The 56,760-nt window shown below is 60.4% G+C and carries 50 protein-coding genes (1 of these 50 only partly in view); 38 read left to right on the top strand and 12 right to left on the bottom strand.

All coding sequences use genetic code 11. The features are described 5' to 3' along the window. A protein-coding gene (locus tag CSE6_RS19155) for an AMP-binding protein (RefSeq protein WP_059441250.1) crosses the window boundary here: on the bottom strand, positions 1 to 1,108 show its 5' portion. Its footprint begins 602 nt before the window's first position; only the first 1,108 of its 1,710 coding nucleotides appear in the window; it begins with the start codon at positions 1,106 to 1,108; its stop codon lies off the left edge, out of view. A gap of 204 nt (positions 1,109 to 1,312) precedes the next feature. Here CSE6_RS19155 and CSE6_RS19150 point away from each other — a divergent pair, with 204 nt between their 5' ends. Then, complete coding sequence (locus tag CSE6_RS19150; protein WP_052052784.1) at positions 1,313 to 2,296, top strand: triacylglycerol lipase; 984 nt, start codon at positions 1,313 to 1,315, stop codon at positions 2,294 to 2,296. Here CSE6_RS19150 and CSE6_RS19145 read toward each other — a convergent pair. The 4 genes from CSE6_RS19145 to hppD all read right to left on the bottom strand — a co-directional run bounded on the left by CSE6_RS19145 (position 2,236) and on the right by hppD (position 8,361). Next, complete coding sequence (locus CSE6_RS19145) at positions 2,236 to 4,725, bottom strand: DUF3772 domain-containing protein (protein WP_238585744.1); 2,490 nt, start codon at positions 4,723 to 4,725, stop codon at positions 2,236 to 2,238. The genes CSE6_RS19150 and CSE6_RS19145 overlap by 61 nt on opposite strands. A 199-nt stretch (positions 4,726 to 4,924) precedes the next feature. Next, a complete protein-coding gene (gene phhA, locus CSE6_RS19140; RefSeq protein ID WP_059441249.1) occupies positions 4,925 to 5,809 on the bottom strand; it encodes a phenylalanine 4-monooxygenase in 885 nt (294 codons plus the stop codon). A gap of 94 nt (positions 5,810 to 5,903) precedes the next feature. Further along, positions 5,904 to 6,938, bottom strand: coding sequence for a tripartite tricarboxylate transporter substrate binding protein (locus tag CSE6_RS19135; RefSeq protein WP_059441280.1), 1,035 nt, complete (start codon positions 6,936 to 6,938; stop codon positions 5,904 to 5,906). 301 nt (positions 6,939 to 7,239) lie between these two features. After that, positions 7,240 to 8,361, bottom strand: coding sequence for a 4-hydroxyphenylpyruvate dioxygenase (hppD, locus tag CSE6_RS19130; RefSeq protein WP_012839929.1), 1,122 nt, complete (start codon positions 8,359 to 8,361; stop codon positions 7,240 to 7,242). Between the two features lie 219 nt (positions 8,362 to 8,580). On the opposite strand from hppD, the gene CSE6_RS19125 reads away from it, so the two are divergent. From CSE6_RS19125 to CSE6_RS19080, 10 genes are all read left to right on the top strand, one after another. Further along, positions 8,581 to 9,063: an Lrp/AsnC family transcriptional regulator gene (locus CSE6_RS19125; RefSeq protein WP_034354614.1), complete on the top strand. Its 483-nt coding sequence runs from the start codon at positions 8,581 to 8,583 to the stop codon at positions 9,061 to 9,063. 143 nt (positions 9,064 to 9,206) lie between these two features. After that, a complete protein-coding gene (locus CSE6_RS19120) occupies positions 9,207 to 9,929 on the top strand; it encodes a GNAT family N-acetyltransferase (protein WP_034354611.1) in 723 nt (240 codons plus the stop codon). Positions 9,930 to 10,117: 188 nt separating this feature from the next. Further along, the gene (locus CSE6_RS19115; RefSeq protein WP_003068015.1) at positions 10,118 to 10,999 is read left to right on the top strand and encodes an HlyC/CorC family transporter; all 882 of its coding nucleotides are present in this window, start codon (positions 10,118 to 10,120) and stop codon (positions 10,997 to 10,999) included. A 152-nt stretch (positions 11,000 to 11,151) separates the two neighbouring features. Continuing rightward, the gene (gene lnt / locus CSE6_RS19110) at positions 11,152 to 12,813 is read left to right on the top strand and encodes an apolipoprotein N-acyltransferase (protein ID WP_034377203.1); all 1,662 of its coding nucleotides are present in this window, start codon (positions 11,152 to 11,154) and stop codon (positions 12,811 to 12,813) included. Between the two features lie 202 nt (positions 12,814 to 13,015). Continuing rightward, the gene (fabA, locus tag CSE6_RS19105; protein ID WP_003068017.1) at positions 13,016 to 13,540 is read left to right on the top strand and encodes a bifunctional 3-hydroxydecanoyl-ACP dehydratase/trans-2-decenoyl-ACP isomerase; all 525 of its coding nucleotides are present in this window, start codon (positions 13,016 to 13,018) and stop codon (positions 13,538 to 13,540) included. After that, positions 13,537 to 14,760 (top strand): beta-ketoacyl-ACP synthase I, encoded by a 1,224-nt coding sequence (fabB, locus tag CSE6_RS19100; protein WP_034377201.1) that lies wholly within the window; start codon positions 13,537 to 13,539, stop codon positions 14,758 to 14,760. The genes fabA and fabB overlap by 4 nt, the downstream gene beginning before the upstream one ends. 79 nt (positions 14,761 to 14,839) lie before the next feature. Continuing rightward, positions 14,840 to 15,427 (top strand): HAD-IIIA family hydrolase, encoded by a 588-nt coding sequence (locus CSE6_RS19095; RefSeq protein ID WP_003068019.1) that lies wholly within the window; start codon positions 14,840 to 14,842, stop codon positions 15,425 to 15,427. Positions 15,428 to 15,558: 131 nt separating this feature from the next. Continuing rightward, positions 15,559 to 16,299, top strand: a complete 741-nt coding sequence (locus CSE6_RS19090) for a 1-acyl-sn-glycerol-3-phosphate acyltransferase (protein ID WP_034377199.1) — start codon at positions 15,559 to 15,561, stop codon at positions 16,297 to 16,299. A gap of 13 nt (positions 16,300 to 16,312) precedes the next feature. Continuing rightward, the gene (locus tag CSE6_RS19085; RefSeq protein WP_034377198.1) at positions 16,313 to 17,305 is read left to right on the top strand and encodes a M48 family metallopeptidase; all 993 of its coding nucleotides are present in this window, start codon (positions 16,313 to 16,315) and stop codon (positions 17,303 to 17,305) included. Positions 17,306 to 17,331: 26 nt separating this feature from the next. Then, positions 17,332 to 17,748, top strand: coding sequence for a rhodanese-like domain-containing protein (locus CSE6_RS19080; RefSeq protein WP_034377407.1), 417 nt, complete (start codon positions 17,332 to 17,334; stop codon positions 17,746 to 17,748). 24 nt (positions 17,749 to 17,772) lie between these two features. Here CSE6_RS19080 and galE read toward each other — a convergent pair whose 3' ends face one another. Beyond that, positions 17,773 to 18,795, bottom strand: a complete 1,023-nt coding sequence (galE, locus tag CSE6_RS19075; protein ID WP_034377197.1) for a UDP-glucose 4-epimerase GalE — start codon at positions 18,793 to 18,795, stop codon at positions 17,773 to 17,775. A gap of 79 nt (positions 18,796 to 18,874) precedes the next feature. Next, positions 18,875 to 19,345, bottom strand: coding sequence for a peptidoglycan-binding protein LysM (lysM, locus tag CSE6_RS19070; RefSeq protein WP_034354587.1), 471 nt, complete (start codon positions 19,343 to 19,345; stop codon positions 18,875 to 18,877). Between the two features lie 170 nt (positions 19,346 to 19,515). Between lysM and CSE6_RS19065 the strand changes: the two genes are divergently transcribed. The 5 genes from CSE6_RS19065 to rfbC all read left to right on the top strand — a co-directional run bounded on the left by CSE6_RS19065 (position 19,516) and on the right by rfbC (position 23,810). After that, positions 19,516 to 20,289 (top strand): type III pantothenate kinase, encoded by a 774-nt coding sequence (locus tag CSE6_RS19065; protein WP_034354584.1) that lies wholly within the window; start codon positions 19,516 to 19,518, stop codon positions 20,287 to 20,289. A 46-nt stretch (positions 20,290 to 20,335) separates the two neighbouring features. After that, complete coding sequence (gene rfbB / locus CSE6_RS19060) at positions 20,336 to 21,406, top strand: dTDP-glucose 4,6-dehydratase (protein WP_012838754.1); 1,071 nt, start codon at positions 20,336 to 20,338, stop codon at positions 21,404 to 21,406. Further along, positions 21,403 to 22,308 carry a dTDP-4-dehydrorhamnose reductase gene (rfbD, locus tag CSE6_RS19055; RefSeq protein ID WP_034377196.1) on the top strand — a complete coding sequence of 302 codons (906 nt, stop codon included), beginning with the start codon at positions 21,403 to 21,405 and terminating at the stop codon, positions 22,306 to 22,308. Before rfbB ends, rfbD begins: the two co-directional genes overlap by 4 nt. A gap of 63 nt (positions 22,309 to 22,371) precedes the next feature. Continuing rightward, positions 22,372 to 23,262, top strand: coding sequence for a glucose-1-phosphate thymidylyltransferase RfbA (rfbA, locus tag CSE6_RS19050; protein ID WP_059441248.1), 891 nt, complete (start codon positions 22,372 to 22,374; stop codon positions 23,260 to 23,262). Beyond that, positions 23,259 to 23,810 (top strand): dTDP-4-dehydrorhamnose 3,5-epimerase, encoded by a 552-nt coding sequence (gene rfbC / locus CSE6_RS19045; protein WP_034377193.1) that lies wholly within the window; start codon positions 23,259 to 23,261, stop codon positions 23,808 to 23,810. Before rfbA ends, rfbC begins: the two co-directional genes overlap by 4 nt. Here the strand turns inward: rfbC and CSE6_RS19040 are convergent. Continuing rightward, positions 23,807 to 24,673 carry a LysR substrate-binding domain-containing protein gene (locus CSE6_RS19040; protein ID WP_034377192.1) on the bottom strand — a complete coding sequence of 289 codons (867 nt, stop codon included), beginning with the start codon at positions 24,671 to 24,673 and terminating at the stop codon, positions 23,807 to 23,809. The genes rfbC and CSE6_RS19040 overlap by 4 nt on opposite strands. A 346-nt stretch (positions 24,674 to 25,019) precedes the next feature. Between CSE6_RS19040 and CSE6_RS19035 the strand changes: the two genes are divergently transcribed. From CSE6_RS19035 to CSE6_RS19020, 4 genes are all read left to right on the top strand, one after another. Further along, a complete protein-coding gene (locus CSE6_RS19035) occupies positions 25,020 to 26,069 on the top strand; it encodes a putative 2-aminoethylphosphonate ABC transporter substrate-binding protein (protein ID WP_034377190.1) in 1,050 nt (349 codons plus the stop codon). Between the two features lie 187 nt (positions 26,070 to 26,256). Then, on the top strand, positions 26,257 to 27,333 hold the full coding sequence (locus tag CSE6_RS19030; RefSeq protein WP_034377189.1) for an ABC transporter ATP-binding protein: 1,077 nt from the start codon (positions 26,257 to 26,259) through the stop codon (positions 27,331 to 27,333). A 23-nt stretch (positions 27,334 to 27,356) separates the two neighbouring features. Then, positions 27,357 to 29,096, top strand: a complete 1,740-nt coding sequence (locus tag CSE6_RS19025) for a putative 2-aminoethylphosphonate ABC transporter permease subunit (protein WP_052088068.1) — start codon at positions 27,357 to 27,359, stop codon at positions 29,094 to 29,096. Positions 29,097 to 29,193: 97 nt separating this feature from the next. Continuing rightward, positions 29,194 to 30,309 (top strand): TIGR03364 family FAD-dependent oxidoreductase, encoded by a 1,116-nt coding sequence (locus CSE6_RS19020; RefSeq protein ID WP_034377186.1) that lies wholly within the window; start codon positions 29,194 to 29,196, stop codon positions 30,307 to 30,309. A 106-nt stretch (positions 30,310 to 30,415) separates the two neighbouring features. On the opposite strand, the gene CSE6_RS19015 is transcribed toward CSE6_RS19020, so the two are convergent. The 3 genes from CSE6_RS19015 to CSE6_RS19005 form a co-directional block, all read right to left on the bottom strand. Further along, on the bottom strand, positions 30,416 to 31,510 hold the full coding sequence (locus tag CSE6_RS19015) for a TFIIB-type zinc ribbon-containing protein (protein ID WP_034354551.1): 1,095 nt from the start codon (positions 31,508 to 31,510) through the stop codon (positions 30,416 to 30,418). Between the two features lie 88 nt (positions 31,511 to 31,598). Then, entirely contained in the window at positions 31,599 to 31,982 is a 384-nt protein-coding gene (locus CSE6_RS19010) for a VOC family protein (RefSeq protein ID WP_034377185.1), read from the bottom strand. Positions 31,983 to 32,011: 29 nt separating this feature from the next. Next, positions 32,012 to 33,121: an SPFH and helix-turn-helix domain-containing protein gene (locus tag CSE6_RS19005; protein WP_034377184.1), complete on the bottom strand. Its 1,110-nt coding sequence runs from the start codon at positions 33,119 to 33,121 to the stop codon at positions 32,012 to 32,014. A 389-nt stretch (positions 33,122 to 33,510) separates the two neighbouring features. Between CSE6_RS19005 and glyQ the strand changes: the two genes are divergently transcribed. The 6 genes from glyQ to CSE6_RS18975 all read left to right on the top strand — a co-directional run bounded on the left by glyQ (position 33,511) and on the right by CSE6_RS18975 (position 41,224). Further along, entirely contained in the window at positions 33,511 to 34,449 is a 939-nt protein-coding gene (glyQ, locus tag CSE6_RS19000; RefSeq protein ID WP_034377406.1) for a glycine--tRNA ligase subunit alpha, read from the top strand. Positions 34,450 to 34,536: 87 nt separating this feature from the next. Beyond that, positions 34,537 to 36,645, top strand: a complete 2,109-nt coding sequence (gene glyS, locus CSE6_RS18995) for a glycine--tRNA ligase subunit beta (RefSeq protein ID WP_059441247.1) — start codon at positions 34,537 to 34,539, stop codon at positions 36,643 to 36,645. A 223-nt stretch (positions 36,646 to 36,868) separates the two neighbouring features. Next, positions 36,869 to 38,155 carry a flippase gene (locus tag CSE6_RS18990; protein WP_034377181.1) on the top strand — a complete coding sequence of 429 codons (1,287 nt, stop codon included), beginning with the start codon at positions 36,869 to 36,871 and terminating at the stop codon, positions 38,153 to 38,155. A 58-nt stretch (positions 38,156 to 38,213) separates the two neighbouring features. Then, positions 38,214 to 39,401: a hypothetical protein gene (locus CSE6_RS18985; protein ID WP_131421241.1), complete on the top strand. Its 1,188-nt coding sequence runs from the start codon at positions 38,214 to 38,216 to the stop codon at positions 39,399 to 39,401. Between the two features lie 4 nt (positions 39,402 to 39,405). Next, positions 39,406 to 40,299 carry a glycosyltransferase family 2 protein gene (locus CSE6_RS18980; RefSeq protein WP_034377178.1) on the top strand — a complete coding sequence of 298 codons (894 nt, stop codon included), beginning with the start codon at positions 39,406 to 39,408 and terminating at the stop codon, positions 40,297 to 40,299. Continuing rightward, the gene (locus tag CSE6_RS18975; RefSeq protein WP_034377176.1) at positions 40,292 to 41,224 is read left to right on the top strand and encodes a glycosyltransferase; all 933 of its coding nucleotides are present in this window, start codon (positions 40,292 to 40,294) and stop codon (positions 41,222 to 41,224) included. Before CSE6_RS18980 ends, CSE6_RS18975 begins: the two co-directional genes overlap by 8 nt. Before the next feature lie 79 nt (positions 41,225 to 41,303). Here CSE6_RS18975 and CSE6_RS18970 read toward each other — a convergent pair whose 3' ends face one another. Continuing rightward, on the bottom strand, positions 41,304 to 42,413 hold the full coding sequence (locus tag CSE6_RS18970; RefSeq protein WP_034377174.1) for a glycosyltransferase: 1,110 nt from the start codon (positions 42,411 to 42,413) through the stop codon (positions 41,304 to 41,306). A gap of 141 nt (positions 42,414 to 42,554) precedes the next feature. On the opposite strand from CSE6_RS18970, the gene argB reads away from it, so the two are divergent. The 12 genes from argB to CSE6_RS18910 all read left to right on the top strand — a co-directional run. Then, positions 42,555 to 43,454 (top strand): acetylglutamate kinase, encoded by a 900-nt coding sequence (argB, locus tag CSE6_RS18965; protein WP_003068053.1) that lies wholly within the window; start codon positions 42,555 to 42,557, stop codon positions 43,452 to 43,454. A gap of 157 nt (positions 43,455 to 43,611) precedes the next feature. After that, positions 43,612 to 44,331, top strand: a complete 720-nt coding sequence (locus tag CSE6_RS18960; protein WP_034377172.1) for a response regulator transcription factor — start codon at positions 43,612 to 43,614, stop codon at positions 44,329 to 44,331. A gap of 130 nt (positions 44,332 to 44,461) precedes the next feature. Next, complete coding sequence (locus CSE6_RS18955; RefSeq protein WP_034354523.1) at positions 44,462 to 45,961, top strand: sensor histidine kinase; 1,500 nt, start codon at positions 44,462 to 44,464, stop codon at positions 45,959 to 45,961. A 176-nt stretch (positions 45,962 to 46,137) separates the two neighbouring features. Further along, complete coding sequence (gene slmA, locus CSE6_RS18950) at positions 46,138 to 46,833, top strand: nucleoid occlusion factor SlmA (RefSeq protein ID WP_003081301.1); 696 nt, start codon at positions 46,138 to 46,140, stop codon at positions 46,831 to 46,833. A 187-nt stretch (positions 46,834 to 47,020) separates the two neighbouring features. Further along, the gene (locus tag CSE6_RS18945) at positions 47,021 to 47,815 is read left to right on the top strand and encodes a TetR/AcrR family transcriptional regulator (protein ID WP_174447024.1); all 795 of its coding nucleotides are present in this window, start codon (positions 47,021 to 47,023) and stop codon (positions 47,813 to 47,815) included. 77 nt (positions 47,816 to 47,892) lie between these two features. Then, positions 47,893 to 49,689 carry an acyl-CoA dehydrogenase C-terminal domain-containing protein gene (locus CSE6_RS18940; protein ID WP_034354516.1) on the top strand — a complete coding sequence of 599 codons (1,797 nt, stop codon included), beginning with the start codon at positions 47,893 to 47,895 and terminating at the stop codon, positions 49,687 to 49,689. An 87-nt stretch (positions 49,690 to 49,776) separates the two neighbouring features. Continuing rightward, entirely contained in the window at positions 49,777 to 50,220 is a 444-nt protein-coding gene (locus CSE6_RS18935; RefSeq protein WP_034377170.1) for a DUF2147 domain-containing protein, read from the top strand. Positions 50,221 to 50,302: 82 nt separating this feature from the next. Further along, positions 50,303 to 52,726 (top strand): 3-hydroxyacyl-CoA dehydrogenase/enoyl-CoA hydratase family protein, encoded by a 2,424-nt coding sequence (locus CSE6_RS18930; protein WP_034377169.1) that lies wholly within the window; start codon positions 50,303 to 50,305, stop codon positions 52,724 to 52,726. A gap of 180 nt (positions 52,727 to 52,906) precedes the next feature. Further along, on the top strand, positions 52,907 to 54,103 hold the full coding sequence (locus tag CSE6_RS18925; RefSeq protein ID WP_034377167.1) for an acetyl-CoA C-acyltransferase: 1,197 nt from the start codon (positions 52,907 to 52,909) through the stop codon (positions 54,101 to 54,103). A gap of 11 nt (positions 54,104 to 54,114) precedes the next feature. After that, positions 54,115 to 55,080: an alpha/beta fold hydrolase gene (locus CSE6_RS18920; RefSeq protein ID WP_034377166.1), complete on the top strand. Its 966-nt coding sequence runs from the start codon at positions 54,115 to 54,117 to the stop codon at positions 55,078 to 55,080. A gap of 37 nt (positions 55,081 to 55,117) precedes the next feature. After that, complete coding sequence (locus CSE6_RS18915) at positions 55,118 to 55,951, top strand: acyl-CoA thioesterase II (RefSeq protein WP_034377165.1); 834 nt, start codon at positions 55,118 to 55,120, stop codon at positions 55,949 to 55,951. A gap of 46 nt (positions 55,952 to 55,997) precedes the next feature. Beyond that, the coding region (locus CSE6_RS18910) for an enoyl-CoA hydratase (RefSeq protein WP_059441246.1) at positions 55,998 to 56,760 on the top strand (763 nt) is incomplete at its 3' end.

The raw sequence follows: 56,760 nt of genomic DNA, 5'->3' as shown, positions 1-56,760 counted from the left end.
TCATGGCGCAGCCCGTGGTCTGCTGCCACTGACGCGCCGTGCCTTCGGACGCCGCCATGCCGCCGGCCTGGGAGATGAACAACTGCGAGAAATCGAGCTGGCGGAACTCCGGGTTGTTGAGCAGCGCATTGAACAAGGTGTTCACGGCTGGCAGCACATGGAAGGGCCGCTTCCTGAGCACCTTCACAAATTTCGGGATATCGCGCGGGTTGGGAATCAGACTCAGGCTGCCGCCCAGTCGCATGGCGAACAGGCTCACGGTGAGCGCGAAGATGTGATAGAGCGGCAAGGCCGCCACGATATGGGTTTCATTGGCCTTGACCCTGCCTTCCAGCGCTGGGGTGAACCAGGTATGGGCCTGCAGCGTGGCGGCGACGATATTGCGATGGGTCAGTACAGCCCCCTTGGACAGGCCTGTGGTGCCGCCCGTGTATTGCAGAAAGGCAATCGAGTCCAGCGTGGCCGTGCTGGGGATGAGCTTGCGTCCTGCGCCCTCGGTCAGCGCCTTGCTGAACTGGGTGACCTGGCGCTGCTGGCTGCCGGCGCCTGAATCCGAGCCAAGGGGCAGGTCAAAGGCCGGCACCATCTTGGCCAGATGGCGCACGGCAAAGGTGATCCAGCTGCCGTACAGGCCGCCGAGCAGATCGCCCATGCTGGTCAGGCAGATATGGCGGATATGGCTGCGCTCCAGCACCTGGGCCAGGGTGTGGGCAAAGTTCTCCAGGATGATGATGGCCGTGGCGCCCGAGTCCTTGAGCTGATGCTCGAGCTCGCGCGCGGTGTAGAGCGGGTTGACGTTGACGCAGGTAAAGCCTGCTCGCAGCACGCCGGCCATGCTGACGGCGAACTGCGGCACATTGGGCAGCATGATGGCCACGCGCGCTCCTGGCTCCAGACCCAGACTCTGCAGCCAGGCCCCCATCTGTGCGGATAGCCTGTCCAGCTCGGCATAGCTCATCCAGCGGTCCATGCAGACCGAAAACGGCCGCTCTGCATGCTGGCTGAAGGCTTCTTCGAGCAGGTGCACCAGCGAGCGGTACTGTTCGGGCTGCACATCGTGCGGCACATTGGGCGGATAGTTCTTGAACCAGGGAGCGGCAGCGTCCATAGAAGAGGTACCTTGCAGAAGCCGCTCGTCGTCCAGGGAAGAGGGCGGCGGGTTGAACAAAGAAGGCCAGCGTGCAAAACCTGCGCTGCGGCTGATTCTGCGGATGCGGTCTGTCAGGGTCTACGGGGGCTTGTCCTAGGCGTGGAGCGGCATGCTTGCTACGCTGGGTCCGAGAACGCAAACACGTTCTGAGGAGGAGCAGCTTTGAATACCTGGTTCTGGCGCTGTGTGGTGATGGGAAGCTGGCTGGCGCTGTTGCTCTGGTGCAGCTATTGGTGGCCGCGCTCAGTGGCTGTGGCATTGCTGGGCGCGGGGCTGATTGCGAGCGGAGCCGGGCTGCAGCTGGGCACGCAGATGCTGATGATGCGTGCGGTGCTGCGCGGTCGTGGATTGCCGCTGCCGCCTGCCATGGTCGCGTTGCGGGCCTGGTTTGCCGAGTGGCGCTGGGCCTGGCGGCTGTTCGGCTGGCAGATTCCTTTTGGCGAGCATGCAGAGCCCGATGGAGTGCCTGTGGATCGCGAGGGCAAGCAGGTGCAAGGGCAGGTGGGCGTGCTACTGGTGCATGGCTATTTCTGCAACCGTGGCGTGTGGACCGTGTGGCTGCGCAGGCTCAAGGCACGCGGTATTCCCTGCATGGCCGTGACGCTGGAGCCGGCTCATGGCAGTCCAGTCGATGCCATGGTGGACGATCTCGACAGATGCGTGAAAGCCATGGTCCAGCAAACCGGCCGTGCCCCTCTTCTGGTTGCGCACAGCATGGGCGGTCTGGTGGTGCGGGCCTGGCTCAATCGGCTCGATGCTGATGAGCGTGCGCGCCATGCGGCCCATGTGGTCACCGTGGCCACGCCGCATGGCGGAGCCTGGCTGGCGCGGTTTGCGCAGCGCCTGCCGGCCGTGGATATGCGCGAAGGCAGCGACTGGCTGCAGCGGCTGGGGCCGCCGCCCCAGGATGTGTCATTCAGCTGCTGGTGCAGCAGCAGCGACAACATCGTCTTCCCCCCCGACCTTGCGATCTTGCCGAATGCGCAGTGTCATCAGGTCGACGATGCAGCGCATATGCAGCTGCTGTTCGATCCTCGGGTCTGGCAGCACTGCCTGCAGTTGCAGACGCAATTGCAGAGCGGGCATCAGGCAGCCGAGGTGGGCGCCTCCGCAGCCGACGCCGGGGCACGGGCCTGCGGGTCCTGAATCAGGTGGATGTCGGTGGCGGAAACCAGAGCGATCTGCTGCTCGGCGCAGCGCTGCAGCAGGCCGAACAGCAGGTCGCTGCGCGTGCTGTAGACATTGCGCGAACTGGAGACATGGCCGAAGCTGGTGATGTTGACCACGCTGCCATTGATGGAGTCCACATACATTGAAGGAGCAGGGGTGCTCAGCACGGCCTCATGCTCGGCATAAAGGCCCAGCAGCACCTCGCGCAGCTTGACGATATCGGTGTTCAGCGGCACCGAGAACGCGATCGAGATGCGGCCCAGCGCGCCATCCATGGTCAGGTTCTGCACGGACTTGGTGATGAACTCCGAGTTGGGCACGATGACGGTGGATTTGTCATCGGTCTGAATCTCGGTGGCGCGCACGCTGATGCGGCGGATGTCGCCGACCTGATCGCCGATACGCACGCGGTCGCCCAGCTTCACGGGGCGCTCGGCCAGCAGAATCAGGCCCGAGACAAAGTTCTGCGTGATGGCCTGCAGACCGAAGCCGATGCCGACGGACAAGGCGCTGGCCAGCAGCGCCACTTTTTCAAAGCCTATGCCCAGGGCCGCCAGCGTCCACAGGCCGGACAGCAAAATGCCCATATAGCGGGCCACGGTGCTGATGGAGTTGCGTGCGCCTATATCCAGCTCGGTCTTGGGCAGATAGGTTTCCACCAGCCAGTGCTGCAGGGCGCCAAACACGGTCAGGCCTGCAACCAGCACCAGCAGGCCGCGCAAGATCGTCATGGGGCGCAGGAAGGAGTCGCCCACAGGCAGACCGTTGGTCAGCGTATCGGCCAGCACGATCAGGCTGCTGGAGTTGCCAAAGGGCGCGATCAGCGCCATCAGCCCCAGCAGCAACAGACAGACACGCGTGAGAGCCGACAACAGCACGCCGACCTGCTCCAGGCGCGAGGGCTTGAGCCCCGTGCCGGCAGCGAAGCCCTGGCCGATACGGCTCTCGCTGGAGCACAGCCAGGTAAAGAGGTCGTCGGCAAACTTCATCAGCAGCGAGGTGGCCAGAACCACCACAGTGATCCAGACCATTTGCGTGGCTGCGAATACCGAGAAGTTCAGATAACCGATCAGCGCTGCGATGAGCGCGGCCAGCACCGTCAGATGCCCGCCCAGCCAGGCCAGCATCAGCCAGCGACTGGTTGCCGCAGGCCGGTAATCGTCACCATGATGAGCGGCCTTCTCGCGCTCGGCCAGTTGCTGGCGCTTGCGTTGCTTGTTGATGACCATCAGCACCGACATGATGAGCAAGGCATAGACGAGCGCAATCAGTCCGTCCAGGGCCACGCTGCTGACGGCGCTGGTGCGTGCGGCAATGTCCACCGCGTTGAGCATCATGGAGAACCAGGTCAGACCGGCGGCTCCCCAGGCAAAGCGTGTGAGCGCAGGGGCGGCGATGTCGTCGATGTTGAGCAGTCGCCAGGTCGGACGCTTGGGCACCAGCAGGCAGGCGCTGACGGAGAGGAAGAAGGCGGCGACAAATGAGGATTGAATCCAAGCATCGGCCACGGTCTGCAGGCGCGGTGCAATCGCGTCTATGGAGCGCAGGCTCTCGATGAATATCAGACTGGCCAGGCCGGGCAGGGCCGTACCCACTACCAGCATCCAGACAGCCAGACCTGTGCGGCGCAGCCGTCCGTTGGGTGCGCGTTCGGAGGCCGCAAATTTGCGGCCTGCATAGCGCAGGCCGATGCGCAGCGGAAACATCACAAACAGCGCCAGGGCAATGCCGGTCAGCGTGGCCGACCAGCCATGTTCGGCAATGGCTGCCGCAAAGCTGGCCTGGCCCTGGCGTGTCAGGGCCGCAATGCGCTGCAGGTCGGTTGGCAGATGTTCGGCAAACTGCTTCCACAGCGAGGGCGACAGCGGCGATGCCACTTTGCGGGCGATCTGTGCGTTGAACTGCTGGGTGCGGATTTTCTCGATGCTGTCCGTGGTCTGTTTGGCCTCCATGGACAACAGCTTGCCGCGCTTGAGCGCGGAGTCCAGCTCGCTGTGCTGCTGCGCCAGATCCTTGCGTTGCAGGCTCAGTTCGGGGGATTCCTCGCTGCCTTCGGCCACCGGACCCAGCTGGGCAATGCGAGCGTCGATTTGCTTGAGCAGCGGCTCCAGCGCCGTGACGGCATTGTCGGCATCGCGCTTGGACTGCAGGGCTTTTTCGGACAGTGCCTGCAGCGTTTCGGATGTGTCGGCGTCATCGAGCGACTGGCGTACCTTGTCCAGGGTGTTCGATGCTTGTTGAATCTGGGCGATGGACGTGGTCTGGATATCGCCATTGGCAGGCAGCTCGGCCGCGACGGCCAGACCTATGCAAAGTTGGAGCGCTAAAAGCCAGCGCAGCAGTTGGTTGCAGCGGTAATGCATTGTGAAGAAGTGAGTGGGCGGCAGTTTGCCTCTGGCGCTCACTATAGGTGCAATGCTGCGGTCAGGGTTTCAGGGCGCAGCCAAGTCATACAGGGCTTGCAGCCTGGATATTCGGCGTCAATTGCTATTAAAAATGGAGCTTTAGGCGCTTTTGGGGAAAGGAGTAGGGCCGAATTTTCATCTAAAAATTCGGCGCGTGACCTCGCGCTTGCCAAGGCGCGTGCCGGTATACATCCGCTGACTAAATCAGCTGCTCGCCGGGCAGCAACTCCTTGGCGCCAATGGTGGGCAACTGACGCAGCTGCTCATACAGAGGTGCAAAGTCGGTATCGGCCAGGTTCAGCAGGTGGGGCATGTCGTCAATCACGAAATAGGTCTGCTGATAGGTGTCAATCTTGTAGAGCGTGCGCATGGTGCGCTCCAGCTGCAGCGGCAAACGGTGCGGCTGCGGGCTGTTGACGCTGTACTCCAGCTCGCCCACAGAGCTGAGAATGCCTGCGCCATAGGCGCGCACGCCGCCGCTCTCACGGATCAGACCGAATTCCACCGTGTACCAGTACAGGCGCGACAGCATCTCGCAGGCGCCGAGCTCGGCGGCCTTGAGGCCGCCCTGTCCGTAGGCCTGGATGAAATCGGCCATGACGGGGTTGAACAGCAGCGGCACATGGCCAAAGAGGTCGTGAAAGACGTCGGGCTCGACGATGTATTCGAACTCCTCGGGCTTGCGTATCCAGTCCGTGACCGGGAATTTGCGCTGGGCCAGCAGCGAGAAGAACGGTACCTCGGGAATCAGACCTGGAACGCCGACGATCTCCCAGCCCGTGGCCTTGAATAGTCGCTCGTTGATTTCCTCGAAGCGCGGAATGCGCTCCTTGGCGCCCAGCGACGGCAGGGCGTCGATGAAATGCTGGCTGGCGCGGCCCGGCAGCAGCGCGGATTGGCGCTCGTAGAGGCGGTGGTAGGTGTCATGCTCGGCCTCGGTATAGGCGGCATAGTCTTGCGTGCAGGTGTAGTCCGCATGGGCACGCGTGTAGTCGCCGCGTGGAGGGCGATCGGACTGGCCATAGACGACGGGGGCCGCGCCGATGCCGCCGGTCATGGCGGTGCTGTTCTGGATGCTGTTCATAAGGTACTCCCTGAGATGAGGGGTCGCGAAGGCTGCGGCCAGAGCTCGTGGCCGGGGCGCAGCAGGGAAAAGGAGAAGCGAGCCGAAAGCTGGCTCAGTGCATCTGTATCTGGGCGCGCTTGACGAGCTGTCCGTAGCGCGCATGCTCGGCCTGCACCAGGCGGGCAAAGTCCTGCAGACGCAGGTCGTCGCGCACCACGCCCATGGCGTCGAAGTACTGCTGTATATCGGGCCTTTGCAGCGTCTGGGCAAAAGTCTCCGACCAGCGCTTGGCCTGGCTGTCCGTGATGCCGGCAGTGGCAAAGATGCCGAACCAGGTAGTCAGATTCATGCCCTTGATGCTGTCGTCCAGGCTGGGCACTTCCGGCAGAGCCGGCAGCGGCGAGCGCCAGGTCACGCCAATGGCCTTGAGCCTGCCGGCCCGCAGATGAGGCAGAGCCGAGGCAATGTTGTCGAACATCAGATCGGCCGTGCCCTCGAGCAAGGCCGACAGAGCCGGTCTGGCCCCGCCAAACGGCAGGTGCTGGAGCGGAACCTGGGTCAGCGACTGGAACCACTGGCCCGCGATATGGCCGATGCTGCCGTTGCCCGCCGAGGCATAGCGCAGGGGCTGCCGGTGCTTGGACATGAAGCGCAGCAAATCCTCGGGCGTGTAGATGCGCCACTGCATGGCCAGTTCGCTGCGCATGACCAGCACATGAGGCATGCGGGCCACGAGTGTCAGCGGCTGAAAGTCGCGCAGCGGATCGTAGGGCAACTGGGGGTTGAGCCAGGGAAGGATGGCATGTGTGGCCACGGCACCCATCAGCAGCATGGGCTCGCGCGCTCCTGCTCTGGCCACCATGGCTGCACCCGTGGCGCCACCGTCGCCTGCGACATTGAGTACATTGATATTGCCCAGGGCCGTGGTTTCCTGCGTCAGCTTGCGCGCTGCCCGATCCAGCGGCCCGCCCGCCGCATAGGGAACGACCAGCGAGAGTTCGTTGCGGCTGCGGCTGGAATTCGACGGCAGGGCGCTCGCATCCCGGGCAGCATGCGCGCTGTCCGCGATCAGGGAGGTCGCCGAAGCCACCGCCAGGCTCATGGCCTGGCGGCGGGAAAGGCGCCAGGTGTCGGCAGGCGCGTCCAGCCTCGGTGCTCTGCAGTCCTCGGGGGCTGTAGCGGGGGGCTGATGGGGGCGCGACACTGGATCCTTCCGGGCGTTGAAGCTGGCTGCGCCGACTCACGTCAGGCGTGGATGCGGCAGTGCAGCATGGCGGGAAGTATAGGGACGGAAATCGGTCGCCACATGGTCCGTTTGATGGAGTGGTAACCATTGGTATCTTTTTGATGTATTGCGTAGCGCCGGAGCCCACGCCGGCCATGCTGCAAGCGAGCAGACGAGGCGGGTGAAGGCCGAGGTGGCGCATGGCAGGCTCCGTTGATCTGGCTCAGGTCTTGAGCACGCCGCGGCGCATCTGGTCGAGTTCCATGGTCTCGAACAAGGCCTTGAAATTGCCCTCGCCAAAGCCGCTATTGCCCTTGCGCTGGATGAACTCGAAGAAGATGGGACCCAGCTGGTTTTCGCTGAAGATCTGCAGCAGCAGCTCGCCGGGCTGGCCGTCCACCAGGATGTTGCGCGCCAGCAGCTCGGGAATGGGTTCCTGCAGGTCCGGGATGCGCTTGGGCAGCAGCTCGTAATAGGTCTCGCTGGTGTTCAGCAGCTTGATGCCGTTCATCTGCAGACCGTCCACGGTGTCGTAGAGATTGGTCGAGCCCAGCGCGATGTGCTGTATGCCTTCGCCGTGGTACATGTCCAGATATTCCTGAATCTGGCCGGCCTTGTCGTTGCCTTCCTCGTTGATGGGAATGCGGATCTTGCCGCAGGGGCTGGTCATGGCCTTGCTCTTGACGCCTGTGGCCTGGCCTTCGATGTCGAAGTAGCGGATCTCGCGGAAGTTGAAGATGCGCTCGTAGAACTCGGCCAGCTCGGCCATGCGGCCGCGGTAGACGTTGTTGGTCAGGTGGTCGATATAGGTCAGGCCCAGGCCCTCGGGGTGCAGATCGGCACCGGGCAGAGGCTCGAAGTCCACGTCGAAGAAGCTGATATTGCCCAGGTCACCGTCCTTGGCACCATTCTTGCCGCGCCATTTGTCGATGAAATAGATCAGCGAGTCGCCAATGCCCTTGATGGCGGGAATGCTCAGTTCGCCGGGGGCGGCCTGCTGGGCATAGCCCCAGGCACCCAGCGAGGTGGCGCGCTCATAGGCGTACTTGGCGTCGTTGACGCGGATGGCGATGGCGCAGACGCTGGGGCCGTGCAGACGCGCGAAGCGCTGGGCAAAGCTGTCGGGCTCTGCATTGATGATGAAGTTGATCTCGCCCTGGCGATACAGGGTCACGTTCTTGCGGCGGTGCTTGGCGATGGCCTGAAAGCCCATGCGCTCGAACAGCTGACCCATGGCCACGGGATCGGGGGCCGCGTATTCGACGAACTCGAAGCCGTCCGTGCCCATGGGGTTGTCCCAGGTCTGGAACTGGCTGGCGTTGCTTTGAGTCAGTGGGGCGTTCATGGCAGAGGTCTCCATCGGGTAGGGGCGCAACACATGAAGAACAGGTGTCGACGATGGATGCACTGTAGGACAGGGCGTGGACAAGCTTCATGCAAAAATGCCTTGGCTGCAAACAGATCAATGCATGAAAATTGCATAAAAAATTGATTTCATGCAATTTTAATGGTTATAAAGGGTTAACCATTAATAAAAACTGCGCTTTTTTTATAATCTGCCGCCATGAGTTCCATGCACACCATCGACAAACTGGATAAGGCAATTTTGCGCCGATTGCAGGCCAATGGCCGAGAAACTTATGACGTCATCGGGGAGCAGGTCGGCCTGTCGCCCAGCGCCGTGCTGCGCCGTGTCAAGCGGCTGGAGGAAAACGGTGTCATCGACCGCTATGTGGCTTTGGTGCAGCCCGAGACCGTGGGTCTGGGGCTGACCGCCTATATCAATGTGCGTCTGGAAAAATACACCGAAACCAGCAAGCGCAATCCCATGGATGTGTTCCGCGCCAGCGTGCAGACCTGGCCCGAGGTGGTGGAGTGCGTCTCCCTCACTGGCGAGATGGACTATCTGCTGCGGGTGGTGGTGGCAGACATGCAGCATTACAGTCGTTTCATCATGGACACGCTGCTCAAACACCCCAGTGTGCAGGATTGCAAAACCAGCTTTGTCATGGACCGGGTCAAGGTCACGACGGCCGTGCCGCTCTAAGCCTTCGTAGAGGTCCTTCATACGGACCATGACCTAGCCGGAAACAGAAGCTAAGGTGTTGAATTAGCGGAAAATCCTTACAGGATTGTTGCAATGCAACATGCGGCTTGTGAAACCTCGGGTTTTTACCTATATTTCAGGCTATGAACCTCCCCAAAGACTGGTTGACATCGCCCTGGCAGGCCGGCTCCGGCTGGCTGCGAGACATGGGCAAGTCCCATGGCGCCGAGCGTCGCTCGCCGTCCTTGGTCCCCATCCGTTCGCTGAGCCCGCGCCATCGCGACCGCATCATCAAGCATCTGCTCAAGCTGGATGCGCGTGATCGCTATCTGCGCTTTGGCTATGCGGCCAACGACGAGCAGGTGCGCCGCTATGTCGAGCAGCTCGATTTCGAGCGCGACGATATCTTCGGCATCTTCAACCGCCGCCTGGAATTGATCTCCATGGCGCATCTGGCCTTTGCCGGCCATCCCGAGCATGAGAAATGCGCGGAATTCGGCGTCTCCGTGCTCAAGAGTGCACGTGGCAAGGGGCTGGGGGCACGTCTGTTTGCACGTGCAGTGCTGCATGCGCGCAGCAAGAACGTGAGCATGATGTTCATCCATGCGCTGTCCGAGAACACGGCCATGCTCAAGATTGCGCGCAACGCGGGTGCCACGGTCAAGCGAGAGGGCTCGGAATCCGAAGCCTATCTGGAGTTGCCGCCTGCCGACTTCGAGACCCATGTCAGCGAGCTGGTGACGGAGCATCTGGGCGAGATGGACTATCAGCTCAAGAAGCAGGCCGTCAATTTCTGGGCTTTCCTGGCCGGCGTGCAGGAAGTGCGCAAGGGTGTGCAGGAAGGCCGCCATAAATCAGGCGAGTAAATCGTCTTGTGAAGCCGGCAAGGCTGCAGCCCAATAAAGACAAGCGCAAGCAGATATCAAAATAGCTTTGACTGAGTGCGCTCGGAGACCGCCGCTCATGGCTTTTGTGAGCTAGCAAGCCGTCTGTCAACACAATCCGTTATTCTTGGGGACTTGTTCGACTACCGCACGTCCTGCACTCCAAGACAGTGTCTGACCCCCATCCTGCGCGACTTCCAGAGAAGGAAGACAAGCGAAGCTTCCTGCAAAAGGTGGCTGAGTTCATCCATCCGGCACCGGAGTCTCCCGATGAACTGATCGAAACCCTGGCCGAAGCCGAAGACAACCAGGTCATCGGCACCGAGTCGCGTGTCATGCTGGAGCGCGTGATTCGCATGGCCGACATGAGCGCCGGAGAAGTCATGGTGGCCGCGCCACGCATGGATCTCATCAATATCGATGCTCCGTATGAAGAAATCCTGCACCAGGTTCTGACCACGGCGCATTCGCGCTTTCCGGTCTACCAGGGCGAGCGCGAGAACATCATTGGCATTCTCATGGCCAAGGATTTGCTCAAGCTGCAGCGCTCTCCCACCCTGAACATTCGTGCTCTGGTGCGCCCGGCCGTCTTTGTGCCCGAGAGCAAGGGCCTGAACGACTTGCTGCGTGAGTTCCGCGCCAATCGCAATCATCTGGCCGTCGTCATCGACGAGTTCGGCCGTGTGGCCGGCCTGGTGACGATTGAAGATGTGCTGGAAGAAATCGTCGGCGAGATCGAGGACGAGTTTGACATCCCCGAGGACGAGGGCGATATCTTTGCTCTGGCCGACAACAGCTACCGCGTGGCGGGCGATGCCAGCATCGAGCATGTGAGCGAGGAGTTCGAGACTTCGCTGCATGCCAGCGACCCCGATGCCGAGTTCGATACCATCGGTGGATTGATTGCCCATGAAATCGGCCATGTGCCCAAGCGCGGCGAGCAGATTCATCTGGGCGGGCTGGAGTTCACCGTGCTCCACACCAAGGGCGGCGCGGTGCGCTGGTTCAAGGTGGTGCGCGATCCTTCGCCAGACAGCTTGGTTCGCAACTGATCGCGGCCTGTGCAAATCCGGGTCAGGCCTGGTGTGATGCCGGTGGAAATACTGGTTGTGCCTCTTGGTTTGCACAAATCTTGGCGATACCTCGTATGCTTGAATTCACCCAACCGCCCGGTTGGGTGTTTTGTTAGTGCCTGCTGATTCCTATGACCACCACTGCCTCTACCGTTCAGACCGCTGCTGCCAGGCCCAAAGGCTGGATGAGCTGGCTTTTGATGCTGATTGCAGGCGGACTGCAGGCCTTCTCTCTGGCCTGGCCCTGGGCTCGCGGCCAGGGCGACGGCTGGCTGAGCTTGGCCGGAGGCTATGGCCGTCCGCTGTGGTGGCTGCAGATTCTGTCGCTGGCGGTGCTGGTTCATGCGCTGCTGGCTGCCCGTACCGCCGCTCAGGCGGCAGGCCGGGCCTGGCTGTTCGGCACGGCCTGGCTGGCGGCCACCTTCTGGTGGCTCTTCATCTCCATGCACATCTATGGCGGACTGGCGGCGCCATTGGCGGTGGCAGCCGTGTTGGCACTGGCGGGCTTTCTGGGTGGCTATTACGCCGTGGCTGCATGGTGCTTCAAGCGTTTGGCAAAGGCGCCGGATGCATTGTCAGCGCTGGTCTTTGCCGCACTATGGACGCTGGCCGAGCTGGCGCGTGGCTGGCTCTGGACCGGTTTTCCCTGGGGCGCAGGCGGCTATGCCCATGTGGAAGGCCCGCTGGCCGTGCTGCCGCGCTGGATTGGCGTCTACGGCACGGGGTTTGTGGCGGCCTGGGCTGCAGCCTGGCTGGCGCTGCTGGTCTGGCGTATGCAGACCAGGTCGGCGTTGCTGAAATTCAAGCCGGCCCTGGCATCTGCTGTGGCCCTGGGTCTGGTCTGGGGCGGGCTGTGGTGGTCGCGTGATGCCGCCATTGAAGCACCTGGTCAGCTGCCCGGCATGAGCGTAGAGCTGCTGCAGGGCAATATTCCGCAGGATGAAAAGTTTGAAATGGGTTCGGGCGTGGTGGTGGCACTGCGCTGGTATGCCCAGCAGTTGCATGACGCCAGGGCCCAGTTGGTCGTGGCACCCGAGACAGCCATTCCACTGCTGCCTCAGCAGCTTCCTGAAGGCTATCTGGACTTTGTGCGCGCACCTTTTGTCGCCAAGGAATCCAGCCGCGCGGCTCTGGTGGGCCTTCCGCTGGGCAACTGGGACAAGGGCTTCACCAATACGGTCGAAGGCTGGCTGCCGGGGCAGACTCGGGCCTATCAGTACGACAAGCACCATCTGGTGCCGTTTGGTGAGTTCATTCCGCCCATGTTCCGCTGGTTCACCGAACTCATGAATATTCCGCTGGGTGACTTCAATCGCGGCGCACTGGGCCAGCCCTCCATGAGCTGGGCGGGTGAGCGCCTGTCGCCCAATATCTGCTACGAAGACCTGTTCGGCGAAGAGCTTGCGGCCCATTTCGGCAATGCGGCGACGGCACCCACGGTGCTGGTCAATCTGAGTAATATCGGCTGGTTTGGCGACTCCGTGGCCATTGATCAGCATCTGTCCATCAGCCGCATGCGCGCGCTGGAGTTCGAGCGCCCCATGTTGCGCGCAACGAACACCGGAGCCACGGTGGTGATCGATCACAAAGGGCAAGTGGTGAAAGCACTGGCGCCTTTCGAGCGCGCGGTGCTGCAGGGCCGGGTTCAGGGGCGCGACGGGCTGACGCCTTATGCGCGCTGGGTGCATGCTCTGGGTCTGTTGCCTCTGACTCTGTTGTGCCTCGTGTTCTGCGCGCTGGCCTGGATCTCCTTGAGAAAGACCGAGGAAGGCGTAGTGTCCCGCACGGAATAAGCCACCTCGGCATCAGCGGCTGTGGCATTTGTGGCAGAGTCTTGGGCCTGAAAACGGGTATTGTGTCCCGGGTAGGGGCGTGAGCCTTGATAATCCCTGGTTGTACCGCCCGCAGTGGGCGCGCGCAGCGGGCGCGGGTCCCGTCACCCAAAATACAGAGTAACAGGTAGCTTGCACAGGCTGCCGCGGAGCAATTGAGAGAATGGCTGAATCTTTTTCCTACGAACAACTGATCGCGTCCGGCGAAGGCAAGCTGTTTGGTGCCGATAGCGGACGTCTGCCCCTGCCTCCCATGTTGATGTTCGATCGCATCACACATATCTCCGAGGACGGCGGTGCCCACGGTCTGGGCAAGATTGTTGCGGAACTGGACGTCAAGCCAGACCTGTGGTTCTTTGATTGCCACTTCCAGGGCGATCCCGTCATGCCCGGTTGCCTGGGCCTGGACGCCATGTGGCAGCTGATCGGCTTTTACCTGACCTGGCTGCGTTTGCCGGGTCGCGGTCGTGCCCTGGGTGCAGGCGAAGTCAAGTTTACAGGTGAAGTAGGTCCCGATGTCAAACTCGTGACATATGAAATTGATATCAAGCGAGTAATCAAGCGCAAGCTGAACATGGCCATAGGCGACGCACGCCTGCTGGCCGACGGCAAGGAAATTTACGTGGCCAATGACCTGCGCGTGGGTCTGTTCCTGCGTGAAGGTGATGCCAAGGGAACGGCAGCATGAGCAAGAAGCGGGTAGTGATCACCGGCGCGGGCATTGTCTCGTGCATCGGCAATGACCTGGCAACCGTGGAGGCCTCGTTGCGCGAGGGCAAGAGCGGCATCAAGGCCATGCCCCAGTTCACGGAGCTGGGCATGCGCTCGCAGGTGGCAGGCATTCCCGAGATCGATATCGAGGCGCGCATCGACCGCAAGCAGTTACGCTTCATGGGCGATGCTGCGGCTTATTCGCAGATCGCCCTCGAAGATGCGATCAAGCAAGCGGGCCTCACGCCCGAGCAGGTGAGCAGCCCGCGCACCGGTCTGATCATGGGCTCGGGCGGCGGATCGCCCGCCAACCAGATCGAGGCAGCCGATACGCTGCGCGAAAAAGGCATCCGCCGCGTCGGCCCTTACCAGGTCACACGATGCATGAGCTCCACGGTGTCGGCCTGCCTGGCAACCAACTTCAAGGTCAAGGGCATCAACTACTCCATCACCTCGGCCTGTTCCACTTCGGCCCACTGCATCGGTGCTGCGGCCCAGCAGATCGCCTGGGGCATGCAGGATGTGATGTTTGCCGGCGGCGGCGAAGAGCTGTCCTGGGGCATGTCGCTGCTGTTCGACGGCATGGGTGCCATGTCCAGCAAGTACAACGAGACGCCTGATAAGGCCTCGCGTGCCTACGATGCCAACCGTGACGGCTTCGTGATCGCTGGCGGCGGCGGTGCCGTGGTGCTGGAAAGCCTGGACCATGCGCTGGCACGCGGTGCCAACATCCTGGCCGAAGTGGTGGGCTTTGGTGCCACCAGCGACGGTGAGGACATGGTCGCTCCTTCGGGCGACGGCGCCATCGCCTGCATGAAGCAGGCCATGGAAACCGTGGATGCGCCCATCGACTACATCAACACCCACGGCACATCGACCCCTGTGGGCGATATGCAGGAAGTGCGTGCCATGCGCGAGCTGTTCGGTGACCAGGTACCTCCGTTCTCGTCCACCAAGTCGCTGACCGGCCATTCGCTGGGCGCGACCGGTGTGCAGGAGGCGATTTACTGCCTGATCATGCTGAACAAGGGCTTCATCGCAGGGTCCGTGAACGTGGAGACGCCCGACCCGCTGCTGGGCGATATGCCTCTGGTCACCCAGACCCGCGATGCCGAACTCAAGACCGTGCTGTCCAACAGCTTTGGCTTTGGCGGCACCAATGCCTCCCTGGTGCTCAAGCGCTGGGAAGGGCAGTAAGCGCCGGAGTCTTGGATCGCGAGCCCGCTTGGCCTTGAGGTAAGCGGGCTTTTTTCTGTCGTCGACTACTGTCTCCCCCATGAAGATCGCAATTCTTGACCGTGATGGCACCCTGAACCAGTGGGGAGCTCAAGGTTTCATTGGCCGGCCCGATGAGTGGGTTGCAGTCCCCAGTGCGCTGGAGGCGGTTTCGCGCCTGAACCGTGCCGGCTGGCATGTGGTGGTCGCCACCAATCAACCTGGGCTGGGTCGCGGGCTGTTCGATGTGATCGAGCTCAACGCCGTGCACGCCAAGATGCACCGGGAGATGGCAGCCGTCGGGGCGCGGGTGGAGGCCGTGTTTTTTTGTCCGCACGCTCCCGATGAAGACTGCCAGTGCCGTAAACCAGGCGTAGCGCTGTTCGAGCAGATTGCCGATCGCTACGGCGCGGAAGGCCATGAAATCTGGGCCATTGGCAGCGGCGTCGAGCATTTGCAGGCGGGCAAGGCTCTTGGCGCTCATCTGGTGTTCGTGGAGTCCACCGCCAGGCCCGAGTGCAGCAGCGATGCCGACCTGCCTGAAGGCAGCGAGCGCTATCCGGATCTGGAGGCCGTGGTGAATATGCTGTTACCGCTGGGAGGCGATGAGGATGCTCAACCCCTGGATTCGGCGCCTGCCCCGCATTGAGCCCGGGTTTCAGGTCAAAATAGACTCAACTGCTTGAAAGAGCAGCGCAAGCTGCTATGTTTCTTGTTGATAACCGTGCCAAATCAATGGGCCAGACTTCAGGTCTGTGCTCACGTCATTCGATTGCTGTCATGTCCCTGATTCGCTCCGTCCTCCACATGTTGTGGATGGCTATTACCGTCATTCCCTACACTTTCGCGGTGCTGCTGGCCAAGTGGACCAGCGGTTCGTCGGCCAAGGCATACAGCGCTGCCCGCGCCTGGCTCAAGCTCTCGGTGGACAGCGCCCGCGTGATCATGGGGGTCCGGTATCAGGTGCAGGGCATGGAGAACCTGCCTGCGGACCCGAATCAGGGGGTGGTGCTGCTGGTCAAGCACCAGTCCACTTACGAGACCTTTCTCATGCCTGCCATCATGCCGCGCCCGCTGGCCTATGTGTTCAAGAAGGAGCTGCTGAAGGTGCCATTCTTCGGTTGGTCCATTGGTGCACTGGACATGATCCACATCGACCGAGCCCAGCGCTCGCGCGCCTTTCACAAGGTGGTGGAGCAAGGCAAGCGCCTGCTCGATCAAGGCATCTGGGTCATCATGTTTCCCGAAGGTACACGTGTGAATCGTGGAGAGGTGGGCGAGTACAAGACCGGCGCCACCCGTCTGGCCATCATGGCGGGTGCGCCCGTGGTACCCATCGCTGTTACCTCGGCCAAGTGCTGGCCGCGCAAGGCCTTCATTAAAAAGCCCGGCGTGGTGGATGTGTCCATTGGCAAGCCCATTTCTTCGGTGGGCCGCAAGCATGACGAACTGATGGTCGAGGTCGAGGCATGGATCGAGTCCGAAATGCAGCGCCTGGACCCAGAGGCTTATCGCAGATAAGGCAAAACTGCCCATGTCCACAGGCGATAGCTTGCAGCAAGCTTGGCAATGGCTGGTGCCGCCTGTGGTGGGGGATGGGCGGGGCGGGTTGATGCCGCGCAAGCGCCGGCGCAGCGGCCCTGAAGCCATTGAACAGCGTTTGGATCAGTCCGAGCTGGAATTTGAGAATAGTCAGCTTGTAGCACCTGTCAATATTTCAGTGGGTGCTATTGATTCAGAAGAGAATGAGCTGCCTGCAGAGCCCACACTTCTGGTCCATCCGGAAGCTAGCCACAGCGCCCGCTTGCAAGGGCGTGAGGTGGCTTATCTGCTGCGCCGTTCGGCGCGCCGCAGCATAGGCTTCAGCGTAGGGCTGCAAGGGCTTGAAGTCACCGCTCCGCAATGGGTGGCCATGCGCGAGATCGAATCAGCGCTGCAGACCAAGGCCGGCTGGATTGTGCGCAAGCTGCAGGAAGCCGGACAGCGACAGCAGATCAAGCAGGAAGCGCGCATTCTCTGGCAGGATGGAGGCGTGCTGGACTATCTGGGCCAGCCCATGAGTTTGCGGCTGACCGGTGATGCGTCACAACTGCTGCGTACGCGCCAGACGCATAGAGAGCAGGGGGGCGATGGCTCGCAAAGCCTGCATCTGCCCTTGCCGACAGGGGCACCGCCTGCCCAGGTGCGCGCGGCCGTTCAGGCCTGGATACTGCGGGAGGCGCGCAGCTATTTCACGGCCCGCATGCTGCACTATGCCGCACTCATGGGCGTGCGCTGGAATGCGCTGCGCCTGACAAGTGCCAGCACGCGCTGGGGCAGTGCCAACAGCAGCGGGATCATTCGTCTGAACTGGCGGTTGATGCAGCACAGCCCGCAAATCATCGACTATGTGGTGGTGCATGAGCTCGCCCATCTGCATCATATGGATCACAGCCCGCAGTTCTGGGCCGTGGTGGCTCAGGTGCTGCCCGACTGGAAGCACTTGCGCAGAGCATTGAGAGACAGGCCTCTGCCCGTTTGGGAATAGCGGCAATGATCGAGACGAGGAATGAAATGAGCAATACAACCCAAATCCAACCCGCTGCCGGCTATGCCGGCGATGTGCCGGCGGAGCTGGCCTGGCAATGGCTGCAGGCTGGTGAAGCGGTTCTGGTCGATGTGCGCACCGATGCCGAGCGCGAGTGGGTGGGCAAGGTGCCAGGCGCTGTTGCCGTGGCCTGGAAGCAGTGGCCCGGCATGGCAGCCAACCAGAACTTTGACGCCGAGTTGCGAGCAGCGGTACCCGAGGGCAGGAAAGTGGTGCTGCTATGCCGCAGCGGTGTGCGCTCTGTTGCGGCTGCCCAGCGTGCCGCGGGCCTGGGAATCGAGGCCTACAACATTCTTGAAGGTTTCGAAGGCGACGTTGACGCCAACGGCCAGCGAGGCCAGTTGGGTGGCTGGCGCAAGCGCGGCCTGCCCTGGCATCAGTAATGCGCAGGGCCTGGACGGCAGCTTCTAGACCGAGCGATAGCCGTTGGGGTTCTGGCTTTGCCAGCGCCATGTGTCGGCGCACATGGTGTCCAGATCATGCTCGGCTTGCCAGCCAAGGGTTTTCAGGGCGTGATCAGGGTCTGCGTAGCAACTGGCCACATCCCCGGGGCGGCGGTCTGTAATCGTATAGGGAAGGGTCTTGCCGCAGGCTTTTTCGAAGGCATGCAGCACTTCGAGCACGCTGTAGCCATTGCCCGTGCCCAGGTTGATGGTCAGCAACTCGGGCTTGGCCAGGCCGGCCAGCTTCTCGAGTGCCTTGACATGACCTCGGGCCAGGTCGACGACATGGATGTAGTCACGCACGCCGGTGCCGTCCACGGTGTCGTAGTCGCCGCCAAAGATCTGCAGCTTTTCACGACGGCCCACGGCGACCTGTGCCACAAAAGGCAGCAGGTTGTTGGGAATGTCCGAAGGGTCTTCACCAATCAGGCCGCTGGCATGGGCACCAATGGGATTGAAGTAGCGCAGCACGGCCAGCGACCATTGGGAGTCGGAGTGGTAGAGGTCCGACAGAATCTCTTCCACCATGAGTTTGCTGCGGCCGTAGGGATTGGTGACCGAAGTAGGGTGTACCTCATTGAGAGGCAAATATTGTGGCGAGCCATAGACTGTTGCCGAAGAACTGAACACCAGATTGCGCACATTGTGCTTTTTCATGGCGCGCAGCAGCACCAGGGTGCCGTTGACGTTGTTGTCGTAGTAGTCCACAGGCTGGGCAACGGACTCGCCCACTGCTTTTTTGCCGGCAAAGTGCACGACACTGTCAATGCCATGCTCCTGCAAGGCCTGCTCAAGCGCAGCTTGATCGCGGACATCGCCATTGATCACGGCAATGGTGCGTCCAGTGATTTGCTCCACGCGGCGGATTGCTTCAGGATGGCTGTTGCTGAAGTTGTCGAAAATCACGACTTCATGACCGTGGCTGATCAGTTCGATGGCTGTATGGCTGCCGATATAGCCGGCACCGCCTGTGAGCAGAGTTTTCATAAGCTGCAGTCTAACTTCGAGTCAAATGAAAAAAGCGCTCATGCGAGCGCTTTTTGCGGCTGTATTTACAGAGCCTGATTCAGAGCGCCGGAATGCGCAGTTTCTGGCCAGGATAGATCCTGTCCGGGTTGCTGAGCATGGGCTTGTTGGCTTCAAAAATCACGTTGTACTTGTTGGCATCACCATAGTACTTCTTGGAGATGGCCGACAGGGTGTCACCGCGTACCACATCGTGGTACTGGGCTTCTGGCTCGGGGTTGGTGACCGCCATCAGGTTGTCCACGGACTGGACATTGGCCACATTACCGCAGCACAGCGTCACTTTTTCCTTGACAGCCTGAGTGGGAGCCGTGCCATTGACTGTTACCTTGCCTTGAGAAGCATCGAATTGAACCTGCAGATCGGATACGCCCAGATTCTGGGTGTTGATATAGCTGGCGATCGCCTGAGCCGCCTTGGCATTCAAGTCTTCGGCCGGTGCGGCTGCATGTGCGTCGCTGCCGCCAAACAGTTTTTCTCCGGCTTCCTTGATGAAACTGAACAGACCCATGGTTTCGACTCCTCAAAAGTAGTGGAAGAAAGCAGTTCACTTTAACGGGAAATCGAAATGATTTCTTGCAGGAGATGGACTGAGCGCTTTCTTTGACAATTTCCTGCGCACTTGTAATGAATGTGACAAGCGGCTGTCTGTCACAGAGAAAAGTGCTGATAATCCGCCGCATGACATTTTTGGCCATAGACATTGGCAACACCCGTTTGAAGTGGGCCATGTATGAAGATCATCGCCCTGGTGCTGCCTTGCTGGCCCATGGAGCGGAGTTCCTGGAGCATATAGAGCGCCTGGCAGAAGGTGCCTGGGCCGGGCTGCCAGCTCCCGAGCGCATGCTGGGCTGCGTGGTTGCCGGTGAGACGGCAAGGCGCAGGGTGCACGAGCAGATCGAACTCATGCTGGGATGGAATCTCGAGCCTCAATGGGTAGTCCCCTCCATCGCAGAAGCAGGGGTGACCAATGGCTATGACCATCCTTCCAGGCTGGGTGCGGACCGATGGGTGGCCATGATTGGTGCACGTCACCACATGTTGCAATTGGGCGATGCCCGGCCCTTGATCACGGTTATGGTGGGTACGGCAGTGACGGTCGATGCCATGGATGCGCAAGGCCGATTTCTGGGCGGCCTGATCATTCCCGGGCATGGCATCATGCTCAGGGCCCTGGAAGGCGGCACTGCGGGTCTGCACGTGCCTACGGGTGAAGTCAGGTGCTTTCCCAAGAACACCAGCGATGCGCTGACCAGCGGCGGCACCTATGCCATCGCCGGTGCGGTGGAGCGCATGTACCAGCATCTGGCAGAACACTGCGGTGCAGAGCCGATGTGCATCATGGCGGGCGGCGCCGGCTGGAAAATGTCTCCCAGCATGACCAGGCCTTTTGAGTTGATCAACAACCTGATTTTTGATGGCTTGCTGGTGATGGCTGAAAAGCGCTGGGGCTGAGTGCCTGTTTTTGAAATGATTCGATTTTTGATTTGAGGCTGTTTTCATGATCTTTGTAACCGGCGGTGCAGGCTTTATCGGCGCCAACTTTGTTCTCGATTGGCTGGCACATGTGAATGAGCCCGTGGTCAATATCGACAAGCTGACCTATGCGGGCAATCTGGAGAATCTGGCCAGCTTGAAGGGCGATGCCCGCCATGTGTTTGTGCAGGCCGATATCGGCGACAGCGCACAGCTGGCGCAATTGCTGGCGCAGCACCAGCCTCGCGCCGTGGTGAACTTTGCGGCCGAGTCGCATGTGGATCGCTCCATTCATGGCCCCGAGGATTTCATCCAGACCAATGTGGTGGGCACTTTCCGCCTGCTGGAGGCGGTGCGTGCCTATTGGAATGGCCTGGAAGGCGAGGCCAAGTCCGGTTTTCGCTTTTTGCATGTCTCCACCGACGAGGTCTATGGGACGCTTGCGCCGACCGATCCTGCATTTACCGAAGAGCACAATTACGAGCCCAACAGCCCGTACTCGGCCAGCAAGGCGGCTTCTGACCACCTGGTGCGAGCCTGGCATCACACCTACGGCCTGCCGGTGCTGACGACGAACTGCAGCAACAACTACGGCCCGTTGCATTTCCCCGAAAAGCTGATCCCGCTGGTCATTGTCAATGCGCTGGCCGGCAAGCCGCTGCCCATCTACGGCGACGGCATGCAGGTGCGTGACTGGCTGTATGTGCGCGACCATTGCAGCGCCATCCGCCGTGTGCTGGAGGCCGGCCAACTGGGCGAGACCTATAACGTGGGCGGCTGGAACGAGAAGGCCAATATCGATATCGTCAAGACCGTGTGCAGCTTGCTCGACGAGCTGCGCCCGCGCGCCGATGGCAAGGCCTATGCCGAGCAGATCACCTATGTGACCGACCGTCCCGGCCATGATCGCCGCTATGCGATCGATGCGCGCAAGCTCGAGCGCGAGCTGGGCTGGAAGCCTGCCGAGACCTTCGAGACCGGCATTCGCAAGACCGTGCAGTGGTATCTGGCCAACCCCGAGTGGGTGGCCAATGTGCAGTCGGGCGCCTACCGTGACTGGGTGCAAAAGCAGTACACCGGCGAGGCTTCGGCATGAAGCTGCTGCTGCTGGGCAAGAACGGTCAGGTCGGCTGGGAGCTGCAGCGCAGTCTCGCGCCTTTGGGCGAGGTGATTGCGCTGGATCGCCAGAACGTGAATGTGGATGGGAATGGCCTGTGCGGTGATATCGGCGATCTGCAGACACTGGCGCAGACCATTCGCAGCGTACGCCCGGATGTGATCGTCAATGCTGCAGCGCATACGGCAGTGGACAAGGCCGAGAGCGAGCCGGATCTGGCCTTGCGCCTGAATGCCGAAGCCCCTGAAGTCATGGCGCTGGAAGCCAAAAGCCTGGGCGCCCTGCTGGTGCACTACAGCACCGACTATGTCTTCGACGGCTCCGGCAGTGCGGCACGCAAGGAGGGTGATGCGACCGGGCCGCTATCGGTCTACGGTCGCACCAAGCTGGAGGGCGAGCAGCGGATTGCGGCCGCGCATTGCCGCCATCTGATTTTTCGCACCAGCTGGGTCTATGCAGCGCGTGGCGGCAACTTTGCCAAGACCATGTTGCGCCTGGCGCAGGAGCGCGAAGCGCTCAGCGTGATCAACGATCAATGGGGAGCCCCCACCGGCGCCGATCTGATCGCCGATGTCACGGCCCATGCCGTGCGCCATGTGAGCGCCCACGAAGGCGATGGCGGTCTCTACCATCTGGTTGCGGCAGGGGAGACCAACTGGCATGCCTATGCCAGCCATGTGATCGAGCGCGCTAAAAGCCTGCGTCCGGATCTGGACTGGAAGGTGCAAAGCATTGCCGCCGTGCCGACCACGGCCTTTCCGACTCCGGCCGCGCGGCCCTTGAACTCGCGCCTGGATACGCAAAAGCTGCAAGCGACCATGCAACTGCATCTGCCCGCATGGCAGCAAGGTGTGGAGCGCATGCTGCGCGAAATTCTGTAATTTTCAAATAACTCGCTTCAAGCGCTTATCTGCAAGGCGTTGGAAGCCATCCATTGATTCATCATGACGACACAGCGCAAGGGCATCATTCTGGCTGGCGGCTCCGGCACCCGTCTGCACCCCGCCACCCTGGCCATCAGCAAACAGCTGCTGCCGATCTACGACAAGCCCATGATTTACTACCCGCTGAGCACGCTGATGCTGGCGGACATCCGGGACATTCTGATCATCAGCACCCCGCAGGACACGCCGCGCTTCGAGCAACTGCTGGGCGATGGCAGCCAGTGGGGCCTGAACCTTCAGTATGAGGTGCAGCCCAGCCCGGATGGCCTGGCCCAGGCCTTCCTGATTGGCGAGAAATTCCTCAACGGCGCTCCCAGCGCCCTGGTACTGGGGGACAACATCTACTACGGCCACGACTTCCAACCGCTGCTCAAAAAAGCCGATGCGCGCCAGGGCGGCGCCACGGTGTTTGCCTACCATGTGCAAGACCCCGAGCGCTATGGCGTGGCCGAGTTCGATGTCGACGGCAAAGTGCTGTCGCTCGAAGAAAAGCCAAAGCAGCCCAAGAGCAACTATGCCGTCACCGGCCTGTACTTCTACGACGAGCAGGTGGTGGAACTGGCCAAGCAGGTCAAGCCTTCGGCGCGGGGCGAGCTGGAGATCACGGATCTCAACGGCATGTATCTGCAGCAAGGCAAGCTCAATGTCGAGCTGATGGGCCGAGGCTATGCCTGGCTTGACACCGGCACCCATGACAGCCTGCTCGAAGCCGGGCAATTCATTGCCACCTTGCAGCAGCGCCAGGGCCTGAAAGTGGCCTGCCCGGAAGAAATCGCCTATCGCCAGAAATGGATTGATGCCGCCCAGCTGGAGAAGCTGGGCCAGGCGCTGGTCAAGAATGGCTACGGACAATATCTGCTGCAGATGCTCAAGGAAAAGGTGCACGCATGAAGTTCACGCCTTTGGCCATTCCCGATGTCTTTCTGATCGAGCCCAAGGTGTTTGGGGATGCGCGCGGCTTTTTTCTGGAAAGCTTTCGCCAGGACCTCTTCAACCAGGCTACGGGCACGAACCACGAGTTCATTCAGGACAACCACAGCCGCAGCAGCAAGGGCGTGCTGCGTGGGCTGCACTACCAACTGCCGCCCCATGCCCAGGGCAAGCTGGTGCGTGTGATCTCGGGCGCGGTGTTTGATGTGGCCGTGGATATTCGCCGCAGCTCGCCCACTTTTGGGCAATGGGTGGGAGCGGAGCTGAGTGCCGAGAATCACCACCAGCTCTGGATTCCGCCGGGCTTTGCCCACGGCTTTGTGGTGCTCAGCGACACGGCGGACTTTGTGTACAAAACCACAGCCTATTACGCACCGGAGTCGGATCGGGGCCTGCTCTGGAATGACCCCGACATAGCTATTGCGTGGCCACAGCTCGATATCGACTTTTCCTTGTCCGAAAAGGATCAGCATCAGCCTGCATTCAAGCAGGCCGAACTGTTCGATTAAGTCTGGTCTGATTCGGCCATCTGCAAAAATGGCTGAATCAGCTGCGCGTCGCGCCGCTCGCGCAGGCAGTACAGGTATTCGGGAAGACAGGGAACCTCGCCTTCCAGATCCAGCACGACGAGTTCAGGGTGGGCCGATGCTTCGTGCCGCGCAAAAATGCTGATGCCCATCTGGCGGATCACGGCTTCGCGTATGGACTCGCGGCTGGCAATTTCCAGCACTCGTTGCGGGCTGACCTGGGCGGCTTCCAGCATCTGCTCGGTCAGTTGCCGGGTCATGGAGCCGCGCTCGCGCAGGATCAGCGTGTTCTTTGCCAGATCCTCGATGGCGACGGACTTCTGCCTGGCCAGCGCATGCTGCCGGTGCACGACCAGGGCCAACGGGTCGCGCCCCAGCTCCAGGCGCAGCAGGCGCGGATCGGTGTCCAGGTGCGAAGAGGTTGCCAGATCCACCTGGTACTCGGCCAGCGCCTGAATCATCTGGCGCGAATTGCCGTTGACGATGCTCACCTCCACCAGCGCATATTGCTGCTGATAGCGCTTGACGATGTCCAGCACATAGTAGGGGGCGGTTGCACCTATGCGTAGCTGGCCCTGGTTGACATGGCCCGACTGGCGCAGCGCCGATTCGATCTGGACCGACTGCAGCAGCAGCTTTTCTATTTCCGGCAGCAGCTTCAGGCCCGCATCGGTGATGGCCAGTCTTCCGCTCTGGCGCGTGAACAGCTCGACTTCATATTGTTCCTCCAAGGCCTTGATCTGCGCCGTGACCGTGGGCTGGCTCAGCCCCAGTTGGCGCGCTGCCTGGGTGATGCTGCCGAGGCGGGCGACCCAGAAAAAGGATTTGAGCTGTGTGGCAAACATGACAAGGTCTTCAAGAAAGCGGTGCCCGGATTTCAACATGAACGCTGCAGCCGGTAATGCGGATGAGCAGCTTTGATTTCAATAGCTTCTTGCGCATATAAGCAATGTCTTTTAGATGGTTTTATGAAGAAATATGAGACAGATAAGGCGTAAGTTGCTTTTGAATCAATAGCATCTCGATGGCGGACGCTGGCGCAGCGCGCTGACTACAAAGTTTGCTGATGACGCCTTTGCCAGATTTCAGTTCTGTGACACAGGCGTTTCACAGTGAATTTCTACAGTTCCCTCATGTCGCAAACGGCCGCGTTGGTCGGGCGGCAACGATCAATCCAAGGGACTGTTATCCATGCGCCACGCTTTTGCACCCGCCACTCGCCGCTTCACCTTGATCGCCTTTTCCACGGTTGCCACGGCCTTGCTGGGCCTGGCCTCCGCGGCCCACGCCAGGACCGATCTGCTGGTGTATTCGGCCCTGGAGGCCGACCAGATCAAGGCCTACAAAGCGGCTTTTGAAAAAGCCCATCCCGAGATCGAGCTGAAGTTCGTGCGCGACAGCACGGGCATCATCACTGCCCGTCTGCTGGCCGAAAAGGCCAATCCCCAGGCCGATGTGATCTGGGGCGTGGCCGCCACTTCGCTGATGCTGCTGGACAAGCAAGGCATGCTGCAGCCCTATGCGCCCAGAAACCTGGCCAAGGTGCGCTCCACCATGCGCGATCCGGCAGCCACGCCGACCTGGGTGGGCATGGACCTGTGGTCGTCCGCCGTCTGCTTCAACACCGTGGAAGGCCCGAGGCGCAAGCTGCCCACGCCTGCCAGCTGGGCCGACCTGACCAGGCCCGAATTCAAGGGCTCGATCACCATGCCCCACCCGGCGTCCAGCGGCACGGGCTATCTGATGGTGGCCGCCTGGCTGCAGATGATGGGCGAGGACAGGGGCTGGGCCTATATGGATGCGCTGCACCAGAACATCGGCGTCTACACGCACAGCGGCTCCAAGCCCTGCCGCCAGGCCGGCGCGGGCGAGTTCCCCGTGGGCCTGAGCTTTGAATACCGGGCCAACAAGACCAAGAAGGATGGCGCGCCCATAGCCATCGTCTTCCCCAGGGAAGGCCTGGGCTGGGATGTGGAAGCCACGGCCATTCTGAAGACCAGCAAAAAGCAGGACGCGGCCAAGGCCCTGGCCGACTGGGCGGTGACGCCTGACGCCAACAAGCTCTACGCCGCCAACTTTGCCGTGCTGGCCCTTCCCGAGGCCCAGGAAAAGCACGAGTTCATTCCGGCCGATCTGGAAAAGCGCCTGGCCAGGAACGACTTCAACTGGGCAGCGGCTAACCGCGATCGTATCTTGGCCGAATGGTCGCGCCGGTACGAAGCCAAAGCGGAGAAGAAATAACACCCCCTGAGGCGCTTCGCGCCTTCCCCCTCTCTGGCGCTGAGCGCCGGAGGGGGACGACAGCCTCGCTGCGGGGCTGCCCTTGCTCGCTGTCACTGGCGAAACGGGTCTGCACATGCAGCGGTGGGCATTTCGAGCGATACAGATCGGAACGACCTTCGGATTGTTTGCACGTTGAAAGAGATACATGCTGCGCATAGAACATATCGCCAAGCAGTACAAAGACACCCCGGTGCTGCGCGACATTGGCCTGGTGGTGGAGGGCGGCGAGTTCGTCAGCCTGCTGGGCCCTTCGGGCTGCGGCAAGACCACGCTGCTGCGCATTCTGTGCGGCATCGAGCAGGCCGACGCGGGCCGCATTCTGTTTCAGGGCGAGGACATCACGCGCTGGCCTGCCGCGCGCCGGGGCTTTGGCGTGGTGTTCCAGAGCTACGCACTGTTTCCTAACCTGACGGCGGCCCAGAATGTGGCGTTTGGTCTCAAGGGCCAGCCTGCGGCGCAAGTGCAGGCCCGGGTGCAGGAGATGCTGGCTCTGGTAGGCCTGGGCGCGCAGGCGCAGCGCTATCCGGCGCAATTGTCGGGCGGCCAGCAGCAGCGCATTGCGCTGGCCCGCGCACTGGCGCCGCGCCCGCGTCTGCTGTTGCTGGACGAGCCGCTGTCCGCGCTCGATGCCCAGGTGCGCACCGAGCTGCGCAGCGAAATCCGCCAGTTGCAGCGTCAGCTGGGCATTGCCTGCGTGATGGTCACGCACGACCAGGAAGAAGCGCTCTCCATGGCTGACCGGGTGGTGCTGATGCATCAGGGCCGTATCGAGCAGCAGGGCTCGCCCGAGCAGCTCTACGCCAAGCCGGTCAGCCACTTTGCGGCCGGTTTTGTGGGCCGCATGAATCTGCTGCCCGCCGTGGCCGAGTCGGGCGACGCGGTGCGCGTGGGCGAGGGACGGCTTGAATGCAGCACTGCCGGCTTTGAGGCCGGTGATGCCTTGCTGGTAGGTGTGAGGCCCGAAAGCGTGGTGCTGCACCCGGCCCAGCCCGCAGCACTGCCCAATCTGTTTCGCGCGCGGGTGGTCGAGACCTCGTTCCTGGGCTCGCTGGTCCTGGTGCGCGTGTTCAGCCCCACGCTGCAATGCCAGATCGATGTGCAATGGCCGCTGCGCCATGACGCGCGTCTTCCCGACTGGCTGCAGGGCGAGGTGTTGCTGGAGTTGCCGGCTGCCGCGCTGCAGTCGCTGGCAGCGCCAGAGATTTTGCGAAAGGCGGCATAAGCATGGATGCCTCTTCTTCTGCGATGCCCGTGGGGAGCTATGCGCCTGCAGCGGAACCACGCCGGCAGCAAGGTACCGGCCCTACGGCGCCACGACAAACGCGCTTTTTCGATTGGGAAAAGCTGTGGCTGGGCGCGCTGGTGCTGGGCCTGCTGGGCGCGCTGCTGGTGGCCATTGCACTGCCCGTGGGGGCGCTGCTGGGGCACAGCTTTGTGTCGGCCGATGGCAAGTTCTCGGGCCTGGCACAGTACTTCGCCTATGCGCAAATGCCGGGCGTAGGCCAGTCGCTGTTCAACAGCCTGTGGCTGTCTGCCTTCAGCAGCACCTTGTGTGTGGCCCTGGCCTATGGCTATGCCTATGGCGTGATGCGCAGCTGCATGCCGCTGGCCAAGTTCTTTCGCGCCATTGCCCTGGTGCCTCTGCTGGCGCCGTCGCTGCTCATGGCCATCAGCCTGATCTATCTGTTTGGCGCCCAGGGTCTGCTCAAGAGCTGGCTGCTGGGCGGCACGGCCTACGGCCCGTTCGGCATCATTCTCGGCTCGGTGCTGTGGACGTTTCCGCATGCGCTGATGATTCTTTGCACCACGCTGGCCTCGGGCGATGCGCGCCTGTATGAGGCCGCCGCCACGCTGGGCGCAGGCCGCTGGCGCAGCTTCTGCCAGGTCACGCTGCCAGCCAGCCGCTATGGGCTGATGATCGCCTGGATTGTGGTGTTCGTTCTGGTGGTCACCGACTTTGGCGTGCCCAAGGTGATTGGCGGCAACACACAGATGCTGGCCACCGATATCTACAAGCAGGTGATTGGCCAGCAAAACCTGTCCATGGGTGCCGTGGTGGCCATGCTGCTGCTGGTGCCTGCGGGCCTGGCCTTTGCGGCCGAGCGCCATTTGCGTGCCCGGCAGGCCGCTGCCATGAGCGTGCGGGCCGTGCCTCTGGTGCCGCAGCCCTGTGCGCCGCTCGACCGTGCGCTGCTGGTGTATTGCAGCCTGATGGCTTTGGCGTTGCTGGCGGTGATGGGAGTGGCCGTGCTGGCATCCCTGGTCAGCTTCTGGCCCTATAACCTGACGCTGACCTTCAGGAACTACCAGTTCGACCTGATGGATGGCGGCGGCTGGGCCAGTTACGCCAACTCGCTGACCATGGCCGTGGCCACGGCTGCGGTGGGCGCGCTGCTGAGCTTTCTAAGCGCTTATCTGGTGGCCAGGCCCACAGGCTGGGGCAGCGCGCGCCAGTGGCTGCACGCGGTGGCCACGCTGCCCATGGCGGTGCCCGGGCTGGCGCTGGGTCTGGGCTATATCCTGTTCTTCAATGCAGGCGGCAATCCGCTGCACTTTCTGTACGGGTCCATGGGCATTCTGGTGCTGTGCACGGTCGCGCATTTTTTCTCGGTGGCGCACATCACCCAGCTCACCGCCTTGCAGCAACTGGATGCCGAATACGAACGCGTGGCCGATTCCATGGGCCTGCCGTTCTGGACGCTGCTGTGGCGCGTGCATCTGCCCGTGTGCCTGCCTGCGGTGATGCAGGTTGCGGGCTACTTCTTCGTGAATGCCATGACCACGGTGTCGGCCGTGGTCTTCTTGTACTCGCCCGAAACCACATTGGCCTCGGTGGCCGTGCTGGCCATGGATGACGCGGGTGACATCGCTCCCGCCGCCGCCATGGCCACGCTGATCTTTGCGACTGCAGCCGCCGGTCGCCTGCTGATTGCGCTGCTGGATGCCTGGCTGCAGCGGCGTACCCAGCACTGGCGCCAGCGCTGAGGACTTTCTCCACATCACTTGATTCTCCGAACGTCTGTCGCTGCATCGCCTTGGCGCTGCGGCAAGGACTTGGCTTGTCTGCTTTTTCTGTAACGCTATGAAAAACTACGATCTGATCGTCGTCGGTGCCGGCATTGTCGGCCTGGCCCATGCCTATACCGCTGCCACGCGCGGCCGCTCCGTGCTGGTGATAGAGCGCGACGGTGCCTGCCTGGGTGCATCGATTCGCAACTTCGGCTTTGTCACCATCACGGGCCAGCGCGCCGGTGCCCATTGGCGGCGCGCCATGCGCTCACGCGATGTCTGGGCAGAGATTGCACCCAAGGCCGGTATCGATGTCCTTCATTCCGGCCTGTGGCTGACGGCGCGCCGTCCTGCTGCCGCTGCAGTGCTTGAAGCCTTTATGCACACCGAAATGGGCGAAGGCTGTGAGCTGCTGACGCCAGCCCAGGCCGCGGCGCGCCATCCGGCGCTGCGCACCGACGGGCTGCAGTCCGTGCTCTACAGCCCGCACGAGCTGCGCGTGGAGTCGCGCACAGCCATCCCCTTGCTGGCGCAATGGCTGCGGCAGGCGCAGGGGGTGGATTTCCGCTTTGGTGAAAGCGTGACGGAAGTGGCAACGCCGCGCGTCACCACCTCGCGTGGCCGCTATCACGCCGAACGTGTGGTGGTCTGCAACAACGCCGATCCAGGTGGACTGTTTGCAGGCGAATGGACTGACAACCAAGTGCAGCTGTGCCAGTTGCAGATGCTGCGCGTCAAGCCGCAAGCGGGCTTCAAGCTTGAAGGATCGGTCATGGGGGATCTGAGCCTGGTGCGCTACGAAGGCTATAGCGCGCTGCCCGAAGCCGCAGCATTGCGCGCTCAGCTGGAGCGCGAGGAGGCCGACAGCCTGAAGCACGGCATCCACCTGATTGCCGTGCAAAGCGCCGACGGTTCGTTGGTGGTGGGCGATTCGCACCACTACGGCAGCGCGCCCCAGCCTTTTGCCAGCGAAGCCGTCGACCAGCTCATGCTGCGCCATATGCACGAGGCACTGCATATCGACAAGGCCCAGGTTGTGGAGCGCTGGACGGGCATCTACCCCGCAAGTGCCGAAGCCCCTTGTTTTGTCAAAGCGCCCGATGCCGCGACACGCGTGGTGGCAGTGACCAGCGGCTCGGGCGCAAGCACGGCGTTTGGTCTGGCCGAGGAAGTCTGGAAGGCCTGGTAACTGCTACGGATTGAATAGCTGCTGGCGCTTGTAGGTTCTTGAATTTCAAGAAAATGAATTCTGAATCTTTATCTATCAAGCGCAAATAGCTATCAAAAAATGAGCATCACTGCTGCACGAACAGCGGCGCAATCAGCATGACGAGCAGGATGGCGGCCAGTACGGCAAACATGATCTTGACCCAGCTGTAAGGCCGCTCGCCCGCAATCTGGCCGGTATAGCCATTGGCCACGATCTGGTAGGTCTTGCTGCCATAGGTGTAGCCGACCAGCCAGACCGGCACCAGCGTGTGCTTGAAGCTGCGGCCCGAGTATTGGCGCTGGACCTGCAGATTGCGCTGAGTGTCTCCCGGCACCTCGCGCGAGCACATGCTGCGCAGCTGACTGTCCATGTCTTCCTCGTTGATCCTGGCGGCCTTGGATAGGTCCACCTGGTAGCGCTCCACCGTCCAGCCGCGCACGAACTCCGGGCTGTAGGGCTTGAGATCGGTGGTGGTCGGGAAGGGCTCCACCTGGCGCAGCAGATGGGCGTGCACGCCCACGGTGCCCGGCACCAGCTCATCGTCGAAGAAATGCTGCAGGCTGCCCGATGCCGGCTCCCAGCGCACATGCTGGACCTGGCGGGTCTGCAGATTGCCGTTGCCGTCGCGATAGGACTCGGTGGTGTAGTAGTAATAGCCGGCCTCTGCCCACCACTGGGCGCTGGCATGGGCGTCAAAGGTCCAGTAGGGCAGATAGACGCCGTGCAGCGTATCCGTCAGCGCGGCGCTCTTGAGCTTGCTGGGCGCAAACCAGCGGCTGCCATACCACTGGCGGATCTTGTCGCGAATCTGTCCGTCGCTGATCTTGAACGGCAGGATGCTCTGCGGCGTGATGGCGTCGCTGCGCTCCTCATGGGCGACGATGGCCGGCGAGCCGCAGAAGTCGCAGCGCTGGGCCACGTTCTTGCCGAGAAATACCGAGATGGCGCGGCAGTTCTGGCATTGCACCTCATAGCGCTCGTCCGAGCCCCAGCCGCGACCGCTGGCCGGGTTGCGCAAGGCATCGGCCAGATCCTGCTCCACCACGGAGCGCCCCGGCTCGGGCTGCGTCTGCTCGCTCCAGGGAACGACGGTGCCGCAGTAAGGACATCTGAGCGACTGGGCCTTGGCATTCCACTCCAGATTGCCGCCGCATTCGGGGCAGACATGCCGGCCCACCATGGAGGGAGGCGCCGTCTCGGGCACAGGGGTGAATGAAGAACCGGAAGAGCGAGAAGAGTAAGCAGGTGTGGCCACGGCAAAAACGGGTTCAGGCGGCAGCAGCGGCGGGATGGGTTTCGTAGAAGGTCACGCAGTTGCCATCCTCGTCGAGAAGACTGAATTCCTGGGTGCCCCAGGGCTGCTGGCGCAGACCGCCATTGGGGTGAACCGCGTTCTCGGCCAGACACTGTGCATGCAGGGCGGCAATTCCCGCCACCTGGATGCGGCAGCTGGTCTGTCTGGGAATCTCCGGGTCCTGGCAGGCCCAGAAGTGCAGCTCCAGCCCGCCCAGCGAGACGATGGCGTACTCGCCGGGCTGGGCGTGGATGGTTCTGGCGCCCAGCACGCGGGCGTAGAAAGCCACGGTGCGCGCCATGTCCAGCGATGCCAGCACCGGAGTGGTGCTGATGAAAACCGGTTTGTGTTCATTCATGACGTGCACCCGAGGCCATGGATTGGGGATCAGCCGCGCAGGAACTCGTCCAGCGCAGCCTGGGCGATGCGCCACTGGCTGCCGATCTGGCGGGCCTTGAGGTTGCCGGCCTGGATTTCGGCCAGTACGTCGGCCTCGGCCACGCCCAGCACCTGGGCCGCCTGGGCGGGAGTCAGCACCTGCAGGCCGGCGGCGGCCGGGGTGGCAGGCGTCTGTGCGGCTTGCGCTGCCGCCGGCGAGAAGGGGTCTGCCACAGCAGCGGCCGGGGCGCCTGCAGCGCCACCGCCCTGCATGCCCTTCATCATTTCCTGGGCCATGCCGAAGCCCATGGCCATGGTGGCCGGAATGGTGGCCGCCGCAGCGCCTTCGCCGCCATTGGCCATGGCCTGGCCCATCTGGTACTTCACATAGTCGTTGAGGTTGCCGATGGCGCCCATGCTGGAGCGCTTGTCGATGGCCTGCTCAACCTCGGGCGGCACGGAAACGTTCTCCAGCAGGAAGCTGGTGATTTCCAGGCCGTATTTCTCGCTGACGGCCGGGTTGATGAGCTGCAGCAGCGCGTCGCCCAGCTCGCTGTAGCGCTGGGCCACATCGAGTGCCGGCACCTGAGCCTTGGCCAGGGCTTCGGAGAAGATGCTGACGATGCGCGAGCGCATGGTGTCGGCAAACTCGTCGATGCGGAAGTTCTGGTCCGTGCCCGCCACTTCCTTGAGGAACAGGGCGGCGTTGGTGATGCGGAAGTCATAGGTACCGAAGGCGCGCAGACGGATCACGCCAAAGTCCTTGTCGCGCATCATGATGGGGTTGGAGGTGCCCCATTTGTTGCCCGTGAACAAGCGCGTGTTGATGTAGTAGACATCGCACTTGAAGGGAGAGTTGAAGCCGTACTTCCAGCCGCGCAGTGTGGACAGGACAGGGATGTTCTGCGTGGTCAGCAGATAGCGGCCCGGATTGAACAGGTCTGCGAACTGGCCTTCGGAGACGAACTGCACCTGCTGCGACTCACGCACGATGAGCTGGGCGCCGTTCTTGATTTCCTTGTCTTCATCGGGCCAGCGATACGACAGCGTGTCGCGCGAATCATCGGTCCATTCGATGATTTCGATCAGTTGCTTGGTGATGATTTTCATGAAATCCATGACGTGCTCCGAATGAGGATGACGGGAAAGGAATCATTCTAGGAGGCAAACCGCGGCAGCCGGTTCCGGGATACATGGCAGTTGCGCGGAAATTGTTAAAAAGTGAGCGCACTGCACTCGCTATCCAATCGTTTCATGGTCAATTGATGCTGAAACTGTCTATTCATGGGTGGTAAGTGCTAGCGTTTTGCTTTTCACATTTTGAAATCACCGGCTGGGCCGTTTCGTGAAAATGCCCGCTGTGGGGCCGCGCAGACAGACTACGCCCGTGATCAGTGGCACAGACTTAGAATCTACCGCTTATGCGGTCGATACCGCCCAGAACACCTCTTAATGAAGATGCCGCCCGCAATCGCCAGTGATTGCTGACGCGCGAACGTATACAAGTCATGCTGACCTTCCAACAAATCATTCTGAAACTGCAGTCCTACTGGGCCGAACAGGGCTGTGCATTGCTCCTGCCCTATGACATGGAAGTCGGCGCCGGCACTTCGCACACCGCGACCTTTCTGCGCGCCATCGGCCCCGAGCCCTGGAAGGCCGCCTATGTGCAGCCCAGCCGTCGTCCCAAGGACGGCCGCTATGGCGAGAACCCCAACCGCCTGCAGCACTACTACCAGTTCCAGGTTGTTCTGAAGCCTGCGCCCGACAACATCCTCGAGCTGTATCTGGGCTCGCTTGAAGCCCTGGGCTTCGATCTGAAGAAGAACGACATCCGCTTTGTCGAGGACGACTGGGAAAACCCCACGCTGGGCGCCTGGGGCCTGGGCTGGGAAGTCTGGCTCAACGGCATGGAAGTGACCCAGTTCACCTATTTCCAACAGGTCGCCGGCATCGACTGCAAGCCTGCCACCGGCGAAATCACCTACGGTCTGGAACGTCTGGCCATGTATCTGCAGGGCAAGGAATCGGTGTACGACCTGGTCTATACGGATGGCCTGTCCTATGGCGACGTGTTCCACCAGAACGAAGTGGAGCAGTCCACCTACAACTTCGAGCATTCGAATGCCGAGTTCCTGTTCAGCGCCTTTGCGGCCCACGAAGGCTCGGCCAATCAGCTGATCGAGGCCCAGCTGGCGCTGCCCGCCTATGAGCAGGTGCTCAAGGCGGCCCACACCTTCAACCTGCTGGACGCCCGTGGCGCCATCTCGGTGACCGAGCGTGCTGCCTATATCGGCCGTATCCGCAACCTGGCCCGCGCCGTGGGCAAGAGCTATCTGGACAGCCGCGCGCGCCTGGGCTTCCCCATGGCGCCCAAGGCCCATGCCGACGAGGTGCTGGCCGAGCTGGCCAAGGCCGCAGAGCAGGCAGCGAAGAAAGCCGCATAAGCGGCTTCAGGCTTCATTTAGATCCATATCTCAAAATTTCAGCGGCCAGCCTTGATCTAGAAAACGCTGGCTGCTATCAAAATCATCATGAACGCATCGAATCTACTGGTTGAACTGTTTGTCGAAGAGCTGCCGCCCAAGGCACTGCAAAAGCTGGGCGATGCTTTTGCCGCCGTCATCTTCGAGCAGCTCAAGGCCCAGGGACTGCTGGCATCGACCGAGTCGCGCCTGACCGCCTACGCCTCTCCCCGCCGTCTGGCCGCGCACATCACCGAAGTGCTGCCCCAGGCCGAAGACAAGGCTGTCTCGCAAAAGCTGATGCCTGTCTCCGTGGCGCTGGATGCCGAGGGCAAGCCCACGGCGGCACTGCTCAAGAAACTGGCGGCCCTGGGGGCCGACGAATCCGCTGTGGCCGCTCTGAAGCGCCAGGGCGAAGGCAAGGCCGAAGCCCTGTTCTACGAATCCACGGCCAAGGGCGTGCTGCTGACCGATGGCGTGCAAAAGGCGCTGGACGAAGCCCTGGCCAAGCTGCCCATCCCCAAGGTCATGCGCTACCAGTTGCAGGACGGCTGGACCAGCGTGCACTTTGTGCGCCCGGCCCACGGCCTGGTCGTGATGCATGGCACCCAGGTGCTGATCGGCGTGAAGGCCCTGGGCCTGACCGCCGGCGCTGCCACGCATGGTCACCGCTTTGAAGCCGCTGTGGACCCCGTGGTCATCCAGAACGCCGACAGCTATGCAGAGCAACTGCGTGAAGAGGGCGCCGTGATCGCCAGCTTCACCGAGCGCCGGGCCGATATCGCCCGCCAGCTGCAGGCGGCTGCCGAACGCATTGGCGGCGACGTGCGCCCCATCGACGACCCGGCCCTGCTGGACGAGGTGACGGCCCTGGTCGAGCGCCCCAATGTGCTGGTCTGCGAATTCGAGAAGGAATTCCTGGCCGTGCCCCAGGAATGCCTGATCCTGACCATGAAGGCCAACCAGAAGTACTTCCCGCTGCTGGACGCCAACGGCAAGCTGACCCATCAATTCCTGATCGTCAGCAACATCCAGCCCCAGGACGCGTCGGCCGTGGTCGGCGGCAACGAACGTGTGGTGCGCCCCCGTCTGGCCGACGCCAAGTTCTTCTTCGACCAGGACCGCAAGAAGACCCTGGCCAGCCGCGTAGAGCAACTGGACAAGGTGGTCTATCACAACAAGCTGGGCACCCAGGGCGAGCGCATCGCGCGCGTACGCGCCATCGCCAAGAGCATTGCCCAGCAGCTGGGCAACTCCGAGCTGGGCCGTCTGGCCGATCAGGCTGCCATGCTGGCCAAGACCGATCTGGTCACCGACATGGTGGGCGAGTTTCCCGAGCTGCAAGGCATCATGGGCCGCTACTATGCCCAGAACGACGGCCTGGATGTGGCCGTGGCCGATGCCATCGAAGACCACTACAAGCCCCGCTTTGCCGGCGACGAACTGCCGCGTGGCGATGTTGGCGTGATCGTGGCTCTGGCCGACAAGCTCGAAACCCTGGTCGGCATGTTCGGCATCGGCAACCTGCCCACCGGCGACCGCGATCCCTTCGCCCTGCGCCGCCATGCGCTGGGCGTGATCCGCATGCTGGTCGAAAAGGATCTGGAGCTGGATCTGGAAACCCTGCTGGTCAGCACCTTGCCCGCCTTTGGCGACAAGATCCAGGACGCCACGCCCCAACTGGTCGAATTCATCTATGACCGCCTGGCCAATATGTTCCGCGAACAAGGCTACAGCGCCCAGGAAGTGGAAGCCGTGCTGGCCCTGCAGCCCCTGTCCGACGTGCAAAAGCGCCTGGAAGCCGTGCGCGCCTTTGCGACCCTGCCCGAAGCTCCGGCCCTGGCGGCGGCCAACAAGCGCGTGGGTAACATTCTGAAGAAGGCCGAAACCGATGTTCAGCCCCAGGTGAACGAAGCTCTGTTGGTGGAGCAGGCCGAAAAAGACCTGTATGCGGTGCTGCAGCGGGTGGCGCCCAAAGCTCAGCAACAGTTTGCAGCAGGTGATTACACAGCCAGCCTGCAAACCCTGGCAGCATTGCGTGCCTCGGTCGATGCATTCTTCGAACAAGTCATGGTGAATGCCGAAGACCCGGCTCTCAAGGCAAACAGACTGGGCTTGCTGGCTTTGCTCCATGAGGCCATGAATCGGGTGGCGGATTTGGCAAGACTGGCTGTCTAAACATGCGGCCTGCAGGTTCATGATTTGCAGGCATGCTCATGTATGTCGGTGAGCTTTGCGAGCCGCCTGCACGGACACTACGGTCGTGCAGGCGGCTCTCTGTTTTTCGCGCAAGTTTGGGCTGGGCGTAAGTGCCTGATGATGCGGGGAAGGTGTCCGGAAAGCTGTCGGGCAGCCTTCCGGGCCAGCTCGTTTTGAGAAGAATGCAGCTCTGAATCCTCGAATGTCCATAAAAAGAAACACTATCTGGAATCTGGCAGGCGCAGGCGTCCCGCTGATATTCGCATCGTTTTGCATCCCTTTCGTGATTGGTAGGATCGGAGTGGAGCGATTCGGTGTCCTGACTATCGTTTGGGTGCTCATCGGCTACTTCAGCCTCTTCGACTTCGGCCTGGGAAGAGCCTTGACTCAGAGGATTTCTTCGGCGCTCGCCAGAGATGAGAGGCAGGAGATTCCCGACATCGCCTTCAATGGCATCGTCTTCACCTTGCTGACCGGCTTGGTGGGCGGCTTGGTGCTGGCTGTGCTCGCCTATCCGCTGGCCTATCACTGGCTCAATATTTCCGCCTCGTTGCAGGCGGATGCCTGCAATTCTTTTCTTTGGGCGACTTTCGGTATATTGCTCACCACCGTTTCCAACGGGTTTCGCGGTGTGCTGGAAGCCTATGAGGATTTCAGGAATACCAATATCCTGAAGATTGCCCTGGGAATTGCCAACTTCGTCACCCCTGCACTGAGTGTCATCCTGTTTGGCAATGATGTCGGCACCATGGTCATCATCTTGGTCTTGTTCAGACTGTTGGTGACGTTTTTCTACTACCTGCAGGTCGAGAAGAATGTGCGGGTGGGCTGGCGGCAGCGGAAGTTCAGTATTCACACGATCAAGGACATGCTTTCCTTCGGTGCCTGGATGACGGTCTCGAACGTCATCAGCCCCATCATGGTCAACTTTGATCGCTTCTTCATCTCCAACATCCTGGGTGGAGCGATGGTTGCCTTTTATACAGTTCCATTTGAAATCATCGTTCGGATACTGATCCTGCCCATGGCGCTGACGACAACGCTTTTCCCGCGTTTCGCCGCGACTTTGGAAAACGACAGGCCTTCTGCAAGAAAGATATATGTCAGCAGCTTCAAGCTGACAGCCGCTGTGCTTGGAGCAGTATGCCTGGCTGGCATATTTCTTGCCAAGATTGGGCTGATCATCTGGGTGGGAAATGAATTTTCTGAAAAATCAACCCTGGTTTGCTGGATTTTGCTTGTGGGTGTCTTTTTTAATGGAACTGCGCTGGTTCCTTATTCCTTGATTCAGGCCAGTGGTAATGCAAAAATTACGGCAAAGCTACATATCACGGAGTTGATTCTCTATCTGCCGTTGCTGATATGGATGATTCATGAATTTTCTATCAATGGTGCGGCCATTGCTTGGTGTTTGCGTGTGTTTCTTGATTTTTGTTTGCTCAATTATTTTACCTTGAAGATATTTAGAAAAGAGAAGGGGCAGCTTTGAAATGCCTTTAAGGAAAATATATTCATCAATCTTTCTGGCACTTCTTGTAGCCTTTACTTTGGAAATTGCATTTGGTGCTGCGGGAAAATGGAGCGAGGCTTTTGGGTTTTCTTTCAGGAAATATATTTTCTGTACGCTGATAGCAATTTCTGCCAGTGGTGCTATGGCTAAGGCGCGAATCGGATATGAGAATTTGATCTATGTATTGTTGATTACTTTCTTTATTCTGATATGGGTTTTTTTTGTACCGGGCGGGCACGGCATTCCCTTGCATGACTCTATCAATGACGGGCAAATATTTTTTGGAATGATCTTTATCGTTGCCTTTGCAAGCTCTGTAATAAAGTTCGATGTATATAAAAACTACCGAGCATGGCTATACAGAATATTGCAATGTCTTGCAATCGTGCATATTTTTCTTTATGCGTTTGGTTGGTTGCGGCCCGATGAATTTCTTACAGTGATAGAAAAAGCAAGAGATGTGCTTGAGCCATTCAGGATGCCGGGAGAGACCTCGATCTTGATTAGTATCGAAGATGGAATGATTCGGATATTTTGGGGTGGAACAATCCTGCTGTTACTGTACTTTTACTTTGCATTCAGAAGATTGGTGCTGTATAGAGAGTGGTTGGGTTTGTGCGTAGCTGTGCTGGCGATACTTACGACCGCAACTCGTTCTATGTTGCTGGCCATGATATTTTTCTGCACATATTTTGTATTTTCCAATTTTCTCTTGAAGATGCGTGGGTTGAAGATGTTTTTTGTGTTTTCCTTTCTCTTGTTGATGTTCCTGCAAACGATACCCGTAATCGCCATGGCAGACCCAAGCTTTCTGAAGGTGCTGGGGCTTTCAAGAGCAGTGAGTGATGATCTGCGTTTTGAACAGATTAACGCATTGCATCAGGCGATGCTCGGGAATCCATGGTTTGGTAATGGAATGGGAGCATCTGCAGAGATTGTGCGATCCCCTGAAGCGCCCTGGAGTTATGAAATGAGCATCTATGCGCTTTACATGAAGATAGGAGTCTTCGGTGCACTTGTCTTGGGTTGCTGCTTTTATTTGCTTGCGTGCATAGGTCGCGGTATGAATGCCGAGAATAAATCGGAAATTGCTCTATTGGGGGCATTGATTTTGGCACTGAATTTTTGCTCGAATACCAATCCTTTTTTATTCAGTATCATAGGTCTTTTCTTTATATATATAATATTTGCGGAATATGCCTTCTTGGCAGAAAACAAAGATTGAAAAAATGCAATTTGCAGCCGTCATTGTAATTTATCGACCAAAAATCAAGGACCTTGCTGCCCTGATTGAATCCATAAGAGAGCAGGTGGATACTGTATATATAATGAACAATGGTGCTTCTGGGGAGGTTGAAAGATTTCTCGAAGCGCAAGGAGTTCAGGTTTTCGATATGCAAGGAAATCGCGGCATTGCGATGGCCTTGAATACTGCGGCGGCTCAGGCGAAGAAGAGCGGACTGGATTTCTTGGTCACTTTTGATCAAGATAGCGTTGCCAAGCCGGGCCATGTTCAGGGCCTGTACCAGTGCTGGAGGGAAAAGCAGAACCAGGGAGTCGCTGTGGGTGGTGTAGGGCCTGGGTTCTACGACACGCGCAGCGGTCAGGATTTCCAGTACCCATTCTATAGAGGGCGTGGTCTGAGGGTTGAGAAGATCTATCCATCTGATGCGGGCGGTATCGTTGAAACGGATATCTTGATCACCTCGGGGATGCTGGTCAGTGTCGACGTGATCCTGAAGAATGAATTCCGCGAAGAATTGTTCATCGATTTTGTGGATACCGAGTGGTGTTTCAGAATCAATCAACGTGGCTATCAAAATTTCGGATGTTTTAATGTCAGCATGCAGCATGAGCTTTCGGAAGCTGCACCAAAGAAGATGGCTGGAATGACTCTGCTGAAGTATTCGCCATTGAGGAGGTACTATTTCTTCAGGAACTGCTGCTATGTTCTCGCCAAGCCCTATACCCCATGGGCCTTCAAGCTCCGCATGGGCGTTTCCATGCTGATTCGGCTGGCTACCTTGTGGAAAATAGATGAAAACCCAGGAGCATCATTGAAGATGTCTCTTTCGGGGATATGGGATGCTATACGAGGACGTATGGGGAAGTTGAATGCCTAATAATCCGCGTATTGCAGTCTTGCTGGCTGCCTATAATGGAGAAAATTGGCTGACTGAACAGGTGCAGTCCATTCTCGCTCAGAAGGATGTGGATGTCCGGATTTTTGTCAGCCTAGATAAGTCAAGCGATGCTTCCAAGTCTCTGCTTGAGAATATGTCTGCGGTTAATTCCCGGATCATTTTTCTGGGGGAGGCTGTTCGAGGGTCGGCGGGGAAGAATTTTTATGGTTTGATCAAGAATCAGGATATTCCACGGAATTTCGATTATTACTGCCTTGCTGATCAGGATGACATCTGGCTTGATGAAAAACTGAGCCGTGCTGTGGAGATGTTAAAGGGGACAGCCTCTTGCGGCTATTCCTCCAATGTCACCGCATTCTGGGCATCGGGCGAGCATCGAATGATTGTGAAATCACAGCCGCAAAGAAAGTGGGATTACCTCTTTGAGGCCGCTGGTCCCGGCTGCACCTATGTTCTGGAGGCAGGTCTTTACAAGGATTTGGTGGATTTCTTACGCGCCTCGGAAATACCTGTAGAGCGCTTTGAGGCACATGATTGGTTGATTTATGCTTTTGCCAGATCCAGGTGCTATCCATGGACTATCGATGAGCACTCTTATATGCTCTACAGGCAGCATGCAAACAATCAGGTGGGGGCTAATAAGGGCATGAGGGCCTATCTGAAGCGTTTTCGCATGGTGATGTCCGGTAATTGGTTTGACCGGGCCGAGACGTTGATTCGCATTCTTGGTCTGCATGAGCAAAGGCCGGCAAAGTTGGTACTTGAAAAAAAGCCATCTTCGTATTTTAAAATGGCCCTCTTAGTGGGTGAACTCAGAAGAAAAAAAAGTGAACAGCTATATTTATCTTTGTTTCTTTTGCTCTATTCTTTGAATATTGCTTTCAAACGGATATTTAGAATTTAGTGAACTTCTAAAAATATTTATTTTTCATCCTAGATCCAAGAAGGTAAAATTTATCTGTAGATGCTTAAAGAAGCGTGTGTTAATTTCTAGGTAGCCATCTAAAGAATACCAGCTTTCGATAGAACATCAAATAGCATAAAGAGCTGAATGCGAAAGATGCGGCAGTCAATAATTTACTTTGATAAGTCAGGACTGCCAACGAGCAAGGTATTGCAGCATAAATCCAAAGAAAAGGTGACGTCAGTCCATTTTGCATGGGCTTCGAGAAATTGGCGAATATTTTTCGTGCCCAGCGTTTGTTGGCAAGCGAATGCAGGTGGAAGAAATCCGGTTCAGTCGGGCTGTATCCTTCTCGGAGAGATCTCCGCAAGATGCTAAAGCCTACTTCGATGATGGGGTAGGAGCAAATCAGCAGACTGGTCCATGGAGAAACGGAGTGATTGCGCTCGGGGAGCAGAACGGCAATCCATGCCAGCGTGAAGCCCAGAAAGTAGGCCCCTCCGTCTCCTAGAAATATCTTACCCTTGGGCCAGTTGACAAAGAAGAAGCCTGCGACGGCACCTGCAATAATCAAGCAGGTAAATGCGAGGGGGATATCTCCTACCAGCCTTGCGATGATGCCGAAGGCCGCGAGAATAATCATTGCAGTGCCTGCAGTCAGCCCATTCAATCCATCGATGATGTTGATGGAGTTGGCAACACCGCCAACAGCCACGGCTGTGAAGATGACGGAGATAATGGTAAATCCCAGTAAGAAGTCAAGGCCGGGGATATCGACGTGGGTGAGTGATGTGCCAGTAATACCCCAGCCCAGGATGCCAGAGGCCATGGTGGCCAGAAGACGGATTCTTACCGATACCTTTTTGGTCAAATCTTCCAAAAGGCCAAAAATGAAAGCTGGTATTCCAGCCATTAGGATGGCACCAAGAATCATTCTCTTCTCTGCCGCAGCTGCACCATGGCTCGAGGCCGCAAAACCCACAAATACGCCTATCGCAATCCCGATGCCGCCGATTCTTGGCGTTGGGGTGGTATGAACTTTTTGTACACCACTACTAGAGTCCATGGAAAAGCTGCCATGCCATTTCTTGGTGGTAACCAGCAACACGCAGGTGATAAAGGAGGCAAAACCTGCAAGGAACGCGTCGTACCTGAATAACTCTTGAACAGAGAAAATAATCGAATTCATGGAGTGAGTGGACGTGGAATTGTTTTATATCGTGGGAGGCTGACTCGGGGAAGTTGGCATCTTGCTCGTCTCCAAGAGCATTTGCGGCACAATGCAGCCCATCTGACTTGAACATTGTCCCATGGGACAGAGCCTTGATCTATGACCACCATTGACCCCACCACCCAGATCGCCCCCCGCGACAAAGCTGAAATCCTCGCGCAAGCGCTGCCCTACATCCGCAAGTTCCATGGCAAGACCATGGTCATCAAGTATGGCGGTAACGCCATGACCGATCCTGCCCTGCAGGCGGACTTTGCGGAAGATGTGGTGTTGCTCAAGCTGGTGGGGATTAACCCTGTGGTGGTTCATGGTGGTGGGCCTCAGATTGAAGCGGCGCTGGGTCGTCTAGGCAAGAAGGGTGAATTCATTCAGGGCATGCGTGTCACGGATGAAGAGACCATGGAAGTGGTGGAGTGGGTGTTGGCCGGCGAGGTGCAGCAGGACATCGTGGGTCTGATCCATCAGGCCGGCGGCAAGGCCGTGGGCCTGACGGGGCGAGATGGTGGCTTGATTCGTGCCAAGAAGCTCAAGATGCTGGATAACAAGGATCCGAGCATCGAGCACGATGTGGGTCAGGTGGGCGATATCGTTGCCATCGATCCCAGTGTGGTGAAGGCGCTGCAGGACGATGCTTTCATTCCAGTGATCAGCCCTATCGGTTTTGGTGAGGAGAACGAAAGTTACAACATCAACGCCGACGTGGTTGCAAGCAAACTCGCAACAGTGTTGCAAGCTGAAAAGCTGGTGCTTTTAACCAACACTCCAGGCGTTCTGGACAAGGCAGGTAATCTGCTGACGGATCTGACGGCGCGCGAGATTGATGCGCTGTTTGCCGACGGTACGATTTCCGGCGGCATGCTGCCCAAGATTTCGGGCGCTCTGGATGCCGCCAAGGCGGGTGTGAATGCGGTGCATATCATCGATGGACGCGTGCCGCATTCCATGCTGCTGGAAATTTTGACGGACCAGGCGTATGGCACGATGATTCGCAGCCATTGATGAGCCTGTCTGGCCCTGACATGTGGTTGCTCTTCTCGAGTGACTTTTCACATATGGCGTTAACATCGCCGCAGGGCTTTCCCGGGTGGAGTCGCGCTCAGGACTCCGCTGCAAGCCGCCTTTGGGCGGCTTTTGTTTTTGAGCGAGGTAGGACTTTATGCGTTTGCTTCTGGTGGAAGATGATGTGATGGTGGCCAGCGGTATCAAGCTGGGTCTTTCCGATGCCGGTTATGCGGTGGACTGGGTGGGCAGTGCCGAGCGTGCACTGGAAGTGCTGGCCCAGGAAGCGTTCGATGTGGCGGTGATCGATATCGGCCTGCCGGGCATCAACGGCCTGGAGCTGACGCGTCGCCTGCGCAACAGCGATGTGGAAAGCAAGGCCATGCCGGTGTTGATCCTCACGGCGCGCGATGCGTTGCAGGACCGGGTGCAAGGCCTGGACTGGGGTGCCGACGACTATATGGTCAAGCCTTTCGAGCTGCCCGAGTTGCTGGCGCGCCTGCGTGCGCTGATGCGCCGCTCCCAGGCAGCCACTTCCGCGGTGCTGAACTTTGGCTGTATCGAGCTGGATACGGCGGGCCGCCGCGCCGGCGCACGCCAGCTGCCGCAGGAGGGCGAAACTGAAGGCAAGCTGCTGCCCATCGATCTGGGGCCACGTGAATGGACGGTGCTGGAGTATCTTTTGCTCAATGCCCCCAAGCCCGCCAGCAAGGAAAAGCTGCTGCAGGCCCTGACCGGTTGGGACCGTGAAATCACGCCAAATGCCGTGGAAGTTTATGTGTCCCGCCTGCGCAGCAAACTGGAGCCGCATGGCGTGGCCCTGCGCTCCATTCGCGGTTTCGGTTATCGGCTGGAGTTGATGCCTGAATCTGTTTGATTCTCTATTTGATAGCTGTCAGCGATTGATTGATATGGAATTCAGTTATTTATATATCTGAATTGGTTATTAATGAAGCGCTTGCAGCTATGAAAATTGAATACTCCGAGTTCTCATTCAATAAACATTAATGACCGCCAATCTGCGTTTTCGGCTGCTGGTTCTGCTTTTGGTGCCGCTGATGCTGTTGGCGGCCATGGGTGGCTGGTTCAGCTACAGCGCCGCGGATGAGGCCTCCACCCAGCATGACCAGCGTTTGTTGCGCTTGCTGCCGGCCCTGGCCGATTCGGTGCTCGCGCCCTCGATTGCGGACGGCACGCCGCCGCTGGTGTCGCTGACGCCAAGCGTTGAAGACTTTTTGCGCAATCAGGGCGATGAAGCAGGCTATGCCGTGGGCGATCTGCAAGGCAATGTGGTGGCTGGCGATACCTGGATCAACTTCGATGTGCCGGCGACCGGCACGGCGGAATTCCATAGCCAGGAGCACGACGGTGTGACCTATCGCGTTGCCGTGCTCAAGGCCGAAACCTATGGCGCCGGCGAGATGGTCGTCATGCTGGCCGACAGCAGCGATGTGCGTCAGCAATGGGTGCGCCAGCTGCTGATGCATGTGCTGCTGCCCAATCTGCTGCTGATTGCGGGCGCGGCCGTAGCCATTTACTGGTCGGTGAGCCGGGCCTTCAAGCCGCTGCACAAGCTGACTCAGGCGGTGGAGCGCCGCTCGCCGCGCGATCTGAGCCCGATTGACGAGCAGACCTCGCCAGCCGAGGTCCGCCCGCTGGTGCGCTCGCTCAATCGCCTGTTCTCCCTGGTCAATGCCCAGGCCGAAGGCCAGCGCCGTTTCGTCGCCGATGCAGCCCATCAGCTGCGCACGCCGCTGGCGGCCTTGCAGACCCAGGTGGAGGCCTGGGCCCTGAGCGGGCAGGAGGCCAGGCGCCTGGCCAAGCGGACAGGGGAGCAGGCGCAGGTCGTGCTCACGGTGGAGCAGATCGAGCAGTTGCGCGATGCAACCCGGCGCACCTCCCAGCTGGCGCGTCAGTTGCTGGCCCTGTCGCGTGCCGATGCGCGCAATGCCGAGGTTCAGCCGTTGCAGGAGGTGGACCTCAAGGAACTTTGCGAGAGCATGCTCGAGACCTTCATCGATCGCGCCTCGATCAAGCATCTGGACTTTGGCCTCGAGGTCGAGCCTGCATCGGTCTGGGGCCATAGCTGGTTGCTGCGCGAACTGGTTTCCAACCTGGTGGAAAACGCCATCAAGTACACGCCCAGAGGCGGCAGCGTCACCTTGCGCTGCGGTCTGCGCCCCCGGCCCGTGGGCACGGACGATGCAACCCTGCTCCAGATGGCGGGTGTGCAGCAATGGGCTTTTGTCGAGGTTGACGATGACGGGCCCGGCGTGCCCGAGGAAGAGCGCAGCCAGATTACCCAGCGTTTCTATCGCGCCCAGGGAGTGATTGAAGAGGGAACTGGTCTGGGCCTGGCAATTGCCGATGAAATAACGCAATTGCATCAAGGTGTACTGAGTTTTTCAGATGGAAGTTTCGGTAAAGGCCTATTAGTAAGACTTGAAATTCCGGTTCAATCAGTTTCAGAAGGCAGTCATGAGGTATCTGAAGCTCTCAAAGGTTAATTTCTCGGTTACGCTTGCGTGTTGGTGAGAGCGGGGGTGAAAGTTCGGGGTGGAGACCGCAAGCCTGCTGTGTATTAAGGTTGGTTTGACGCACCTGACACCTACCGGTAAGGATAGTCGTGTGCTTAACAGTGCAACTGGCTGTGAGAAAATTGCTAATAAATACTGAGTCGCCTATGTCTGAGTCTGAAGTCCTGTCGCCTGTTTCCAATATTGAAAATCCCGCGGAGGACAGTCCTGCCGCTCCTGCCATGGCTCCTGCGCGCAAGCGCCCCAAGCCCGGCGAACGCCGCGAGCAAATCCTGCAGGCATTGGCCTCCATGCTGGAAAAGCCCGGTGCCGACCGTATCACCACGGCAGCTCTGGCTGCCCATCTGAGCGTGAGCGAGGCGGCCCTGTACCGTCACTTTGCCAGCAAGGCCCAGATGTTCGAGGGCCTGATCGAGTTCATCGAGCAGTCCGTCTTCACGCTGGTGCAGCAGATTGTGGGCCGCGATGTGCCCGAGGCCGCGCATGATCCGGTCACGAGCGTGCGCAATGCCAACCGCGTGGTGGCATTGCTGCTGCAGTTTGGCGAAAAAAACCCTGGCATGGTGCGCGTGATGGTCGGCGACGCCATCGTTTTCGAGCACGAGCGTCTGCAGACCCGCATGAACCAGTTCTTTGACCGCATCGAGTCCACCTTGCGCCAATGCCTGCGCCCTGCCGCTGGCGCCATGGGCTCTGCTGCACCGACGGCCGAAGCATCGGTTGCAGCCAGTGTGCTGACCTCGTTTGCGCTGGGACGTCTGCAGCGCTATGCCCGCTCGGGTTTCCGCCGCCTGCCCACCGAACACCTGGATGCCAGCCTGGCCATGATGGTCGTGGTCTGAGTCGCTCGTCGGGCACTCTTTCAGGAACGCCGCAGTCTCAGGACTGGCGGCGTTTTTTATTGCGCATCGAGGCAGCTGAGTCGGCAAAAGTCCTTGCGGGGAAAGGCTAAGTATTTACCCTGGATGGATTCAAAACCGGCCGGAAATTGTGCAAAATAGAACGAACGTTCGTTTTATTGAGAGTTTCATGGCCTCGTCCTCCGCTTCCCGTTCTTCAACTTCGCCCGCAGGTCGGGATGTGGCACACCCGGCTGGCCGCGGGGGGGCTGCGAGCAGGAAGACCAGCGCAAAGTCTCGCAAGCTGCACGCCGAGGCGCAAGCTGCGGTTAGCCCCAGTAAGGCCGTGGAGGGAGCTGCCACCAAGTCTGCGGGCCGATCGCTCGCAAAAGGTCAGCAAACCAAGGCCACGATTGTCGAGGCTGCGCTCAATCTGGCCACCCATATCGGGCTGGAAGGGCTGTCCATTGGCGCGATTGCCGAACTCACGGGCATGAGCAAATCAGGGGTGTTTGCCCATTTCGGCTCGCGTGAGGAATTGCAGATTTCCGTGGTGCACGAGTACCACGACCGTTTCGAGCAGGAAGTCTTCTACCCCGCCATCGAGGCGCCGCGCGGCATTCCGCGTCTGCGAGCGCTGTTTGGCAACTGGATGAAGCGCACCTCCATAGAGATCGACTCCGGCTGCATCTATATCAGCGGAGCAGTGGAGTTCGACGATCGCACGGGTCCGGTGCGCGATGCGCTGGCCGAGTCCGTCGGCACCTGGCTGGCTGCCATGCGCCGCACCATTGTGCAAAGCCAGGAATGCGGCGATCTGCGTGCCGATGCCGATGCCAGCCAGTTGCTGTTTGAAATTCACGGCCTGATTCTTGCCCTGCATTACGAGGCGCGCTTTCTGCATAGCGAGGGCTCGATAGAGCGGGCTCATGCAGGCTTCAACAACATTCTGGCGCGCTATGCCAGCGAGCCGCCAGCCGCCTGACGCCATTCACAACCCGCGTCAGTTCCAACCCCAAAAAAGCAAACCGTTCAACGCGCAACCATCACAGGAGACGACAAATGCCCAGCTACAACCCGCCACTGCGTGACATGCAATTCCTCATGCACGAGGTCTTTAAGGTCACCGAGACCTATCAGCAGATTCCCAAGTACGCGGAGGTCGATACCGACACCATCAACGCGGTGGTCGAAGAGGCGGGCAAATTTGCGGCCAATGTCACCTTTCCCTTGAATATCTCCGGCGACGAAGAGGGCTGCACGCTGAACAAGGAGACCCACGAGGTCACCACGCCCAAGGGCTTCAAACAGGCGTATGCGCAGTTCATCGAGGGCGGCTGGCCGGCACTGTCCTGCGATCCGGAGTATGGCGGCCAGGGTTTGCCGTTCGTGCTCAATTCGGCGCTTTATGAAATGCTCAACAGCGCCAATCAGGCCTGGACCATGTATCCCGGTCTGTCGCATGGAGCCTATGAGGCCCTGCATGCCTACGGCACGCCGGAGCAGAAGAAGACCTATCTGGGCAAGCTGACCAGCGGCGAGTGGACCGGCACCATGTGCCTGACCGAGCCGCACTGCGGCACTGACCTGGGCCTGCTGCGCACCAAGGCCGAGCCGCTGGCGGACGGCAGCTACAAGATCACCGGCAACAAGATCTTCATCTCGGCCGGCGAGCACGACTTCACCAGCAACATCGTGCACCTGGTGCTGGCGCGTCTGCCCGATGCGCCTGTCGGCTCCAAGGGCATCAGCCTGTTCGTCGTGCCCAAGTTCAAGGTGAAGGCCGATGGTTCGCTGGGCGAGCGCAACCCGATTTTCTGCGGTGCGCTGGAGCACAAGATGGGCATTCACGGCAATGCCACGGCCCAGATCAATATCGACGGCGCCATCGGCACCTTGGTGGGCGAGCCCAACAAGGGTCTGCAAGCCATGTTCGTGATGATGAACGCGGCCCGTCTGGGCGTGGGCAACCAGTCGCTGGGGCTGACCGAAGTGGCCTACCAGAATGCGCTGGCCTATGCCAAGGACCGCCTGCAGATGCGCAGCCTGTCGGGCGTGAAGGCCAAGGACAAGCCGGCCGACCCCATCATCGTCCACCCCGATGTGCGCCGCATGCTGCTCACGGCCAAGGCCTATGCCGAAGGCGGCCGCGCGCTGTCCACCTTCTGTGGCCTGCTGCTGGACAAGGAGTTGCACCATCCCGACGAGAAGGTGCGCAAGGACAGCGGCGAGTTGGTGGCGCTGCTGACGCCCATCGTCAAGGCCTTCATCACCGACAACGGCTGGACGGCGACAACCCTGAGCCAGCAGGTCTTCGGCGGCCACGGCTTCATCAAGGAATGGGGCATGGAGCAGTTTGTGCGCGATGCGCGCATCAACATGATCTATGAAGGCACGAACGGCATCCAGGCGCTGGATCTGCTGGGCCGCAAGATCCTGGGCAACCAGGGCGCGACGCTCAAGAAGTTCGGCAAACTGATCGCTCAACTGGTGGAGGAAGAGGGCGTCAACGAGAAGATGAGTGAGTTCATCACGCCCATTGCCATGCTGGGCGAGCAGATGACCAAGTTCACTACCGAGATCGGCTTCAAGGGCATGCAAAACCCCGATGAAGTCGGCGCCGCCGCCGTGGACTATTTGCGTGTGGCTGGTCATCTGGTCTTTGGCTACCTGTTTGCCCGCATGGCACAGGTGGCGCTGCGCGAGATCGCGGCCGGCAATGCCGATCCTTTCTATCAGGGCAAGCTGCAGACCGCGCGCTTTTACTTTGCCAAGCTGTTCCCCGAGACGGCGACGCTGATGCGCACCGCGCGCGCCGGCAGCCAGTCGCTGATGGACAGCGACGCGGCCCTGGCCTGATGTTCCGCAGGCGCATGCTGTGATGCTATTTAAAGAGTAGCTGCATGCGCCTATTCATCCCTTGTTTTGAATATAAAGGACTTGGAAATGAAAAAAATCAAAGCGGTGGCAGCTCTGGTATTGATAGCGGGCAGCATGTCCGCCGCTTGGGCGCAGATGTCGCCCGTGGGCACCTGGCGCAGCATGGATGAAAAGGAAAACACGCCCAAGGCGCAGGTGAAGATCACCGAGGCCGGCGGCGTGGTCACGGGCAAGGTCGAGGCCCTGCTGCGCAAGGGTGCGGACCCGAATGCGCTGTGCACCGAGTGCAAGGACGAGCTCAAGGACAAGCCCGTGGTGGGCATGACGCTGATCAGCGGTGTCAAAAAGGTCGAGGGCAAGGAGGTCTGGGAGGGCGGCAAGATTCTCGATCCCGAAAACGGCAAGACCTATACCGTGCGCCTGACGCCCGTCGACGACGGCCAGAAGCTGGAGGTGCGCGGCTCCATCGGTCCTTTCTGGCGTACCCAGACCTGGATCCGCGTTCAGTAAATCTCAAGACAGAAAACAGCCAGCGCCTCAGTCCCATGCTTTGTCCGTGGCAAGGCCGCTGGCCCTTAATGGAACATTGCTCATGTCCCGATTCAATGTGAAAAAAGTCGCCGTGCTGGGCGCGGGCGTGATGGGTGCGCAGATCGCCGCCCATCTGGTCAACGTCAAGGTGCCGGTCATTTTGTTTGACCTGCCGGCCAAGGAAGGCCCCAAGAGCGGCATTGCAGAGCGTGCCATTGCCAATCTGAAAAAGCTCAAGCCTTCGCCTATCGGCGTGGCCGATGATGTGGAACTGATCCAGGCGGCCAACTACGAAGAGCATATGAAGCTGCTCAAGGGCTGCGATCTGGTGATCGAGGCCATTGCCGAGCGCATGGACTGGAAGCTGGATCTGTATCACAAGATCGCTCCCTTCGTCGCCAAGCACGCGCTGCTGGCGTCCAACACTTCGGGCCTGTCGATCACCAAGCTGTCCGAGGCTTTGCCCGACGCCATCAAGCCGCGCTTTTGCGGCATCCACTTCTTCAACCCGCCGCGCTATATGCAGCTGGTGGAGCTGATCAACACGCCCACCACGCAGGCCGAGGTGCTGGACCAGCTCGAAGCCTTTGTCACCAGCATGCTGGGCAAGGGCGTGGTGCGCGCGCACGACACGCCCAACTTCATCGCCAACCGTATCGGCATCGCCGGCATGCTGTCCACGATGAAGGAGGTCGAGAACTTCGGTCTGTCCTTTGACGTGGTGGACGACCTCACGGGCAAGAAGCTGGGCCGAGCCTCCTCGGGCACTTTCCGCACTGCCGACGTGGTGGGCCTGGACACCATGGCCCATGTCGTCAAGACCCTGCAGGACAATCTGAGCCTGGAGACCGACCCCTTCTACGGCAGCTTCGGCACGCCGCCCGTGCTGGCCAAGCTGATCGAGCTGGGCAACCTGGGCCAGAAGACCAAGAAGGGCTTCTACAAAAAGGTCGGCCGTGACATCTTCCAGTTCGAGCTCGACAGCGAGGACTACATTCCCGCAGGCGGCAAGGCCGACGAGGTCTACGGCCGCATGCTCAAAAAGCCCGCTGCAGAGCGCCTTAAGCTGCTGCGCAATGCCGAGGGCAAGGAGGGCCAGTTCCTCTGGGCCATTTTGCGCAACAGCTTCCACTATGCCGCCGTGCACCTGCAATCCATTGCCGATTGCGCACGCGATGTGGACCAGGCCATGCGCTGGGGCTTCGGCATGAAGCAGGGCCCGTTCGAGCTGTGGCAGGAAGCCGGCTGGCTGGAGGTGGCCAAGATGGTGCAAGAGGACATCGACGCCGGCAGGGCGCTGTGCAAGGCGCCGCTGCCTCAATGGGTTTTCGAAGGTCCGGTGGCTGAGGCTGGCGGAGTACACACGGGCAATGGCTCGTGGAGCCCCGCGAAGAACCAATTCGTGCCGCGCCGTGTGCTGCCCGTGTACGAGCGTCAGCTGTTCCCTGAGAAACTGCTCGGAGAAACCGATCTGCCCGACTGGCAGACGGCTGGCACGACGATTGCCGAAACCAGGGCTCTGCGTACCTGGACGCTGGACGAGGATGAAAGCTCCTCCGGTAAGCGGGTCTTGATTGCCAGCATCAAGAACAAGATGCATGCCATCAGCCCCGAAGTCATGGAAGGCCTGATGGAGGCGGTGGATACGGCCGAGAGCGACTTTGACGCCATGGTCATCTGGTCCGGCGATGCGCCCTTCAGCGTGGGCGCCGACCTGGAGGCCACCATGCCTGCCTTTGTGATCGGTGGTGCCGACGCCATCGAGAGCATCGAGCAGGAGCTGCAGAACCTGATGCTGCGCCTGCGTTATGCACAGGTGCCCGTGGTGTCTGCCATTCACGGGCTGGCGCTGGGCGGCGGCTGCGAGATGGCGGTGTATTCGGCACGTCGCGTGGCCCATATGGAAAGCTATATCGGTCTGGTGGAAGTCGGCGTGGGCCTGGTGCCCGGCGCCGGCGGCCTGACCTATATCGCGCGCCGCGCTGCCGAAAATGCTGCCACCAGCACCGGCAAGGATTTGCTGCCCTTCCTGACCGAAGGCTTCACGGCCGCCGCCATGGCCAAGGTGGGCACCAGCGCGCTGGAGTCGCGCAAGCTCGGCTATCTGCTGGACAGCGACATCGTCGTGGCCCACAAGGACGAGGTGCTGTTTGTCGCCATCAACGAGGCCAAGGCGATGGCAGCCAGCGGCTGGCGAGCGCCGCACAAGCGCAGCTTCCCCGTGGCGGGCCGCAGCGGCCAGGCCACCATCAAGGGCTCGCTCGTCAATATGCGCGACGGCGGCTTCATCAGCGAGTTCGATCAGCATATTGCGGGCCTTATCGCCAATGTGGTCTGCGGCGGCGATGTCGATGCCGGAACGCTGGTGGATGAGGCCTATCTGATGAGCCTGGAGCGCAAGGCCTTCTGCCATCTGATTGCCCACCCCAAGACCCATGAACGAATCCTGGGCATGTTGAACACCGGCAAGCCGGTTCGCAACTGATTTGATATGAGCATCCCCCTGAGTCGCTGCGCGCCTTCCCCCTTCTCTCGCTTTGCGGGAAGGGGGACGCCAGCAACGCTGCGGGGCGGCCCTTGCTCGCTGGCTGCTGATATGCGCCGCGAAGCAATTGAAGCCTTGCACACAGGTTAAAGAGCTAAGAGACAACCAAGGAATTTGGTCATGAAACAAGTACAAGACGCCTATATCGTTGCGGCCACGCGCACTCCCATCGGTCGCTCGCACAAGGGCTTTTTCCGCAACTACCGTCCCGACGATCTGCTGGCCACCACGCTCAAGGCGGCGCTGGCCCAGGTGCCCGGCCTGGATCCCAAGGCGATCGAGGACATCGTCTGCGGCTGCGCGATTCCCGAAGCCCAGCAGGGCCTGAACGTGGCGCGCATCGGTGCCGTGCTGGCGGGACTGCCCACCAGCATCGGCGGCATCACCGTCAACCGTTTTTGCGCCTCCGGTCTGTCGGCCGTGGCCATGGCGGCGGACCGTATCCGCGTCGGTGAAGCCGATGTGATGGTTGCTGCCGGCGTGGAGAGCATGAGCATGGTGCCCATGATGGGCAATGCGCCCAGCCTCTCGCCCAGCATCTTCGAGCGCGATGGCGATGTGGGCATTGCCTACGGCATGGGCCTGACCGCAGAGAAGGTGGCCCAGCAGTGGAAGGTCTCGCGCGAGGCGCAGGATGCGTTTGCACTCGAATCGCACCGCCGCGCGATCGCCGCGCAGCAGGCCGGCGAGTTTGCGGCCGAGATCACGCCGATCGAAGTCACCGACCGCACGCTGAACATCGCCACGGGCGAAACCGTTGCCAGCACGCGCACCGTGAGCCTGGACGAAGGCCCGCGCCCCGATACCAGCCTCGAAGGCCTGGCCAAGCTGCGCACCGTGTTTGCGGCGCGCGGCACGGTCACTGCGGGCAATAGCTCGCAGACCAGCGACGGTGCGGGCGCGCTGATCCTTGCCAGCGGCGATGCCGTCAAGCGCTTTGGCCTGACGCCGCTGGCGCGCTTTGTCAGCTATGCCAGCAAGGGCGTGCCGCCTGCCATCATGGGCATTGGCCCCATCGAGGCCATTCCCGCCGCGCTGCGCTACGCGGGTCTCAAGCAGGACGATATCGACTGGTACGAGCTCAACGAGGCCTTTGCTGCCCAGTCCCTGGCCGTCATCAACACCCTGGGGCTGGACCAAAGCAAGGTCAACCCTATGGGCGGTGCGATTGCACTGGGCCATCCCCTGGGGGCAACCGGTGCCATCCGTGCCGCCACCGTGGTGCATGCGCTGCAACGCAAGCAGCTCAAGTACGGCATGGTGACCATGTGCGTGGGCATGGGGCAGGGCGCGGCAGGTATCTTCGAGCGCGTCTGAACGCCGCCGCCATGCAGACCACCCAGTCGCAAGCCTCTGTGCAGGTTCCGCTGCAAGCCGCCGTGCAATGGACGGAGATGGCCTTGCCCATCTCCGTGGGTTCGGCCCATCTGGTGCTGCGCCAGTGTCAGCCCAGGGCGGCAGCGCCGCTGGCGCAGGTGGTGGTGGCTGGCGCCATGGGCGTGCAGCAAAGCTATTACCAGGCCTTTGCCCGCTGGCTGGCGGAGCAGGGCTATGGCGTCACCACCTTCGACTACCGTGGCCATGGCCTGTCGCTGCAAGTGCCGCTGCGTGACGCCAGGGCCGACCTGCTGGACTGGGCCAAGGACTGCGAGCTGGTGGCAGCGCAGCTCAAGCAGCAGTTTCCCCAGCAGCCGCTGATCTGGATCGGTCATAGCGTGGGCTCGCAACTGCCGGGCCTGGCCTCCATTCCCCTGCCCATCAACGGCTTGCTGTCTGTTGGCAGCGGCAGCGGCTACTGGCGCGACAACGCGGCGCCAACCAGGCGCATGGTCAGGCTGTTCTGGTGGGGAGTCGCTCCGCTGGTCACTGCGTTGTACGGCGCGTTTCCGGGGCGCAAGCTGGGCATTGTGGGCGATCTGCCGGCAGGCGTGATCTGGCAATGGCGTCGCTGGTGCCTGAATCCTCTGTACGCCATGGGCGCGGAAGGCCGCTGGGCGGCCGAGGCCTATGCGGCAGCCCACTATCCCTTGCATGCGCTGTATTTCGAAGACGACGAAATGATGTCGCTGGCCAGCGTGCAATCTTTGGTGGACTGGTACAAAAGTGCGCCCAGCACGCTGGAGCGTGTCGATCCGGGCCTGGCTCCGTCCGGACGCATAGGCCATCTGGGGTATTTCAAGGAAGAGATGCGTGAGCTACTGTGGCAGCCCCTGTTGCCCTTGCTGCAGAGCTGGCGCGACGGTGACCGTGGCCCAGGCAAACCCTTGTTCGGGCCGCTTGAGTCACCTGTTTGACGGCTTTCATTCCCGCCCTTGGGCAACACTGCCAATCATGAGCACAGACCTCCACCCCTTTGATCGTGCCGTGGCGCTGAGCGCTACGGGCGTGCCCAATCAGTACCAGGGAACGGCTTCGCCCGATTACTGGAATATGGTCGGCCCTTATGGCGGCATCACGGCGGCCAGCCTGGTGCAGGCCATCCAGCAACACCCTCAGTGTCTGGGCGATCCGCTGTCCATCACCGTCAACTATGCGGCAGCCGTGGGGCCGGGCGCTTTCGAGATCGAGGCCAGGCCGGTGCGTACCAACCGCTCCACCCAGCACTGGCTGCTGACCATCACCCAGCCCGATGCCGAAGGCCAGCCGCAGATCGTGACCACGGCCACGGCCGTGACGGCGGTGCGTCGCCAGACCTGGAGCGTCAGCGATATGCCCATGCCCGAGGTCCGGGCTGCTGCGGAGGTGGAGCGCGTGCCGCCGTTGTTCAAGGCCTCCGAGTGGCTGACCCGCTACGAGATGCGATTTGTGGACGGCATCCTGCCGCGTGAGGAGGACGGTGCCGAGCGCGACAGTCTGACGCGGCTCTGGGTGAGAGACAATCCGCCGCGTCCGCTGGATTTCGCGTCGCTGGCTGCGGTCTCCGATGTGTTCTTTCCGCGGGCGTGGCTGCGCCGCGCCAAGCGCGTGCCGGCGGGTACGGTGTCTATCACTGTCTACTTCCATGCCGGACGCGAGGAGCTGGCTGAAGCAGGTGACGGATTGCTGCTGGCGCAGGCGCGAGGGCAGGAGTTCCGCAACGGCTTTTTTGACCAGACGGCTCAGTTGTGGAGCCAGTCCGGTCAGATGCTGGCGACCAGCCACCAGATTGTTTACTACAAGGAATAGCGCGCCGAAACCAGCGAGCTGTTCACATCATTCACAAGGCAAGACCATGAGCAATACCCAGGATAGCCAGGACATCCTGGTGCACACCGAAGAGGGCGTGTGCACCATCACCTTCAACCGTGCGGCGAAGAAGAACTCCTTCACCGAGGCCATGTACACCCAGATGGCGGATGCACTGGCGGCCGCCAAGGTGGACGCAGGCGTGCGCGTGGTGGTGTTTCAGGGCGACATCGCCATCTTCAGCGCGGGCAACGATATTGCGGACTTCCTGAAGCAGGCCTCAACCCCCGGTGCAATGGGGGCCGATGCGCCCGTGTGGCGTTTTCTGCAGGAAGTCTCGGCCTTCCCCAAGCCTCTGATTGCTGCCGTCTGTGGTCCGGCAGTGGGTATTGGCACCACGCTGCTGCTGCACTGCGATCTGGTCTATGCCGGCGATAACGCCGCATTCTCGCTGCCCTTCATCAACTTGGGCGTATGCCCCGAAGCGGCATCCAGCCTGCTTTTGCCCCAGATGCTGGGTTATCACCGCGCTGCCGAAGCCCTGCTGCTGGGCGAGCCATTCATGGCAGAAGCCGCGCTGGAGGTGGGCCTGATCAACCGCGTGGTGCCGCCCAGTGAATGCAATGCCGTGGCACAGGCCCAGGCCAGGAAGCTGGCGCGCAAGCCCCTGTCCTCGCTGATCGAGACCAAGCGCCTGATGAAGGGCGGCCAGGCCAAGGCAGTGGGCGAGCGTATCGTGGAAGAAGGCGCGGTCTTCGCCCGCATGCTGCGCGAGCCCGCGGCCAAGGAAGCACTGACGGCCTTCATGG

This window comes from Comamonas sp. E6 (assembly GCF_001010305.1).
Lineage (GTDB): Bacteria > Pseudomonadota > Gammaproteobacteria > Burkholderiales > Burkholderiaceae_C > Comamonas > Comamonas thiooxydans.
This window is presented reverse-complemented; position numbering and strand designations above follow the sequence as displayed.

What these genes read in the sequence shown, in the direction of transcription:
- phhA (WP_059441249.1), bottom strand. Translation starts at nt 5,809, where the DNA reads ATGAACAGCATCCAGAACAGCACCGCCATGACCGGCGGCATCGGCGCG.
- hppD (WP_012839929.1), bottom strand. Translation starts at nt 8,361, where the DNA reads ATGAACGCCCCACTGACTCAAAGCAACGCCAGCCAGTTCCAGACCTGG.
- CSE6_RS19125 (WP_034354614.1), top strand. Translation starts at nt 8,581, where the DNA reads ATGAGTTCCATGCACACCATCGACAAACTGGATAAGGCAATTTTGCGC.
- CSE6_RS19120 (WP_034354611.1), top strand. Translation starts at nt 9,207, where the DNA reads ATGAACCTCCCCAAAGACTGGTTGACATCGCCCTGGCAGGCCGGCTCC.
- lnt (WP_034377203.1), top strand. Translation starts at nt 11,152, where the DNA reads ATGACCACCACTGCCTCTACCGTTCAGACCGCTGCTGCCAGGCCCAAA.
- fabA (WP_003068017.1), top strand. Translation starts at nt 13,016, where the DNA reads ATGGCTGAATCTTTTTCCTACGAACAACTGATCGCGTCCGGCGAAGGC.
- fabB (WP_034377201.1), top strand. Translation starts at nt 13,537, where the DNA reads ATGAGCAAGAAGCGGGTAGTGATCACCGGCGCGGGCATTGTCTCGTGC.
- CSE6_RS19095 (WP_003068019.1), top strand. Translation starts at nt 14,840, where the DNA reads ATGAAGATCGCAATTCTTGACCGTGATGGCACCCTGAACCAGTGGGGA.
- CSE6_RS19090 (WP_034377199.1), top strand. Translation starts at nt 15,559, where the DNA reads ATGTCCCTGATTCGCTCCGTCCTCCACATGTTGTGGATGGCTATTACC.
- CSE6_RS19085 (WP_034377198.1), top strand. Translation starts at nt 16,313, where the DNA reads ATGTCCACAGGCGATAGCTTGCAGCAAGCTTGGCAATGGCTGGTGCCG.
- CSE6_RS19080 (WP_034377407.1), top strand. Translation starts at nt 17,332, where the DNA reads ATGAGCAATACAACCCAAATCCAACCCGCTGCCGGCTATGCCGGCGAT.
- galE (WP_034377197.1), bottom strand. Translation starts at nt 18,795, where the DNA reads ATGAAAACTCTGCTCACAGGCGGTGCCGGCTATATCGGCAGCCATACA.
- lysM (WP_034354587.1), bottom strand. Translation starts at nt 19,345, where the DNA reads ATGGGTCTGTTCAGTTTCATCAAGGAAGCCGGAGAAAAACTGTTTGGC.
- CSE6_RS19065 (WP_034354584.1), top strand. Translation starts at nt 19,516, where the DNA reads ATGACATTTTTGGCCATAGACATTGGCAACACCCGTTTGAAGTGGGCC.
- rfbB (WP_012838754.1), top strand. Translation starts at nt 20,336, where the DNA reads ATGATCTTTGTAACCGGCGGTGCAGGCTTTATCGGCGCCAACTTTGTT.
- rfbD (WP_034377196.1), top strand. Translation starts at nt 21,403, where the DNA reads ATGAAGCTGCTGCTGCTGGGCAAGAACGGTCAGGTCGGCTGGGAGCTG.
- rfbA (WP_059441248.1), top strand. Translation starts at nt 22,372, where the DNA reads ATGACGACACAGCGCAAGGGCATCATTCTGGCTGGCGGCTCCGGCACC.
- rfbC (WP_034377193.1), top strand. Translation starts at nt 23,259, where the DNA reads ATGAAGTTCACGCCTTTGGCCATTCCCGATGTCTTTCTGATCGAGCCC.
- CSE6_RS19040 (WP_034377192.1), bottom strand. Translation starts at nt 24,673, where the DNA reads ATGTTTGCCACACAGCTCAAATCCTTTTTCTGGGTCGCCCGCCTCGGC.
- CSE6_RS19035 (WP_034377190.1), top strand. Translation starts at nt 25,020, where the DNA reads ATGCGCCACGCTTTTGCACCCGCCACTCGCCGCTTCACCTTGATCGCC.
- CSE6_RS19030 (WP_034377189.1), top strand. Translation starts at nt 26,257, where the DNA reads ATGCTGCGCATAGAACATATCGCCAAGCAGTACAAAGACACCCCGGTG.
- CSE6_RS19025 (WP_052088068.1), top strand. Translation starts at nt 27,357, where the DNA reads ATGCCCGTGGGGAGCTATGCGCCTGCAGCGGAACCACGCCGGCAGCAA.
- CSE6_RS19020 (WP_034377186.1), top strand. Translation starts at nt 29,194, where the DNA reads ATGAAAAACTACGATCTGATCGTCGTCGGTGCCGGCATTGTCGGCCTG.
- CSE6_RS19015 (WP_034354551.1), bottom strand. Translation starts at nt 31,510, where the DNA reads ATGGTGGGCCGGCATGTCTGCCCCGAATGCGGCGGCAATCTGGAGTGG.
- CSE6_RS19010 (WP_034377185.1), bottom strand. Translation starts at nt 31,982, where the DNA reads ATGAATGAACACAAACCGGTTTTCATCAGCACCACTCCGGTGCTGGCA.
- CSE6_RS19005 (WP_034377184.1), bottom strand. Translation starts at nt 33,121, where the DNA reads ATGGATTTCATGAAAATCATCACCAAGCAACTGATCGAAATCATCGAA.
- glyQ (WP_034377406.1), top strand. Translation starts at nt 33,511, where the DNA reads ATGCTGACCTTCCAACAAATCATTCTGAAACTGCAGTCCTACTGGGCC.
- glyS (WP_059441247.1), top strand. Translation starts at nt 34,537, where the DNA reads ATGAACGCATCGAATCTACTGGTTGAACTGTTTGTCGAAGAGCTGCCG.
- CSE6_RS18990 (WP_034377181.1), top strand. Translation starts at nt 36,869, where the DNA reads ATGTCCATAAAAAGAAACACTATCTGGAATCTGGCAGGCGCAGGCGTC.
- CSE6_RS18980 (WP_034377178.1), top strand. Translation starts at nt 39,406, where the DNA reads ATGCAATTTGCAGCCGTCATTGTAATTTATCGACCAAAAATCAAGGAC.
- CSE6_RS18975 (WP_034377176.1), top strand. Translation starts at nt 40,292, where the DNA reads ATGCCTAATAATCCGCGTATTGCAGTCTTGCTGGCTGCCTATAATGGA.
- CSE6_RS18970 (WP_034377174.1), bottom strand. Translation starts at nt 42,413, where the DNA reads ATGAATTCGATTATTTTCTCTGTTCAAGAGTTATTCAGGTACGACGCG.
- argB (WP_003068053.1), top strand. Translation starts at nt 42,555, where the DNA reads ATGACCACCATTGACCCCACCACCCAGATCGCCCCCCGCGACAAAGCT.
- CSE6_RS18960 (WP_034377172.1), top strand. Translation starts at nt 43,612, where the DNA reads ATGCGTTTGCTTCTGGTGGAAGATGATGTGATGGTGGCCAGCGGTATC.
- CSE6_RS18955 (WP_034354523.1), top strand. Translation starts at nt 44,462, where the DNA reads ATGACCGCCAATCTGCGTTTTCGGCTGCTGGTTCTGCTTTTGGTGCCG.
- slmA (WP_003081301.1), top strand. Translation starts at nt 46,138, where the DNA reads ATGTCTGAGTCTGAAGTCCTGTCGCCTGTTTCCAATATTGAAAATCCC.
- CSE6_RS18945 (WP_174447024.1), top strand. Translation starts at nt 47,021, where the DNA reads ATGGCCTCGTCCTCCGCTTCCCGTTCTTCAACTTCGCCCGCAGGTCGG.
- CSE6_RS18940 (WP_034354516.1), top strand. Translation starts at nt 47,893, where the DNA reads ATGCCCAGCTACAACCCGCCACTGCGTGACATGCAATTCCTCATGCAC.
- CSE6_RS18935 (WP_034377170.1), top strand. Translation starts at nt 49,777, where the DNA reads ATGAAAAAAATCAAAGCGGTGGCAGCTCTGGTATTGATAGCGGGCAGC.
- CSE6_RS18930 (WP_034377169.1), top strand. Translation starts at nt 50,303, where the DNA reads ATGTCCCGATTCAATGTGAAAAAAGTCGCCGTGCTGGGCGCGGGCGTG.
- CSE6_RS18925 (WP_034377167.1), top strand. Translation starts at nt 52,907, where the DNA reads ATGAAACAAGTACAAGACGCCTATATCGTTGCGGCCACGCGCACTCCC.
- CSE6_RS18920 (WP_034377166.1), top strand. Translation starts at nt 54,115, where the DNA reads ATGCAGACCACCCAGTCGCAAGCCTCTGTGCAGGTTCCGCTGCAAGCC.
- CSE6_RS18915 (WP_034377165.1), top strand. Translation starts at nt 55,118, where the DNA reads ATGAGCACAGACCTCCACCCCTTTGATCGTGCCGTGGCGCTGAGCGCT.